General features: G+C 70.0%; 57 protein-coding genes (2 of these 57 running past the window's edge). 27 read left to right on the forward strand and 30 right to left on the reverse strand.

From position 1 onward, the window contains the following. From VEA98_RS08490 to VEA98_RS08510, 5 genes are all read left to right on the forward strand, one after another. Positions 1-1,493, forward strand: the end of a protein-coding gene (locus VEA98_RS08490; RefSeq protein ID WP_324812963.1) for an amidohydrolase family protein. Its footprint begins 1,804 nt before the window's first position; only the last 1,493 of its 3,297 coding nucleotides appear in the window; the start codon falls outside the window, past its left edge; the stop codon is at positions 1,491-1,493. Positions 1,494-1,634: 141 nt separating this feature from the next. Continuing rightward, a complete protein-coding gene (locus VEA98_RS08495; RefSeq protein ID WP_324812966.1) occupies positions 1,635-2,438 on the forward strand; it encodes a response regulator transcription factor in 804 nt (267 codons plus the stop codon). A 7-nt stretch (positions 2,439-2,445) separates the two neighbouring features. Continuing rightward, a complete protein-coding gene (locus VEA98_RS08500) occupies positions 2,446-3,879 on the forward strand; it encodes a sensor histidine kinase (protein ID WP_324812969.1) in 1,434 nt (477 codons plus the stop codon). A 27-nt stretch (positions 3,880-3,906) separates the two neighbouring features. Next, positions 3,907-5,232, forward strand: coding sequence for a trypsin-like peptidase domain-containing protein (locus tag VEA98_RS08505; protein WP_324812972.1), 1,326 nt, complete (start codon positions 3,907-3,909; stop codon positions 5,230-5,232). Positions 5,233-5,569: 337 nt separating this feature from the next. Further along, positions 5,570-5,902 (forward strand): DUF2794 domain-containing protein, encoded by a 333-nt coding sequence (locus tag VEA98_RS08510; protein ID WP_324812975.1) that lies wholly within the window; start codon positions 5,570-5,572, stop codon positions 5,900-5,902. A gap of 53 nt (positions 5,903-5,955) precedes the next feature. On the opposite strand, the gene VEA98_RS08515 is transcribed toward VEA98_RS08510, so the two are convergent. Beyond that, positions 5,956-6,720 carry a Bax inhibitor-1/YccA family protein gene (locus VEA98_RS08515; RefSeq protein ID WP_324812977.1) on the reverse strand — a complete coding sequence of 255 codons (765 nt, stop codon included), beginning with the start codon at positions 6,718-6,720 and terminating at the stop codon, positions 5,956-5,958. A gap of 124 nt (positions 6,721-6,844) precedes the next feature. On the opposite strand from VEA98_RS08515, the gene thpR reads away from it, so the two are divergent. From thpR to VEA98_RS08540, 5 genes are all read left to right on the forward strand, one after another. Then, complete coding sequence (gene thpR / locus VEA98_RS08520) at positions 6,845-7,384, forward strand: RNA 2',3'-cyclic phosphodiesterase (protein WP_324812981.1); 540 nt, start codon at positions 6,845-6,847, stop codon at positions 7,382-7,384. Continuing rightward, the gene (locus VEA98_RS08525; RefSeq protein WP_324812984.1) at positions 7,381-7,917 is read left to right on the forward strand and encodes a GNAT family N-acetyltransferase; all 537 of its coding nucleotides are present in this window, start codon (positions 7,381-7,383) and stop codon (positions 7,915-7,917) included. The genes thpR and VEA98_RS08525 overlap by 4 nt, the downstream gene beginning before the upstream one ends. 93 nt (positions 7,918-8,010) lie before the next feature. Further along, positions 8,011-9,243 carry an NAD-dependent epimerase/dehydratase family protein gene (locus VEA98_RS08530; RefSeq protein WP_324812987.1) on the forward strand — a complete coding sequence of 411 codons (1,233 nt, stop codon included), beginning with the start codon at positions 8,011-8,013 and terminating at the stop codon, positions 9,241-9,243. Between the two features lie 11 nt (positions 9,244-9,254). Then, positions 9,255-10,148, forward strand: coding sequence for an SDR family NAD(P)-dependent oxidoreductase (locus VEA98_RS08535; protein ID WP_324812990.1), 894 nt, complete (start codon positions 9,255-9,257; stop codon positions 10,146-10,148). A gap of 108 nt (positions 10,149-10,256) precedes the next feature. Next, positions 10,257-10,640 (forward strand): VOC family protein, encoded by a 384-nt coding sequence (locus VEA98_RS08540; protein WP_324812994.1) that lies wholly within the window; start codon positions 10,257-10,259, stop codon positions 10,638-10,640. 36 nt (positions 10,641-10,676) lie between these two features. Here the strand turns inward: VEA98_RS08540 and VEA98_RS08545 are convergent, their stop codons facing one another. From VEA98_RS08545 to VEA98_RS08595, 11 genes are all read right to left on the reverse strand, one after another. Next, a complete protein-coding gene (locus tag VEA98_RS08545) occupies positions 10,677-11,288 on the reverse strand; it encodes an EipA family protein (protein ID WP_324812997.1) in 612 nt (203 codons plus the stop codon). Positions 11,289-11,399: 111 nt separating this feature from the next. Beyond that, complete coding sequence (pheT, locus tag VEA98_RS08550) at positions 11,400-13,823, reverse strand: phenylalanine--tRNA ligase subunit beta (protein ID WP_324813000.1); 2,424 nt, start codon at positions 13,821-13,823, stop codon at positions 11,400-11,402. Next, on the reverse strand, positions 13,820-14,224 hold the full coding sequence (locus VEA98_RS08555; RefSeq protein WP_324813002.1) for a hypothetical protein: 405 nt from the start codon (positions 14,222-14,224) through the stop codon (positions 13,820-13,822). Before VEA98_RS08555 ends, pheT begins: the two co-directional genes overlap by 4 nt. Then, positions 14,224-14,616 (reverse strand): hypothetical protein, encoded by a 393-nt coding sequence (locus tag VEA98_RS08560; protein ID WP_324813004.1) that lies wholly within the window; start codon positions 14,614-14,616, stop codon positions 14,224-14,226. The genes VEA98_RS08555 and VEA98_RS08560 overlap by 1 nt, the downstream gene beginning before the upstream one ends. An 11-nt stretch (positions 14,617-14,627) precedes the next feature. Next, complete coding sequence (gene pheS / locus VEA98_RS08565) at positions 14,628-15,704, reverse strand: phenylalanine--tRNA ligase subunit alpha (RefSeq protein WP_324813007.1); 1,077 nt, start codon at positions 15,702-15,704, stop codon at positions 14,628-14,630. Between the two features lie 89 nt (positions 15,705-15,793). Next, on the reverse strand, positions 15,794-16,147 hold the full coding sequence (rplT, locus tag VEA98_RS08570) for a 50S ribosomal protein L20 (protein ID WP_324813009.1): 354 nt from the start codon (positions 16,145-16,147) through the stop codon (positions 15,794-15,796). A gap of 53 nt (positions 16,148-16,200) precedes the next feature. Beyond that, the gene (gene rpmI / locus VEA98_RS08575; protein WP_003166435.1) at positions 16,201-16,398 is read right to left on the reverse strand and encodes a 50S ribosomal protein L35; all 198 of its coding nucleotides are present in this window, start codon (positions 16,396-16,398) and stop codon (positions 16,201-16,203) included. A 161-nt stretch (positions 16,399-16,559) separates the two neighbouring features. Further along, a complete protein-coding gene (locus VEA98_RS08580; protein WP_324813012.1) occupies positions 16,560-18,488 on the reverse strand; it encodes an alpha/beta hydrolase family protein in 1,929 nt (642 codons plus the stop codon). A gap of 96 nt (positions 18,489-18,584) precedes the next feature. After that, positions 18,585-19,841 carry an MFS transporter gene (locus VEA98_RS08585; protein ID WP_324813015.1) on the reverse strand — a complete coding sequence of 419 codons (1,257 nt, stop codon included), beginning with the start codon at positions 19,839-19,841 and terminating at the stop codon, positions 18,585-18,587. Between the two features lie 142 nt (positions 19,842-19,983). Then, positions 19,984-20,505, reverse strand: coding sequence for a translation initiation factor IF-3 (gene infC, locus VEA98_RS08590; protein WP_324813018.1), 522 nt, complete (start codon positions 20,503-20,505; stop codon positions 19,984-19,986). 116 nt (positions 20,506-20,621) lie between these two features. Further along, complete coding sequence (locus VEA98_RS08595; protein WP_324813020.1) at positions 20,622-21,587, reverse strand: glycosyltransferase family 9 protein; 966 nt, start codon at positions 21,585-21,587, stop codon at positions 20,622-20,624. A 67-nt stretch (positions 21,588-21,654) separates the two neighbouring features. Here VEA98_RS08595 and VEA98_RS08600 point away from each other — a divergent pair, with 67 nt between their 5' ends. Further along, the gene (locus VEA98_RS08600; protein WP_324813023.1) at positions 21,655-22,416 is read left to right on the forward strand and encodes an alpha/beta hydrolase; all 762 of its coding nucleotides are present in this window, start codon (positions 21,655-21,657) and stop codon (positions 22,414-22,416) included. A gap of 19 nt (positions 22,417-22,435) precedes the next feature. Further along, positions 22,436-22,648 carry a hypothetical protein gene (locus tag VEA98_RS08605; RefSeq protein WP_324813025.1) on the forward strand — a complete coding sequence of 71 codons (213 nt, stop codon included), beginning with the start codon at positions 22,436-22,438 and terminating at the stop codon, positions 22,646-22,648. Positions 22,649-22,706: 58 nt separating this feature from the next. On the opposite strand, the gene galU is transcribed toward VEA98_RS08605, so the two are convergent. After that, positions 22,707-23,585, reverse strand: coding sequence for a UTP--glucose-1-phosphate uridylyltransferase GalU (gene galU / locus VEA98_RS08610; protein ID WP_324813027.1), 879 nt, complete (start codon positions 23,583-23,585; stop codon positions 22,707-22,709). Between the two features lie 157 nt (positions 23,586-23,742). Here galU and VEA98_RS08615 point away from each other — a divergent pair, with 157 nt between their 5' ends. Continuing rightward, complete coding sequence (locus tag VEA98_RS08615) at positions 23,743-24,204, forward strand: hypothetical protein (RefSeq protein WP_324813029.1); 462 nt, start codon at positions 23,743-23,745, stop codon at positions 24,202-24,204. A 22-nt stretch (positions 24,205-24,226) separates the two neighbouring features. Here VEA98_RS08615 and glmS read toward each other — a convergent pair whose 3' ends face one another. Further along, entirely contained in the window at positions 24,227-26,041 is a 1,815-nt protein-coding gene (gene glmS / locus VEA98_RS08620; RefSeq protein ID WP_324813032.1) for a glutamine--fructose-6-phosphate transaminase (isomerizing), read from the reverse strand. Between the two features lie 176 nt (positions 26,042-26,217). Between glmS and glmM the strand changes: the two genes are divergently transcribed. After that, entirely contained in the window at positions 26,218-27,567 is a 1,350-nt protein-coding gene (gene glmM, locus VEA98_RS08625) for a phosphoglucosamine mutase (RefSeq protein ID WP_324813035.1), read from the forward strand. Here glmM and VEA98_RS08630 read toward each other — a convergent pair. Both VEA98_RS08630 and VEA98_RS08635 read right to left on the reverse strand, forming a co-directional pair. Further along, positions 27,551-28,528, reverse strand: a complete 978-nt coding sequence (locus tag VEA98_RS08630; protein WP_324813039.1) for a sensor histidine kinase — start codon at positions 28,526-28,528, stop codon at positions 27,551-27,553. The genes glmM and VEA98_RS08630 overlap by 17 nt on opposite strands. Before the next feature lie 94 nt (positions 28,529-28,622). Continuing rightward, positions 28,623-29,363 (reverse strand): ribonuclease T2 family protein, encoded by a 741-nt coding sequence (locus VEA98_RS08635; protein WP_324813042.1) that lies wholly within the window; start codon positions 29,361-29,363, stop codon positions 28,623-28,625. A gap of 90 nt (positions 29,364-29,453) precedes the next feature. On the opposite strand from VEA98_RS08635, the gene VEA98_RS08640 reads away from it, so the two are divergent. After that, positions 29,454-30,512 carry a YeiH family protein gene (locus VEA98_RS08640; RefSeq protein ID WP_324813045.1) on the forward strand — a complete coding sequence of 353 codons (1,059 nt, stop codon included), beginning with the start codon at positions 29,454-29,456 and terminating at the stop codon, positions 30,510-30,512. On the opposite strand, the gene VEA98_RS08645 is transcribed toward VEA98_RS08640, so the two are convergent. Beyond that, the gene (locus VEA98_RS08645; protein ID WP_324813047.1) at positions 30,491-31,831 is read right to left on the reverse strand and encodes an FAD/NAD(P)-binding protein; all 1,341 of its coding nucleotides are present in this window, start codon (positions 31,829-31,831) and stop codon (positions 30,491-30,493) included. The two genes, VEA98_RS08640 and VEA98_RS08645, sit on opposite strands and share 22 nt — an antisense overlap. Before the next feature lie 347 nt (positions 31,832-32,178). After that, positions 32,179-33,678, reverse strand: a complete 1,500-nt coding sequence (locus VEA98_RS08650; protein ID WP_324813050.1) for a phosphomannomutase/phosphoglucomutase — start codon at positions 33,676-33,678, stop codon at positions 32,179-32,181. Between the two features lie 161 nt (positions 33,679-33,839). On the opposite strand from VEA98_RS08650, the gene gpmA reads away from it, so the two are divergent. The 3 genes from gpmA (at position 33,840) to VEA98_RS08665 (ending at position 36,535) form a co-directional block, all read left to right on the forward strand. Beyond that, complete coding sequence (gpmA, locus tag VEA98_RS08655) at positions 33,840-34,559, forward strand: 2,3-diphosphoglycerate-dependent phosphoglycerate mutase (RefSeq protein ID WP_324813052.1); 720 nt, start codon at positions 33,840-33,842, stop codon at positions 34,557-34,559. Positions 34,560-34,562: 3 nt separating this feature from the next. Continuing rightward, a complete protein-coding gene (ribD, locus tag VEA98_RS08660; protein ID WP_324813054.1) occupies positions 34,563-35,201 on the forward strand; it encodes a bifunctional diaminohydroxyphosphoribosylaminopyrimidine deaminase/5-amino-6-(5-phosphoribosylamino)uracil reductase RibD in 639 nt (212 codons plus the stop codon). A gap of 62 nt (positions 35,202-35,263) precedes the next feature. Beyond that, complete coding sequence (locus VEA98_RS08665) at positions 35,264-36,535, forward strand: pentapeptide repeat-containing protein (protein WP_324813057.1); 1,272 nt, start codon at positions 35,264-35,266, stop codon at positions 36,533-36,535. Between the two features lie 55 nt (positions 36,536-36,590). Here VEA98_RS08665 and VEA98_RS08670 read toward each other — a convergent pair whose 3' ends face one another. Beyond that, positions 36,591-37,058 (reverse strand): Hsp20 family protein, encoded by a 468-nt coding sequence (locus VEA98_RS08670; RefSeq protein WP_324813060.1) that lies wholly within the window; start codon positions 37,056-37,058, stop codon positions 36,591-36,593. Between the two features lie 276 nt (positions 37,059-37,334). Here VEA98_RS08670 and VEA98_RS08675 point away from each other — a divergent pair, with 276 nt between their 5' ends. The 3 genes from VEA98_RS08675 to VEA98_RS08685 all read left to right on the forward strand — a co-directional run bounded on the left by VEA98_RS08675 (position 37,335) and on the right by VEA98_RS08685 (position 40,206). Continuing rightward, positions 37,335-38,162: a methyltransferase gene (locus VEA98_RS08675; RefSeq protein ID WP_324813062.1), complete on the forward strand. Its 828-nt coding sequence runs from the start codon at positions 37,335-37,337 to the stop codon at positions 38,160-38,162. 104 nt (positions 38,163-38,266) lie between these two features. Further along, positions 38,267-39,169: a methyltransferase gene (locus tag VEA98_RS08680; RefSeq protein ID WP_324813064.1), complete on the forward strand. Its 903-nt coding sequence runs from the start codon at positions 38,267-38,269 to the stop codon at positions 39,167-39,169. Continuing rightward, positions 39,166-40,206: an alpha/beta hydrolase gene (locus VEA98_RS08685; protein ID WP_324813066.1), complete on the forward strand. Its 1,041-nt coding sequence runs from the start codon at positions 39,166-39,168 to the stop codon at positions 40,204-40,206. Before VEA98_RS08680 ends, VEA98_RS08685 begins: the two co-directional genes overlap by 4 nt. On the opposite strand, the gene hisN is transcribed toward VEA98_RS08685, so the two are convergent. Both hisN and VEA98_RS08695 read right to left on the reverse strand, forming a co-directional pair. Next, positions 40,203-40,988 (reverse strand): histidinol-phosphatase, encoded by a 786-nt coding sequence (gene hisN / locus VEA98_RS08690; RefSeq protein WP_324813069.1) that lies wholly within the window; start codon positions 40,986-40,988, stop codon positions 40,203-40,205. The two genes, VEA98_RS08685 and hisN, sit on opposite strands and share 4 nt — an antisense overlap. 64 nt (positions 40,989-41,052) lie before the next feature. Next, complete coding sequence (locus tag VEA98_RS08695) at positions 41,053-41,439, reverse strand: helix-turn-helix transcriptional regulator (RefSeq protein ID WP_324813639.1); 387 nt, start codon at positions 41,437-41,439, stop codon at positions 41,053-41,055. A gap of 184 nt (positions 41,440-41,623) precedes the next feature. On the opposite strand from VEA98_RS08695, the gene VEA98_RS08700 reads away from it, so the two are divergent. After that, positions 41,624-41,878, forward strand: a complete 255-nt coding sequence (locus VEA98_RS08700) for a GlsB/YeaQ/YmgE family stress response membrane protein (RefSeq protein WP_324813072.1) — start codon at positions 41,624-41,626, stop codon at positions 41,876-41,878. Between the two features lie 69 nt (positions 41,879-41,947). Here the strand turns inward: VEA98_RS08700 and VEA98_RS08705 are convergent, their stop codons facing one another. The 3 genes from VEA98_RS08705 to VEA98_RS08715 all read right to left on the reverse strand — a co-directional run bounded on the left by VEA98_RS08705 (position 41,948) and on the right by VEA98_RS08715 (position 46,871). After that, positions 41,948-42,664 (reverse strand): hypothetical protein, encoded by a 717-nt coding sequence (locus tag VEA98_RS08705; RefSeq protein ID WP_324813074.1) that lies wholly within the window; start codon positions 42,662-42,664, stop codon positions 41,948-41,950. Between the two features lie 140 nt (positions 42,665-42,804). Next, complete coding sequence (typA, locus tag VEA98_RS08710; protein WP_324813076.1) at positions 42,805-44,634, reverse strand: translational GTPase TypA; 1,830 nt, start codon at positions 44,632-44,634, stop codon at positions 42,805-42,807. Positions 44,635-44,813: 179 nt separating this feature from the next. Next, positions 44,814-46,871 (reverse strand): OPT family oligopeptide transporter, encoded by a 2,058-nt coding sequence (locus VEA98_RS08715; RefSeq protein ID WP_324813078.1) that lies wholly within the window; start codon positions 46,869-46,871, stop codon positions 44,814-44,816. A gap of 138 nt (positions 46,872-47,009) precedes the next feature. Between VEA98_RS08715 and VEA98_RS08720 the strand changes: the two genes are divergently transcribed. The 4 genes from VEA98_RS08720 to VEA98_RS08735 are packed head-to-tail and all read left to right on the forward strand — an operon-like array spanning position 47,010 to position 49,743. Further along, the gene (locus tag VEA98_RS08720; protein ID WP_324813080.1) at positions 47,010-47,462 is read left to right on the forward strand and encodes a cytochrome c; all 453 of its coding nucleotides are present in this window, start codon (positions 47,010-47,012) and stop codon (positions 47,460-47,462) included. A gap of 40 nt (positions 47,463-47,502) precedes the next feature. After that, a complete protein-coding gene (mutM, locus tag VEA98_RS08725) occupies positions 47,503-48,366 on the forward strand; it encodes a bifunctional DNA-formamidopyrimidine glycosylase/DNA-(apurinic or apyrimidinic site) lyase (protein WP_324813082.1) in 864 nt (287 codons plus the stop codon). Between the two features lie 4 nt (positions 48,367-48,370). Beyond that, on the forward strand, positions 48,371-48,916 hold the full coding sequence (locus VEA98_RS08730; protein WP_324813084.1) for a DUF1697 domain-containing protein: 546 nt from the start codon (positions 48,371-48,373) through the stop codon (positions 48,914-48,916). 38 nt (positions 48,917-48,954) lie between these two features. Next, positions 48,955-49,743: an enoyl-CoA hydratase-related protein gene (locus VEA98_RS08735; protein ID WP_324813087.1), complete on the forward strand. Its 789-nt coding sequence runs from the start codon at positions 48,955-48,957 to the stop codon at positions 49,741-49,743. On the opposite strand, the gene VEA98_RS08740 is transcribed toward VEA98_RS08735, so the two are convergent. Further along, entirely contained in the window at positions 49,740-51,812 is a 2,073-nt protein-coding gene (locus tag VEA98_RS08740) for a glycoside hydrolase family 65 protein (protein ID WP_324813089.1), read from the reverse strand. The two genes, VEA98_RS08735 and VEA98_RS08740, sit on opposite strands and share 4 nt — an antisense overlap. A gap of 4 nt (positions 51,813-51,816) precedes the next feature. Then, positions 51,817-52,377: a peptidase S14 gene (locus VEA98_RS08745; protein WP_324813092.1), complete on the reverse strand. Its 561-nt coding sequence runs from the start codon at positions 52,375-52,377 to the stop codon at positions 51,817-51,819. A 54-nt stretch (positions 52,378-52,431) separates the two neighbouring features. On the opposite strand from VEA98_RS08745, the gene VEA98_RS08750 reads away from it, so the two are divergent. After that, entirely contained in the window at positions 52,432-52,581 is a 150-nt protein-coding gene (locus VEA98_RS08750) for a hypothetical protein (protein WP_324813094.1), read from the forward strand. Between the two features lie 67 nt (positions 52,582-52,648). On the opposite strand, the gene VEA98_RS08755 is transcribed toward VEA98_RS08750, so the two are convergent. The 4 genes in view from VEA98_RS08755 to VEA98_RS08770 are tightly spaced (at most 38 nt apart) and all read right to left on the reverse strand, a layout consistent with a single transcriptional unit that may run on beyond the window. After that, positions 52,649-52,861 (reverse strand): hypothetical protein, encoded by a 213-nt coding sequence (locus tag VEA98_RS08755; RefSeq protein WP_324813096.1) that lies wholly within the window; start codon positions 52,859-52,861, stop codon positions 52,649-52,651. Between the two features lie 3 nt (positions 52,862-52,864). Further along, positions 52,865-53,047, reverse strand: coding sequence for a hypothetical protein (locus tag VEA98_RS08760; protein WP_324813099.1), 183 nt, complete (start codon positions 53,045-53,047; stop codon positions 52,865-52,867). Between the two features lie 38 nt (positions 53,048-53,085). Continuing rightward, positions 53,086-54,261 carry a zinc-dependent alcohol dehydrogenase gene (locus tag VEA98_RS08765; protein ID WP_324813102.1) on the reverse strand — a complete coding sequence of 392 codons (1,176 nt, stop codon included), beginning with the start codon at positions 54,259-54,261 and terminating at the stop codon, positions 53,086-53,088. A gap of 17 nt (positions 54,262-54,278) precedes the next feature. After that, positions 54,279-54,669, reverse strand: the 3' portion of a protein-coding gene (locus VEA98_RS08770; RefSeq protein ID WP_324813105.1) for an SRPBCC family protein. 179 nt of this gene lie beyond the right edge of the window; only the last 391 of its 570 coding nucleotides appear in the window; its start codon lies beyond the right edge, outside the window; it ends in the stop codon at positions 54,279-54,281.

Genomic DNA, 54,669 nt, shown 5'->3' on the forward strand with positions numbered 1-54,669 from the left:
CCCGCGTGACGCGCGACGCCGGCGAATGGCTGAGCTGGTCGGGCGACTCGCGCCGCCTGCAATGGTCGCTTGGCCCCGAACTGTTCACCCGCGACCTGAACCAGTCCTTCACCTTCGTGGAGGGCGCGCCGGAGGAACTGCCAAAGCCGGACGAGCACGGCATCGATCTCGGCTTCAGCGTCGCGGCCGACAAGCCCGAAGGCCGGATGGTCCTGACCGGCGCCCGTCTGATCACCATGAACGGCGCCGAGGTGATCGAGAACGGCACGATCGTCCTCAACGGCAACCGCATCGAGGCCATCGGTCCGACCGCCAGCATGACCCTCCCGGCCGGGCTTCCGACGCTGGACATGAGCGGCAAGACCATCATGCCCGGCCTCGTCGACACCCACTGGCACGGCTCGATGGGTTCGGACGAGATCATCCCCGAGCAGAGCTGGGTCAACTACGCGGCGCTCGGCTTCGGCGTGACCACGATCCACGACCCCTCCAACGACACCAGCGAGATCTTCGCCCACAGCGACCTGGTCCGGACCGGCCGGGTGGTCGGCCCGCGCATCTTCTCGACCGGCACCATCCTCTACGGGGCCACGACCGCCTTCACGGCGCAGATCGACGACCTCGACGACGCGCGCTCGACCCTGCGCCGGATGCAGGCGGCCGGGGCGTGGAGCGTCAAGAGCTACAACCAGCCGCGCCGCGAGCAGCGCCAGCAGATCATCGAGGCGGCCCGCGAGCTGAACATGATGGTGGTGCCCGAGGGCGGCTCGCTGTTCCACCACAACATGTCGATGGTGGTCGACGGCCACACCACGATCGAGCACTCGATCCCGCTGGCGCGCCTGTACGACGACGTCCACCAGCTCTGGCGCCAGACCAATGTCGCCTACAACCCGACCCTGGTGGTGGCCTACGGCGGCAGCTACGGCGAGAATTACTGGTACCAGGAGAGCGAGGTCTGGAACCATCCGATCCTGACCCGGTACGTGCCGAGGCGGATTCTCGATTCGCGGGCCCGCCGGCCGGTCACCGCCCCGGACAACGAGTGGAACCACATGTCGGTCGCCCGCGAGGCGGTGAGCCTGGCGGCGGAGGGCATCAACGTCCAGATCGGCGCCCACGGCCAGCGCGAGGGCCTGGGCGCGCACTGGGAGCTGTGGAGTCTCGCCCAGGGCGGCATGGCGCCGCTGGACATCCTGCGGGCCGGCACCCTGAACGGGGCCAGGGCGCTGGGCATGGACCGCGACATCGGCTCGCTCGAGGTCGGCAAGCTCGCCGACATGGTCGTGCTGGACCAGAACCCGCTGGAGAACATCCGCAACACCACCTCGATCGCCTACACCATCGCCAACGGGCGGGTTTACGATTCCGGCATGAACGAGGTCGCGCCGCGCCAGCGGCCGCGCGCGCCGTTCTGGTTCGCCGAGGCGGGCGGCGAGGCCTGGGCCGCCGGCGCGACGGAGGCGGACGCCCACGGCCACGGGGGCGACTGACGCGGATCGGGGCCGACCGTCAGGAACGGTCAGCCCCCTTCCCCCTCCGCCCGGCCTAGAGCAGGGACGGCGTCGAGCGTTGTCATTCGGTCTCGACGCCCTATCGTGCGGACTGGCGTGGAGATCAGCGTGGACGGGGACATGGCGACGCACGGAGACGACCCCTTCGCCCGGCTGGGGCCGGTGTTTGCGGGCCGCCGCGCCCTGCTGCTCGAGGACGATCCGGCCCTGTCCGACCACGTCGCGGAACGGCTGGTGGCCGCCGGCTTCGAGGCGGTGGACCGGTTCGAGGCGGGCGAGGCCGCGCTGGAGGCGGCCGGGCGCGCGCCCTACGACATCCTGATCCTCGACCGCCTGACCGCGGGTCTTGACGGACTGGAGATGCTGAAGCGGCTGCGCGCCGGGGCCGGCGCCTCGGCGGACGCGCCGGCCCTGATGTTGACCGCGCTCGGCGGCGAGCGGCAGAAGGTCGAGGGCCTGCTGGGCGGGGCGGACGACTATCTGGCCAAGCCCGTCGGCGACGAGGAACTGCTGGCGCGCATCGCAGCCCAGTTGCGCAGGGCGGCGCGACGCGCCCGCCCGGCCGGCGCGGAGCTCGTCAACGGCCCCTTCCGCCTGTCGCCGGGCGCCCGCACCCTGCGACTCGACATCGGCGACGGCGAGAGCCGGCTGATCGACCTGTCGCCGCTGGAGTTCGCCATCGTCGCGGAACTGATGGCGGCCCGGGGCCAGCCGGTGACCAAGACCATGTTGTGGGACCGCTGCTGGGTGGAGTGGAAATTCCTGCCCGACAATTTCGTCAACGTCATCGACGCCCGGATCAGCGCCCTGCGCCGCCGGCTCAAGGAACAGGCGCCGGAACTCGGCGACGACCTGCATCCGCTGATCGTCTCGGCGCGCAGCCAGAGCCTGGTCTTCCGCGACCTGTCGGCGCCGTCGGGCTGAGCCGGGGATGGCCGGCCGATCCTCGGGACTGACCGGCTGGCTGGCCCGGCGGACGTCGACCCAGCTGGCGGCGGCCATGGGCGTGTTGTCGGCCCTGGCGCTGTCCGGTTCGCTGCTGGTCACCGGCGCGGCCGTGCGCATGGACCAGCGCGAGAAGGCGGCCCTGGCGGCGCTGGACGACTACAGCACCATGGTCACCAAGCTCGGCTCGGAGACCTCCCTCTCGGCCGAGCGGCTCACCGAGGCCGACGCAACCTGGCTGTCCGCCTGGCTCAGCGCCTTTCAGAGCGGACCGGCCCGGGACGCCCGTACGCTGGAGGAGACCTGCCGCACCGGCCGCGGGGGCGCCGGCGTCCGCTTCATCCGCGCGCCGGTTGGCAAGCCCGCCGGCCTGGCCGCGCTGGACGAGGTGCGCGGCGAACGGGCCGGGCGGCTTGGCGAGGACGTCTATGTCGTGCGGCTGAACCCGGGCACGCTGTGCCCGTCGCGGGCCGTCGAGGTGGTCGTGGTGCGGCGGACGTTCGGGGCGCTGGACATCGCCGTCGGCCGGGTCGTCGACCGCTCGGGCGAGGCCTGGGGCTGGGCGGTGGCGGCGGTGATGGGGGCCGGCCTGCTGCTTCTCGTCATCGGCCTGGCCGCCGCCGCCGTGGCGCGCCGCCGCCTGACCAGCGCCGTGGCCGAGGTCAGCCGGGCCCTCGACCGGGCCGCCGTCGGCGACTTCTCCCTGCGCGCGCCGGAGACGGCCCTGGCGCCGGAACTGACCGAACTGACCGGCCATGTGAACCGCACCCTCGACCGGCTCGACGAACTGCTGAGCTGGCTCAGGGACTCGGCCGACCAGCTGGCCCATGATTTCCGCACGCCGCTGGCGCGCGCCTCGGTCCGTCTCGAGCGGCTGCGGGCAAGCGCGACCACGCCCGAGGCGCGCAAGCTGGTCAATGAGGCGCGCTCGGACCTGGCCCAGATCACCCGCTCGATGAACGAGGCCATGGCCCTGCGCGACGGCGAGGCCTGGGTGTTCGAGAGCGTGCGGCTGGACCAGCTGGCGGCGCAGGCGGCCGACCTCTACCAGCCGCTGGCCGAGGAGCGTGAGGTCTCCATCCGGGTCGAGGCCGGGCCGGTCTCGGTGCTGGGGGTGCGTTCGCTGTTGCAGCGGGCGGTGACCAACCTGGTCGACAACGCCGTCAAATTCTCGCCCGAGGGCGGGATGGTGACCCTGAGCGCCGGCATGGCGGACGGGCGGCCGATGCTGTCGGTCGCGGATCAGGGGCCCGGCTTTGCGGAGGCGACGGGGCTGGCGGCATCCGCCGCCGGAGACGGGCGCGAAAGCCATGGCATGGGGCTGGCCTTCGTGAGGGCGATCCTGAAACGGCATGGCGCGGTCATGACGGTTGATGACGGCCATCCGGGGGCTGTCGTCACGGCGCGTTTCTCGCGCTAGGGTCCGGTCAAGAACAGGGGATTGGCGATGCGGCGTTCCACCAACCGGCCACACGGCCTGTCGATACTGGCGCTGGTCGCGGCGGTCCCCCTGCTGGCGGCGACGGCGGCGGCGGCGCAATCCACGCCCCAGGGCCCCATCCCCTATGACGCCCGGCGCGGGGTGTTCACCTTCGCCAGCGGCCTGGAGCAGGCCCTGCCGGCGGTGGTGCAGGTCACCACCCTGGGCCAGTCCGAAGGCCCCAGTTCGGGCGAGAATGAACCCCGCCCGATCTCCAGCGGCTCCGGCGCCATCATCGACGCCCGCGAGGGCATCGTCGTCACCAACAATCACGTGGTCGAGGGCGGGCGGAAATTCACCGTCGACCTGACCGACGGGCGCATCTTCGACGCGGTGCTGATCGGCACCGACAAGGCCACCGACCTGGCCGTGCTCCAGTTCGACGCCACCGGCCTGTCGGAGATCGAGGTGGTCGATTCCGACCAGCTGCGCACCGGCGACCTGGCCTTCGCCGTGGGCTATCCCCTCGGCCTCGACCAGACCCTGACCATGGGGGTGATCTCGGGCCTCGGCCGCTCGGGCATGGGCGACCGGATCGAGGACTACATCCAGACCGACGCGGCGGTGAACTCGGGCAATTCGGGCGGTCCGCTGCTCGACAGCCGCGGCCGGCTGATCGGCATCAACACCTCGATCCTGTCGGGCGGCGGCGGCGGCAACGACGGCATCGCCTTCGCCGTGCCCAGCCGAATCCTGATGTATGTGGTCGGCCAGCTGCGCACGGTCGGAGAGGTCAAACGCGGCTCCACCGGGGCCATCCTCGGCTCGCTGAACGCCGAGCGTTCGCGCGACTTCGGCCTCGGCATCGTGCGCGGCGCGGTGGTCGAGAACGTCGCCCCGGGTTCGTCGGCCGAGGCCGCGGGGCTGCAGCGCGGCGACGTGGTCACCCGCATCCAGAACCGCCCGGTCTCGAACGCCGGCACCGTGGCGGCGACCATCGGCATCGCCCAGCCCGGAACCCAGGTCGAGGTCGTCTACCTGCGCGGCGGCCGCGAAGGTCGGGCCACCTTGACGGTCGAGACCCCCGGGACCCGCTCGGTCGTGATCGGGTCCGAGGTGGTGATGGCGCGCGGCCTGAGCGCGCGCATGGCGACCGATGGACTTCAGGTGTTCGCGGTCGAGGGTGGCTCCGTCTCCGCTGGCGCGGACCTGCAGGCGGGCGACCTGATCCGCCTCGTCGATGACAGCGCCGTCGCCGATCTGAACGGTCTCGCCCGGGCGCTGGAGGGGGAGGGTCAGCGCATCCTGTCGGTCATGCGGGATGGCGAGCCGGTCGACGTCATCCTGCCCTGAACCTGCCCGCGCCGGACAGCAAAACGCCCGCTCGGCCGTAAGGGGGAGGGGTGGCGGAGCGGGCGTCTCGCTTGGAGGAAGCATCGACCCGCCGGAGCCCTTGATGGAGTGATCCAGGGGGGCTGGGGGGGCTGTTCAGGATCCGGGACCGCTCCGAACTCCGACGAGCCGATGTCTCCGGTGTCGCCCCCCAAGGGGGCGGTGGATGGGCGGAACGGCGGCTATTTCGTGTTCCCGACAATTTCTTCGCCGAGTGGCGTTCGCGACACGCCGGTCGCCGGGACCGCCGGCCTTCATGGGGTCTGGCGTTTCCGCGCGGGCGGCCTACCTTCGACCCATGAGCGACGCCGCCGATTTGCACCCGGAGTCGGGCCCGGTCTTCTTTGACCGGCGCGAACTGGAGCTGATCCTGAGGGTCTACGGGCGGATGGTCGCGGCCGGGGAATGGCGCGACTACGCCATGGTCGGCCACCGCGACGTGGCCGAGTTCGCCGTCTTCCGCCGCTCGGGCGACGCCCCCGCCTACCGGATCGAGAAGCGGCCGGCCCTGCGCCTTCGGCAAGGTCAGTGGGCGGTCATCGGCGACGGCGGCGTGGTGTTGCGCCGCGGCCGGGAGCTGGCCCAGGTCCTGCGCGTCTTCGACAGCCGCCGCTTCAGCGTCGTCGAATAGAACAAGGGCCCGGATCGCTCCGGGCCCTTCGACGCGTTCAGCCTCTCGACGGATCAGTCGCGACGCACTCCCATGAAGTAGAGCAGGAAGCGGAACAGGTTCACGAAGGCGATGTACAGGTTCAGGGCGCCGAAGCTGGTGGCCACCGACATGCTCTCGCCGTCGCCGCGGACGCTGTAGTAGATCATCTTCAGGTGTTGCGTCTCGGAGGCGATCAGGCCCGCCATCAGCAGGATGCCGACGGCGTTCATGATCATGAAGATCGGCCCGACGCTGAACAGGCCGAAGGCCGATCCGATCGAGAAGGCGATGCCGGCGAAGACGAAGCCCCACATGGCGAAGAAGACGAAGCTGCGCAGGCCCGACAGGTCGCGCTTGGTGGTGTAGCCCGCCAGGCTGAGGCCGCCGAACGCCGCCGCCGTGATCAGGAAGGTCGTGACCACGCTGGCGCCGGCATACATCAGCACCACGGTGCCGAGCGAGGCGCCCACCAGGGCGACGATCACCCAGTAGAGGATGCTCGCGGAGCGGGCGCTGGCGCTCTTCATCAGGAAGTTCGAACCCAGCAGGATGACCAGCGGCGCGAAGCTGACGATCATGCCCAGCAGGGTGAAGCCGGCGAGCCCGCCCGTCGGCGTCTTGACGAACATCAGGTCGGAAACGGGCGCATAGCTGGACGTCAGCCAGGCCAGCGCCGCCGACACGACCAGACCCAGCCCCATCTTCTGATAGACGCCAAGCATGAATTTCTTCAGGCCGGGATCCAGGGCTGCGTCAGCCCGGGCGCCCGCCGTCGTATAATTTCCCATATCGCTCATGGCGATGTGATCCTCCATTGGGCCGGGCGTGCGCCGACCTTTGCTTGAATATCAGGTCGGCCCCGCCCTTCCGCAAGGAAAACCGGACTTGGGCGGGCGGGTTTCAACCGCTACGAACGGTCGCATGATCCGGCTCTTCACCGCCCTGCCGATCCCAGACGACGTGGCCGACACGCTCGAGCGGCGCCAGTCCGGCCTGCCCGGGGCCAAATGGCGCACGCGGGACCAGTTGCACCTGACCCTGGCCTTCTACGGCGAGATCGAGGAGCGCCGCGCCGACGACCTCGCCGCTGAACTCAGCCGCGCGGCCACGGGCGGACCGTTCGAGTTCACCCTGAAGGGGGTCGGCGCCTTCGGCGACAATCATCGCAGCCACACCCTGTGGGCCGGCGTCGAGGCGAACGAGCGGCTCTCGGTGCTCGCCGGCCGCTGCCGGGCGGCCGCGGAACGGGCCGGGGTGGCGATGGAGCGCCGCGAGTACCGCCCGCACGTCACCCTCGCCTATCTGAAGCCGCAGACCAATCCCGACCGGATCGGGGCCTGGATCGCCGGTCACAATCTGATGCATTCGCCGCCGATCCGCGTGGACCGCTTCGGGCTGTGGTCCAGCGTCCTGACCCACGACGGCAGCCGCTACCAGGTCGAACAGGAGTACTGGCTTTGACCGGACCGGTGATCGAGACGACGCGCCTGACCCTGCGCCCACCGGCGATGGAGGACTTCCCGCGATGGGCCGAGATGATGGCCGATCCGGAAGCCGCCAAATTCATCGGCGGACCCATGCCGGCGGAAGCGGCGTGGCGCGGCTTCATGACCATGGCCGGGGCGTGGAGCCTGACCGGCGTGGCCATGTTCTCGCTGGTCGAGCGCGACACTGGCCGGTGGCTGGGCCGCATCGGGCCCTGGACGCCGCTGGGCTGGCCGGGCACCGAGGTCGGCTGGGGCCTTCATCCGGACGCCCAGGGCAAGGGCTATGGCGGCGAGGCGGCGACGGCCGCGATCGACTACGCCTTCGACGCGCTCGGTTGGACCGAGGTCATCCACTGCATCGACCCCGAGAACACGCCGTCGCAGCGGCTCGCCGAGCGGCTGGGCTCGCGCAATCTCGGCCCGACCCGCCTGCCCCCGCCGTTCGACGCCGTCCGCGTCGATCGCTGGGGCCAGAGCCGCGAGCAGTGGCGCGCCCGCCGGCGCTGAACCCGTGCGGCGGTTTCGCGCGTTCAACGCTCAAGCTTTGACCCGCCGCCGCCATCGGCTAGGCAGGAGGCAGTCATGATGAGGGAGTCTGGCATGCGGGTTCTGGTTCTGGGCGGCGATGGATTCTGCGGCTGGCCGACGGCCCTGCACCTGTCGGCGAGGGGCTGGGACGTTCTGGTCGTCGACAACCTGAGCCGGCGCAACATCGACAATGAACTGGAAGTCCAGTCGCTGACCCCGATCCGCACCATGGGCGAGCGCATCGCCGCGTGGAAAGAGGTCTCGGGCCGGACCATCGAGTTCGTCAACATGACCGTCGGCAAGGAGTTCGACCGCCTCGTGGCCCTGATCCGCGACTGGAAGCCCGACAGCGTCGTCCACTTCGCCGAGCAGCGGGCGGCGCCGTATTCGATGAAGAGCGCGCGGCACAAGCTCTACACCGTCGATAACAACCTGAACGCCACCAACCACCTGCTGGCGGCGATCGTGGAGAGCGGGCTGGACGTGCATCTGGCCCACCTGGGGACCATGGGGGTGTACGGCTACACCACCGCCGGCCTGCGCATCCCCGAGGGTTATCTGAAGGTCACCGTCGACACCGACTTCGGCCCGGCCGAGCAGGAGATCCTGTTCCCGCCGAACCCGGGCTCGATCTACCACATGACCAAGACCCAGGACGCTCTGCTGTTCCAGTTCTACGCCAAGAACGACGGCGTCCGGATCACCGACCTGCACCAGGGCATCGTCTGGGGGGCCCAGACGGAGGAGACCCGCCAGGACGAGCGGCTGATCAACCGCTTCGACTACGATGGCGATTACGGCACGGTGCTGAACCGCTTCCTGATGCAGGCGGCGGTTGGCTATCCGCTGACGGTGCACGGCACCGGCGGCCAGACGCGGGCCTTCATCCACATCCAGGACACGGTGCGCTGCGTCGAACTGGCCCTGAAGAACCCGCCCAAGGCCGGGGAGCGGGTCAAGATCCTCAACCAGATGACCGAGAGCCGCCGCGTGCGTGACCTCGCGGCCATGATCGCCGACATGACCGGCGCCGAGGTCCACAACGTGCCGAACCCGCGCCAGGAGGCCGACGAGAACGAGCTGGTGGTGGCCAACGACCAGTTCCGCGAACTGGGCCTGAAGCCGATCACCCTCGCCGAAGGGCTGATGCAGGACGTCACCGAAATCGCCCGCCGCTACGCCCACCGCGCCGACCTGACCAAGGTGCCCTGCGTCTCCACCTGGAACAGCAAGCGGGCCGAGGCGGTGAAGGTGGAGCCGGTCACCGTGGCCCCCGCGGCCGGCCCTCACGCCCGCTCGGCCTGATCGCGACAGGCATGGCCGCGGACGGGTCGCCCCTGACATTGCTGGTCTTCGGCGGCGGCTGGCTGGGCCGGGCCGCCGCCCGCGAGGCGGTGCGCCGCGGCGGCCGCGCCATCCTGACCAGCCGGGATGGGCAGCGGCGCGCGGCCCTGGCTGCGGACGGTTTCGAGGCCCTCGACCCGGCCGACGCCGCGGCCCTCGACGGCGCCGTCTCACGAGCCTCGGCGATCCTGATCACCGCCCCGCCGGAGAGCGACGGCTGCCCCGGTTTGAAGGGCCTGCTCCCCGCCCTCACCCGCACCGGCGCCTTCCCGGACTGGATCGGCTACATTTCCTCCACCGCGGTCTACGGCGACCGCGCGGGCGGCTGGGCCTTCGAGGACGACCCGCTCAACGCCGCTTCACTGGAGGGGGCCCGCCGGGTGCGGGCCGAGCGCGACTGGCTCGACGCGGGACAGGGCATGGGGCTGACGGTGCAGATCTTCCGCCTGCCGGCCCTGTACGGCCCCGGCCGCTCGCCGGTCGACCGGCTGCGCGACGGCTCGGCCCGCATCGTCCGCAAGCCCGGACAGGTGTTCAACCGGGTGCATGTCGACGACGCCGTCGCGGGCCTGTTCGCCTCCATGGCGCAACCCCGCCCCGGCGCGGCCTACACCCTGTGCGACGACGAGCCGGCCGCCGCCGACGTGGTCATGGAGTGGACTGCGGCCCGGCTGGACCTGCCGCGCCCGCCCGAGATCGATCTCGACGACCCGTCGGTGTCAGACGCCATGCGGCGCTTCTATCTCGACTCCAAGCGGCTCTCGAACGCCCGCGCCAAGGCCGAGCTCGGCTGGCGGCCCCGCTATCCAAGTTGGCGCGAGGGGCTTGAGGCGGTGATCGCCGACGCCGGGGCCCAGACCGGCTAATTGCCGGACATCGCCCCCGGGAATGTCCGGGAATTGTCCAGCCCGGCCGGACGGGAGCGGGCGGCCCGACATGCTAGATTGCGGCGGCGTGCTGACCAGGAGAACCGCATGGCGCCGACGGACACCGACGAACCCCGCCCCTTCCTGCCCGCGCGCGATTTCGCTGTCAGCCGCGCCTTCTACCAGCGGCTCGGCTTTGAAACGCTGCTGGACGGCGAGGTGGCCATCTTCCGGGCCGGCCGCGGGTCCTTCATTCTCCAGCGCTACTATCAGAAGGAATGGGCCGAAAACTGCATGATGCAGCTGATGGTCGATGATCTGGACGCGTGGTGGGCGCATCTGGAGGCGCTGGATCTCCCGTCGACCTTCGACGTGCAACCGCCCAAGCCGCCGGCCCTTCAGCCTTGGGGCCTTCGGGTGGCCTATCTCTACGATCCCGCCGGCGTGCTGTGGCACATCGCCCAGCGCAGGCCGGGCGCGATCCAGGACTGAAAATCCGTAGCGAAGGCGAAGACGGCGGCGGCTTCGTCAGAACGGCAGCAGGTTGCGCTGACGGCTGTAGGCCATGGTGCCGACGTTGGCGCCGAGCCGCAGGCCCACGCCGGTGCGGATCGGGGCCAGGACGATGCCGTCGGCGGCCTGGTAGTTCACGCCGACGCCGCCCACCAGATAGGCCGAGCCCTCCACGCCCGGGTAGCGGCGGTAGATCATGTCCGGGTGGTACAGGCCGTAGACCAGGGTGAAGACGCGGCTGGCGTTTCCGCCGACGTCCCAGCCGATCGAGATGCCCTGCCAGAACACTTCCTGCGAGGCCGACAGGTCCTTCATGTGCAGCGCGCCGCGGCCATAGCGCAGGCCGACGCCGGCGGCCCCGGCCGCCTCCTCGCCCGCGACGTAGGCGGTCGGACGGTCGCCCTGGTCGGCGAAGATGCGCTCGATGGCGGCCCCGATGGCCTCGGCGGCGATGCCCAGTTCGCGCGAGCCGGCGGCGATCAGCTCCTCGGAGGTGTAGGCCGGCGCCGTCTGGTCCGAGCGGATCGGGTAGTTGGGATCCGACGCGGGCGCGGTGGCGCAGGCCGACAGGCCCGAGACCCCGGCGGTGGCGGCGAGACCGGAAAGGATCAGCTGGCGGCGGTGCATGGCGATGGCTCCGAAGGCGGGACGGTTCGCCCGACTCGACCGGGCGCTTGACCACACCGTCACCGCTCTTTGAGTCAGCCTTGCGGCGGCAAGGTTAACGAGGGGTTGCCGTCAGCCTCTGAGCGTCCCGCCCGCCTTGCCCGCCGCCGCCACCACCTTGGCCGACAGGGCCTCGATCTCGGCTTCGGTCAGGGTCGCCTCGCGCGGCTGGATGACGACTTCCAGCGCCACCGACTTCATCCCCTCGGCCACGCCGGCGCCGCGGTAGACGTCGAACACCCTCACATCGGCGATCAGCGCCTTGTCGGCGCCGGCCACGGCGCGGACGAGGTCGCCAGTGGCCCGGCCCTCCTCCAGCAGGAAGGCGAAATCCCGGGTCAGCGGCATCAGCGGAGCCAGGGACGCGGCGCCGCGCGCCTTGGTCCCCTTGCCACGCGGCTCGGGCACGGCGTCGAGCACGATCTCGAAGGCCAGCATGGGTCCGTCGGCGTCCAGCGCCTTGAGCACGCGCGGGTGCAGGGCGCCGAATTCGGCCATGACGTTCTTGGGACCGAGCTGCAGCCGGGCCGAGCGGCCGGGATGCCACCAGTCGCGGTTCTGGCCCTGCGCCAGCTGCAGCGAGGCGACGGGCGCGCCCAGCTCCTCCAGCAGCGCCATCAGGTCGCCCTTGAGCGCGAACAGGGCGTCCTCGGCCGCGCCGCCCCAGTGGCGGGCGGAGCGGGGCGCCACCAGGCCGGCGATGACGGTGCGCTGGCCGGTCGGGCTGTCGTCCAGATAGATCGGGCCGATCTCGAACAGGGCCGCGTCGGGATGGCCGCGGTCGGCGTTGCGCGCGGCCGCCTCGATCAGGTTGGGCAGGGCCGAGGGCCGCATGCAGTCGAGGTCGGCGGCGATGGGGTTCTCGACCATCAACCGCTGGTCGCCGCCGCCGAACAGGGCTGCGGTCGACTGTTTGGTGAAGGACCAGGTGACCGCCTCGGCGTAGCCCATGGCCGCCAGCGCGCGACGGGCCGTGCGCACCCGCGCCTGCCGCGGGTTGAGCACCCCCTTCGACGGCGCGCCGAGGTCGGGCAGCGGGGTGGAGGGCAGTTCGCCGTAGCCCTCGATGCGGGCGACTTCCTCGACCAGATCGGCAGGGCCCTCGACGTCGAGGCGCCAGGAGGGCGGCGTCACGCTCCACGGGGTTCCGCGCGCAACCTCGAAGCCCAGCCGGGTGAGGATTTCGGCGATGCGGTCGTCGTCGAGCGACAGCCCGGTCAGGGCGCCGACGCGGGCCGGGTCGAACCCGAACGCGGCCGGAACCGCCGGAGCCTGTCCCGCCACCACGATCTCCGACGGCTCGCCGCCGCAAAGGTCGAGGATCAGCTGCGTCGCCAGCTCGAGGCCGGGGACCACGAAGGCGGGATCGACGCCGCGGGCGAAGCGGTACTGGGCGTCGGAATTGATCGTCAGGGTTCGGCCGGTCTGGGCCGTGACCAGCGGATCGAACCAGGCGCTCTCGACGAAGACGTCCGTGGTCCCGTCCGAACAGCCGGTCGACTCGCCGCCCATGACGCCGCCGAGGCCGATGGGCCGTTCGCCGGCGGCGTCGGCGATGACGCACATAGTCGGGTCGACGGGATAGGTCTTGCCGTCCAGGGCGATCAGATGCTCCCGAGTGCCCGCCGCGATATGCTCTGCGCCTTCGGACTGCTGGCCGCCGCGCACGACGATCTGCGACCCCACCAGCTTGGCCGCGTCATAGACGTGCAGCGGCCGGCAGCGGTCGTAAGCGATCAGGTTGGTGACATCGACCAGCCGGTTGATGGGCCTCAGGCCGATGGCGAGAAGACGGCGCTGCAGCCACTTGGGCGACGGGCCGTTGCTGACGCCGCGGATCAGGCGGCCCGCGAACACCGGGCACATCCCGGGCGCTTCGATCCGCACCGAGATCGGCGACGGGAAGGCTCCGGACACGGGGGTGACCGACGGCGTCTTCAGCTGCCCCAGGCTGGCGGCGGCGAGGTCGCGCGCGATGCCCGCTACGCCCAGCCAGTCGGGCCGGTTGGGGGTGACCTCGAAATCGATCACCGGCTCGGCCCCGAACACCCCCGCGGCAGGCGTCCCGACCGTCAGGTCGTCAGCCAGTTCGAGGATGCCGTCGCTCTCGTCGGCCAGTTCCAGTTCGGAGGCCGAGCATAGCATGCCGTTGGAGACCACGCCGCGCACGGGCTTCTCGACCAGCGTCACGCCGAGGCCCGGCACATAGGCGCCGATGGGGGCGTAGATGGTGGTCAGGCCCGCCCGCGCATTGGGCGCCCCGCAGACGATCTCCTTCGGGCCGTCGACGGTGTCCACCTGGCAGACCTGCAGGCGGTCGGCGTTGGGGTGGCGCTCGGCTGAGACGATCCTCGCCACGGTGAAGGGGGCCAGGGCCGCGACGGGGTCGTGGACCTCCTCGACCTCGAGACCGGCCATGGTCATGGCGTCGGCCACCGCGGCGACGTCGGCCTCTGTGTCGAGATGCTCCTTCAGCCAGGAGAGGGTGAATTTCACAGCGCCGCTCCCGGCCCCGTCGGCACGCCGGCCATCATGTCGAGCACCGGCTGCGGGCCGGTGAAGCCGACGTTGTAGAACTCGCAGTTCTCGAAGGCGCAGCTGCGCATCGGGATCGTGCCCAGCGCGCGCGTTCCCATCGGCTGGAGCAGCAGGTTGCGGATGTCGCCGCCGCTGTCGCCGAAATTGGTGTCGTCGAAGGTGACGCCGGCCGAGACCAGCATGATCGCCGGCCCCTGCAGGCGGCAGCGGCGGAACGTCCGTCCCTCGATCAGGCCGGGCTGCGACCCGCCGACGACGGCCGCGTAGAGTTCGAACAGATTGATGTCCAGGTCCTCGAAGACCATGGCCTTCAGGTCGGTGGCGACGCGGACGGGGCGGTTGATCGGGATGTAGGCCATCAGCTGGGACGTCCCACCCGGGCCAGGCTCTTGCCCATGTCTTCGAGGAACTGGGGCGAGCCCGTGTAGCCGATCTGCACGAAGCGGCAGCGCACGAAGCGGCAATCCTGCAGGCCGATCGCTCCGACCAGATGCGGCCCCCGCGGCGTGAACAGCATGGAGTCGGGATCCGACGCGGCGCCCATGTTGCAGCCGTCGAAGGTCGTGCCGTCCAGCACCGCCACGAGGGCCGGCCCCTGGATGACGCAGTCGGTGAAGGTCTTGCCCTTTATGACCGCCTCGCCGGCGTTCAGCACATGGGCGGCGAGTAGCGGCAACCACACGCCCTCCTTCTCAAACGTGTCGCGCGCGACGATCTCGCGGCCGAAGGCTTCGGACATAATATCGGTCATGACGATCTCGTTCAGCTCAGGCCGCTGGCCGGGTTTGGCGCGGCGAAGGCGGAGAAGCCGTAGTGCGACAGCCAGCGGGTGTCGGCTTCAAACATGGGGCGAAGGTCGGGGATGCCGTATTTCAGCATGGCGAGGCGGTCGACGCCCATGCCGAAGGCGAAGCCCTGGTACTCATCGGGGTCGATGCCGCAGTTGCGCAGCACGTTCGGGTGCACCATCCCGCAGCCGAGGATCTCCATCCAGCTGTCGCCCTGGTTGAGCTTCAGCTCGCCGCCCGAGCGGTCGCAGCGGATGTCCATCTCGGCCGACGGCTCGGTGAAGGGGAAGTGGTGCGGGCGGAACCGGGCGTCGACGTCGTCGACCTCGAAGAACCGCGCCACAAAGGTCTCCAGCGTCCACTTCAGGTGGCCCATGTGGATGGCCTTGTCGATCACCAGACCCTCGACCTGATGGAACATCGGCGTGTGGGTCGCGTCGCTGTCCTTCCGGAAGGTCCGGCCCGGGGCGATGATCCGGATCGGCGGCTTCTGGGTCATCATGGTGCGCACCTGCACCGGGCTGGTGTGGGTCCGCAGCACCTTGCGCTCGCCGGTCTCGGGATCAGGAGTCAGGAAGAAGGTGTCGTGCATTTCCCGCGCCGGATGTTTGGGCGGGAAGTTCAGGGCGGTGAAATTGTGGAAGTCGTCCTCGATGTCGGGGCCTTCCGCCACCGCGAAGCCCATGTCGGCGAACAGGGCGATCATCTCGTCCATCACCTGCATGGTCGGATGGACGCTGCCCTTGCGGCGCGGGCGCGGCGGCAGGGTCAGGTCGACATGCTCGGCCTGCAGCCGGGCGTCCAGTTCGGCGGCCTCCAGCTCGGCCTTGCGGGCCGCCAGCGCGGCCGAGACGCGGTCGCGCAGGCCGTTGATCATCGGCCCCTTCTCGCGGCGTTCCTCCGGGCTCATCGCCCCCATGCCCTTGAGCAGGCCCGAGATCGAGCCGGACTTGCCCAGAGCCGCGACGCGCAGTTCCTCGACCGCCGCGGCGGTTTCCGCGCCGCCGATGGCGTTGATCAGGTCGAGTTCGAGCTGGTTCAGGTCGGTCATGGTCGCTGTCGTCTAGCCGCTAAGGCGCAAGGCAAAAAGCCCCCCGGCGCGGGCCGGAGGGCTTTTGCGTCTTCCGTCGCCGGAAAAGCTTAGGCCAGCGCGCCGCGGACCTTGTCGGCGATCGCCTTGAAGGCGGTCTCGTCGGCGGCCATGTCGGCCAGGACCTTGCGGTCCAATTCGATGCCGGCCAGGCCGAGGCCGTGGATGAACTGGCTGTAGGTGAAGCCTTCCAGACGGGCGGCGGCGTTGATGCGCTGGATCCACAGGGCGCGGAAATTGCGCTTCTTGGTGCGGCGGTCGCGGTAGGCGTACTGCCCGGCGCGGTCGACGGCGGCCTTGGCGGTGCGGATCGTGTTCTTGCGGCGGCCGTAGAAGCCCTTGGCCTGCTTCAGAACCTTCTTGTGCTTGGCGTGGGACGTTACGCCCCGTTTGACGCGAGCCATGTCGCTATCCTTTCAAATTCGGTGTGGAGATCAGTCGAAACAGCGCGCGCCGATCAGGCGTACGGCATGTAGGACTTGATCTTCTTGGCGTCGGCGTCGGCCATGACCGAGGTGCCGCGGTTCTGGCGGATGTATTTGCTGTTGTGGCTGATCAAGCGGTGCCGCTTGCCCGCCACGCCGGCCTTCACCTTGCCAGTCGCCGTGAATTTGAAGCGCTTCTTGGCGCCCGACTTCGTCTTCAGTTTCGGCATTTTCACTCTCTGTTTTGAGTGGGTTACCGCCCTTCAGGCCCAGTGAGCCCTTGGAAACAGAAACCCTGATGAGAACCGCCCAGGCATGCCTGTTAGCCCGGCGGTTCGGTACGCGAAGGCGCGGCTTCTAGTCGAAGCGCGGCCCGATGGCAAGGTTTCTCCTACCGCGGCGGGTTGTGCGCCTCGAGGAAGGCGACGGTCTCGCGCAGCAGCCGGGTGCGTTCCGCCTGGTTCTGCAGCACCGAGTGGTCCTGGCCCGGAAGGGCGATCAGCCGGGCCCGTTCGCTCTCGCCTCCCAGCGCCTCCAGCATCATCTGGCTTTGGCGGAACGGCACGGTCAGGTCGTCGCGGCCGTGGATCAGCAGGATCGGGCCCCTGGCCCGGGCCGCCAGTCGCGCCGGCGACCGTTCGTCCAGGCTGCTGTCGCTGGTGCTGCTCGCGCCCATGAACCGCTTCCAATAGCGGACGGCCGGATTGCGATCCTCGTTGTCGCCCTGCCGCTCTTCCTCGCGCAGCATTTCGCGCAGGTCCGAGACCCCCGCGATCGACACGCCGCAGCGGTAGGCGCCCGCCTCCAGCGTCATGCCGGCGAGGGCCGCGTAACCGCCGTAGCTCCAGCCGACGATGCAGGCCCGGTCGGCGTCGACGACGTCCTGCTCGACCAGGTAGCGCAGCCCGTCCGACACGTCCGACTGCATCTTGCGGCCCCACTCGCCGTAACCGGCCTCCAGCAGGTCGAGGCCGAAGCCGTCGGAGCCGCGGAACTGGGGCTGGAACACCGCATAGCCGCGCGAGGCGAAGGCCTGGGCCATCCAGTCGTAGCCGGCGTAGTCGCGCGCGGCCGGGCCGCCGTGCGGCATCACCACGACGGGCAGGTCGCGCGACTCGCGGCCGGGCGGCAGGGTCAGGTAGCCCATCAGCTGGCGCCCGTCAGCGGCGGCGTAGCGAACCGCCCGCACCTCGGCCATGGCCTCGCCCGGCACGCCCGGATACGAGCGCCCGACCACCGACACCCGCTGCCGGGCGGCGTCGTACACATAATAGCCGCCGGATTCGCCGGACCCTTCGACATAGAAGGCGACCACGGAATAGTCGTCGCTGAAGGAAACCAGCTGCAGCTGCCGCCCCGGCAGCACCTCGCTGAGGGTGTCGAAGGCGGTCTGCAGCGCCGGTTCGAAGAAGCGGTACTGGCGGTAGGTGTCCGTCCAGCCGACGGCGACCAGCTTGCCCGAGGAATCGTGGAAGAACCCGTCGGGCTGGGCGGCGAAATCGAAGGTCTCGCGGACCGAACCATCGGCCAGGGCGATCTCGGAATAGATGTAGCCGCGGTCGCCCTCCTTGCGGGCCAGCACCAGGGTGTCCGGCGTCCGGCCGAGGCCGCCCAGTCCCGGGCCGTCCAGCAGCGCCGTCTCGGTGTAGATTTCCCGCCACCCCGCGCCGGTCCGCGAGGACAGCCGCCAGAAACCGGAATCGGCCTGGTAGGCCGTGCGCGCCACCGCCTCGCCCGTCTGAGCCAGCACGTAGCCGCGCGTGTCGCTGTCGCCGCGGTGCATCCGGAACCCGCGGCCGGTGTCGAGGTCCACGCGATAGACGTCGAACGTCAGATCGCCCTCCTCGTACGTCGGCGCCGTGACGAAGAGGGCGGGCCTGTCGCGATAGGTCCCCGCCCGCCAGTCGAAGATGCTGGTGTAGGCGTTGTGGTCCGCCCGCTTCAGCACCCGCTCATAGGACTGCGTGCGGACGTTCAGCACGTCGAGGATCATGAAGCGGCCCTTGTAGCCGCCGAGGGGGAAATGCTCGCTGGTCAGCCAGCCGACCACCACATGGTCCGGCGAGGCCCAGGCCAGTTCCGAGACGCGCAGGGCCCCGGTCTCGACCGCCGCCAGCAATTCGCCGGTTCGCGTCTGGACCACCACCTTGGTCGAGGCTCCGTCGCGGCGCAGATAGGCCAGGGTGGAGCCGTCGGGCGACACCTCGACCATCGAGATGGCCGGCAGGGCCGCATAGGCTTCGATCGGCGGCGTCTGGGCGCGCGCGCTCGACGCCAGCAGGACGAACGAGGCCATCACGGCCAGAAGAATGCGCAACATGGTCCAACGCCCCGGCGATCCCCGCGTCCGGCCGCGAAGCAGCGCGCCACGCTCCTGGACCCCCGATCCCGCAGAGACCTTAGGCTGCCCGTCGCCTCACGGGCAAGCGGGGCGAGAAACCGGCGCAGCCGCGTCGCGGCGGCGGAAGGCCCGGCCGGCGTTGATGGCCATCACCGCGGCCGGAACCGTCAGGGCGGCGCCGATCAGGAAGGGCCAGTCGTGTCCGACGCCCGAGAAGATCGCCCCCGCCGCCATCGGGCCGAAGATCCGCGCGCTCGAACTGGCCGCCATGTTCAGGCCCAGCATCGCCCCCTGCCGGTCGGGGTCGACCGAACGGGAGATCAGGGCCGAGATGTTCGGCATGGTCACCGCCATGCCGAAGGCGCCGAAGGCCATGATCACCGGCACCAGCACGTCGGCGTCCGGCAGCAGCCGGCTGGCCGCGACCTGGCCGACCAGCCCCGATCCGAAGATCAGGCAGCCGACCGCCAGCACCCGCGCCTCGCCGAAGCGGCGGGCCAGCCGCCCCGCCAGGAACCCCTGGCAGACGACCGAGACCACCCCCACCGCCATGAAGCTGAGGCCGACCTCGCGGGCGCCCCAGCCGTAGCGGGCCTCGGTCCAGAAGCCGAAGGTCGACTCCATGCCGGAGAAGCCGGCCATGTAGATCAGGGTGACCAGCAGCACCCGCGACACCACCGGATTGCGCACCGCATCATGCACCCCGCCGAGGAACGGCGGCCGCGCCGCCGCGGGGTCGGCCGGGGCCCGGCTCTCCTTCAGCAGCAGCACCACGCCCAGCGCCGCCAGCAGGCACAGGCCCGCGGCCACGAAGATCGGCAGCTGATAGCCCAGCGTTCCGAGGTCCGGCCGGGTCAGCACCCCGCCCAGGCCGGGCCCGAAGATGAAGCCGAGGCCGAAGGCGGCGCCGATCATCCCCATCCGCCCGGCTCTCTGCTCCGGCGGCGTCACGTCGGCGACATAGCCCTGCACGGTCGAGATGTTGCCCGCGCCCAGGCCGGTGAACAGCCGCACGGCTATGGCCAGCCAGATGTTGGGCACGAAGGCCAGGGCCAGATAGCCGGCGGCGTTGGCGAGGATGGTGATCAGCAGGACCGGCTTGCGCCCGATCCGGTCCGACAGCCGGCCCCAGAACGGCTCGGCGACGAACTGGCCCAGCGAATAGGCCGAGAACATCAGCGCCACCTGCCACGGCGGCGCGTCCAGCGTCTGGCCGTAGAAGGGCAGCAGCGGAATGACGATGCCGAAGCCGACCAGGTTGATGAACACGACCCCGAACAGCACGGCGAGGGCGGATTTCGAGGTTGCGGGAGCGGCGGGCGTCGGGGTCACGGCGAGATCCGGGAGAAGCGGGAAGCGATGTGTCCGTCAGTCGACACAGCCGCGCAAGGGGCGATGACGGCCGCGCGGCGGCCAACGAAAAACGCCCCGGCCGCTGCGGCCGGGGCGTTGAACTCGGGATCGGTCGACCCGGCTATTTCGGAGCCAGGATCATGATCATCTGGCGGCCTTCCATCCGGGGCGCGTATTCGACCTTGGCGATCTCGTCGAAGTCGGCCTGGACCTTGTTGAGCAGCTTCATGCCCAGTTCGGGGTGGGCCATCTCGCGGCCGCGGAAGCGCAGCGTCACCTTGACCTTGTCGCCCTCGTCGAAGAAGCGGTGCATGGCCTTGGCCTTCACCTCATAGTCGTGGACGTCGATGTTCGGGCGCAGCTTGATTTCCTTGAGCTCGACGACCTTCTGGCGCTTGCGGGCCTCGGCCTTCTTCTTCTGCTCCTGGAAACGGAACTTGCCGTAGTCGAGGATCTTCGCCACCGGCGGTTCGGAGGTGGAGACGATCTGAACCAGGTCCATGCCGGCCTCTTCGGCGGCTTCCAGCGCGGCGGAGGTGGGCATGACGCCCTGCTTTTCGCCGTTCTGATCAATCAGCAGAACGCGCGGCGCGCGGATGTCTTGGTTCATGGGCGGCCCGTCCTTGACGGGCGGCTGGTTCATAGGACGGCGAATGGGCGTCGTTTCCTTATTGTGGACGAAGGTCTGACGAGGCGAAGCGCGCGACGGATCGCGGTCTTCCCCTCAAGCGGCCTATATGACCGCGAATGCCAGTCTCTTCAAGGTTCGACCGGCGTGGGAGCGCCGATGAAGGCGTCGTGCAGACCCAGCACGGCCTCGAAGACGTGGTCGACGGTGAGGGCCTCGATCGGGGCGAACTCGCCGCGGGTCTCGTTGGAGGCGACGGTGCGGGTCTTCGGGCCCCAGGGACCGTACAGCCACCACTCCGTCGGGCCGAACAGGCCCAGCGTGGGGCGGCCGGCCGCGGCGGACACGTGCATCAGACCGGAATCGTTGCCGACGAACAGCGCCGCCCGGTCGATCGCCGCGGCTGAGGCGAGGATGTCACCCTTGCCGACGAAGTCGAGACCGCGCGCACCCGCCGCCCGTAGCGCCGGCGTCGCCGGCGGCCGGTCGCCAGGGCCGCCCACCGCCATGAAGCGCCAGCCGTCGAAGCGCGGCTCCGCCTTCAGCCTCTCGACCAGGGCGCCCCAGCGGTCGGCGGGCCAGCTCTTGCCCGGCTGATGCGCGATCGGGGCCAGGGCGAGGATCGGACCCGGCCCGGCGCCGCCGGCCAGTTGCGGCTCGATCACCGCCGCCGCCTCGTCCCGCGCCCGCTGGTCGAAGAAGATTTCCGGGTCCAGCGGGTGATCGGCGACCATCAGCCGCGACACCATCTCGACCTTGCGCACTCCGGTCTCCCACGACCGGTTGTAGATGACGCGCCGTTTCGCCGGGATCAGGTAGCTCAGCGCCGAGCCGCGGATGTCCACGACCAGGTCCCAGCGCGTCCCGACCACCTGCTTCCACAGCTCGACCCAGTGTCCGGCCAGCTTCTTCTTGTCGAGAATGATGGTCCGCTCCACCCCCGGCGCCGCGCGGAAGAAGGGCGCCGGCGGACGGCCGCAGGCGACCGTGATCCTCGCGCCCGGCACCTGGCGGCCGATCTCGCGGATCACGCCGGAGGAGATGACGCAGTCGCCGATGCGGTTCGAGGTGACGAACAGGACCCTGGGTTCGGACACGCGGATTGGCCTTCGCTTCGTTTTCGGGGGTTCGCTATCAGTCCGCGAGGAATTGCGCGAGAGGACGATGATGGACGACCTGGAACAGCTGACCCGGCCCGACGGTGAAACCCTCGCCCTGAAGCGCGTGCGGGGCTCAGGGCCGACCGTGGTCTGGATCGGCGGCTTCCGCTCGGACATGGACGGGACCAAGGCGCTGGCGCTGGACGCGGCGGCCCGCGAGCGCGGCTGGAACTACGTCCGCTACGATCATTTCGCCCACGGCCGCTCGTCGGGAGACTGGCGCCAGGCGACCATCGGGCGCTGGCGCGAGGACGCCATCGCCGTCGTCGACAGCCTTGAGGGGCCGGTCGTGCCGGTCGGCTCATCGATGGGCGGCTGGGTCGCCCTGCTGCTGGCGCTGGCGAGGCCGGAACGACTGTCCGGCCTGGTGCTGGTCAATCCCGCGCCGGACTTCACCGAGGATCTGATGTGGCCGGGCCTCGCCGACCATGAGCGCCAGGCCATCCTGCGCGACGGCGAGACGGTCGTGGTCGAGGCGGGGCTGGGAGCCTACGTCCTGACCCGCGAAATGTTTGAGGAGGCGCGTGACTGGCTGGTCCTGCGCGGGCCGCTGCCGGTTACCGCCCCCGTCCACATCCTGCAGGGGCGCGATGACGACGTGGTGCCGTGGCGGCGCCAGTCGACCTTGCTCGAGCGGCTGCAGGGGGCCGATGTGCGGCTGGACCTGATCGATGGCGGCGACCACCGCCTGTCGGGGCCCGCCGATCTCGATCGGCTGATCGAGGCCGTTGAACGGAACCGCGGTTCAAGCTCTACATTGTCCTGAGATCAACCCGGAGATCGCCATGCGTATCGTCCTTCTGGCCGCTCCCGCGGCCCTTGCCCTGACCCTTTCGGCCTGCGCTTCCGGCGCCGGCGCGGACCAGTACGGCAGCGAGCTTCAGCGGCTCGCGGCGGACTGCGAGGCCCGCGGCGGCATCCTCTCGCCGACCGGCCAGCAGAGCGGCCGTCCGCAGCTCGACAACGTCTGCAAGATCACCGCCCAGCCGAGCCACTGACGGCTCAGAACAGGGCCGTGATCGCGGCGCCCCCGCCGCGCCTGCGCTCCGGCCCTGTCTAGAGGAGCGCGGCTATGGCCGCGCGGGCCTGTTCGCCCAGGTCCGGCCGCTTCAGCGCCAGCGCCACATTGGCTCGCAGCAGGCCGATCTTGTCGCCGCAGTCATGGGTGACCCCCTCGTACTCGACCGCCGTGAAGGTCTGGTCCTTCATCAGCCGCGCCATGCCGTCGGTCAGCTGGATTTCACCGCCGGCTCCGCGGGGCTGGTTCTCGAGAATGCCGAATATTTCCGGCTGCAGGATGTAACGACCCGAGATGGACAGGTTCGAGGGCGCCTCGCCCCGCGGCGGCTTTTCGACCATCCCCTTCATGCGGATATGCCGCCCGTCCCGGTTTTCCGGATCGACGATGCCGTATTTGTGGGTCTCGCTCTCGGGTACCGCCTCGACGCCGATGACGTTGCCGCCCACCTCGGCGTAAACATCCGCCAGCTGCTTCAGCGCCCCGGGCGCGGCGTCGACGATCACATCCGGCAGCAGCACGGCGAAGGGCTCGTCGCCGATGATGTCGCGCGCGCACCAGACCGCGTGGCCGAGCCCCAGCGGCTGCATCTGGCGGGTGAAGCTCATCTCGCCGGCGCTGGCCAGTTCGGCGTTCATCATGTCGAGGATGTCGGTCTTGCCCTTGGCCAGCAGCTGGGCCTCGAGCTCGATCTGGTGGTCGAAATAGTCCTCGATCGCGCCCTTCGAACGGCCGGTGACGAAGACGATATGCTCGATGCCGGCCTCGCGCGCCTCCTCGACGATATAGCTCAGGATCGGCCGGTCGACGACGTTAAGGAGCTCCTTCGGCGTGGTCTTGGTGCCGGGCAGCACACGGGTGCCGAGGCCGGCGACGGGAAGGACGGCCTTGCGGAGGCGGCGGGCGGTAAGGGTCATGGCGCTCTCAAACGACGACGGTCGCCGATGGTTCATAGCGGGCGTCGCACGGCGGGCCAAACCCCCTCGGCCAGGCCCGGCCACGCGAACGCCGGTCGGCGGAACCGAAGTCGCGAAGACGCGCTCTCACGGAAGGTTGAACAAGGGATACCCAGGCATGAAACGCTCCATCCTGATCACCGCCGTGGCCGGTTCGGCCCTGCTGGCGCTCGCCGCCTGCAACCGCACCGAGGACGCCGCCGACTCCGCCGCCGACATGGGGGCCGAGACCAGCGCCACGACCGACGCCGCCGGCGGCGCCATGTCGGCCGACGGTGCGATGACCGGCGCCGAAGGCGGAGGCGGCTCGGCGGCCGCTGCGGGCGGAAGTTCGGGCGGCTCGCGCGCCACGGCGGGCGGCTCCGGCTCTGGCGGCGGCTCGATGAGCGGCGGGGCTTCGGCTGGCGGCGCGTCGGGCGGCGGCTCGACCGGCGGCGCCCAGCCGACGTCGTCGGCGACCACGGGCCCGGTCAATGACAGCGCCCAGCCGCGCCCCGGACCGGTGCCTCCCGGCACGGCCGTGCCGGTCTCGGGCGGCTACGCCACCCAGGGCCCGCGCGACCCGCGCGACCCGCATTGACCCGGCCTCCAGGCCAGGTTCGTCACTCGACGGTGACGGACTTGGCCAGGTTGCGCGGCTGGTCGACGTCCGTGCCCTTCTGCACCGCCACATAGTAGGCCAGCAGCTGCACCGGCACGGCGTAGACCAGCGGCGCGATCAGCGAGTGGCACTCCGGCGCATCGACGCGGCGGATGCCGGCGCCGTGCGGGTCGGGGGCGGTCTTCGGCGCGATCATGATCACCGGCCCGCCGCGAGCCGCGACCTCCTGCAGGTTGGAGGCGGTCTTTTCGAAGACCTCGTCCAGCGGGGCGAGGGCCACGATCGGCGTCAGTTCGTCGACGAGGGCGATCGGCCCGTGCTTCAGCTCGCCGGCGGCGTAGCCCTCGGCGTGGATGTAGCTGATCTCCTTCAGCTTCAACGCGCCTTCCATGGCCAGAGGGAACATCGCCCCGCGGCCGAGGAACAGCACATCCGTGGCCTTGGCGACGTCGTGCGCCACCGCCTTCAGCGCGTCCTCCATCAGCATGGCCTCGGCGATCAGGCGCGGGGCCTCGAACAGGGCCTTGACCAGCTCGGCCTCGCGCACCGCATCGATCCGGCCGCGCTGCACCCCCGCCGACACCGCCAGCGCCAGCAGGGCGGCGACCTGGGCGGTGAAGGCCTTGGTCGAAGCGACGCCGATCTCCGGTCCGGCGTGGGTCGGCCACAGCACCCCGGCCTCGCGCGCCATCGACGACGAATGGACATTGACCAGCGCCGCCGTCTTGAGTCCGTTGGCCTTGCACCATGACAGGCTGGCCAGGGTGTCGGCCGTCTCGCCCGACTGGCTGACCGCCACCGCCAGCGTCCCCGGCGTCAGCGCCGGCTGGCGATAGCGGAACTCGGAGGCGATCTCGACGTCGCACGGCAGACCGGCCAGCTTCTCGAACGCATAGCGGCCGATCTGGCCGGCGTAGAAGGCGGTGCCGCAGGCGACGATCTGAATGCGGTCTATGGCGGTGAAATCGGTCCCGCCCGGCTTGGCCCGCCCGTTCACGAAGTCGAGGTATTCCGACAGGGTGTGCTGCACGCTGTCCGGCTGCTCGTGGATTTCCTTCTCCATGAAGTGCCGGTACTCGCCCTTCTCGACCAAGGCCGAGGAGGCCGAGACCTGCACCACCGGCCGGTCGACGGCCTGTCCGTCGACGTCGAACATCCGCGCACCGGCGCGGTTGATCCCGACGTAGTCGCCCTCCTCCAGATACGAGATCTGCTGGGTGAAAGGGCCGACCGCCAGAGCGTCGGAGCCGAGGTACATCTCGCCTTCGCCCCAACCGACCACCAGCGGGCTGCCGCGCCGGGCTCCCATGATCAGCCCCTCCTCGCCCTCGACCAGCACCGCCAGGGCATAGGCCCCGGTCAGCCGGTCCAGCACGCTCTTGAAGGCCACGAGCGGGTCGTTGGCCTTGCCCAGTTCGCGGTCCAGCAGGTGGGCCACCACCTCGGTGTCCGTCTGGCTCTCGAAGACATGGCCCTCGGCGCTAAGCTCGGCCTTCAGCTCGGCGAAATTCTCGATGATGCCGTTGTGGACCAGCGTCACCCGTCCCGCCTTGTGCGGATGGGCGTTGGTCGTGGTCGGGGCGCCGTGGGTGGCCCAGCGGGTGTGGCCGATGCCGACCGTGGCGTTCAGCGGTTCGGCCGCCAGCACCGCCTCCAGTTCGCGAATCTTGCCCTTGGCGCGGCGCCGCTCGATCCGCCCGTCGACCAGAGCCGCCACCCCGGCGGAGTCATAGCCGCGGTATTCCAGACGCTTCAGGCTGTCGATCAGACGGGGAACCGCCGGGCCCGTACCGGTCACGCCGATGATGCCGCACATGAACAATGCCCCCCGGAGAAGTTGTCGGCCCCGCTTTGCGCGCGACCCCGGGACGGTCTAAGCCGACCCCTGCTGTGGCCGCCGGTTTAGGCGACATGGCGCGGGAATTGCACCTGAAAACCGGTTTCGCAACATTTCTGCGCAACCTCTCAGCGTGGACACAAGGAAGACTGGACTTGGGCGAGAGACGCTATTTCGGCACCGACGGCATCCGCGGCCGCGCCAACACCCACCCGATGACGCCCGAGGTCGCCCTGCGCGTCGGCCTGGCGGCGGGACGGATGTTCATGTCGTCGGACGACCGCCGCCACCTCGTCGTCATCGGCAAGGACACCCGCCTGTCTGGCTACATGATCGAACCGGCCCTGGTGGCCGGCTTCTCGGCCGCGGGCATGGACGTGCGCACCTTCGGCCCCCTGCCCACGCCGGGCGTGGCCATGATGACCCGCTCGATGCGCGCCGACATCGGGGTGATGATCTCGGCCTCTCACAACGCCTATCTCGACAACGGCATCAAGCTGTTCGGTCCGGACGGCTACAAGCTTTCCGACGAGGTCGAGCTGAAGATCGAGTCGATGATGGACGAGGCGCTCGGCTCGGGTCTCGCCGCCGCCGACCAGCTCGGCCGGGTCAAGCGCATCGACGACTCCCAGGCCCGCTACGTCGAGATCGCCAAGGCCAGCTTCCCCAAGGGCCTCTCCCTGCAGGGCCTGCGCATCGCCGTCGATTGCGCCAACGGGGCCGGCTACAAGGTGGCCCCGACCACCCTCTACGAACTGGGGGCCGAGGTCTGCGCCGTCGGCGTCGAGCCGAACGGGCTGAACATCAACGCCGACTGCGGCTCGACCCATCCGCAGACCATCGCCGAGGCCGTGCGCACCTACCGCGCCGACATCGGCATCGCCCTCGACGGCGACGCGGATCGGGTCATCATCTGCGACGAGAACGGCCGCGTCGTCGACGGCGACCAGATCATGGCCATGGTGGCGCTGGACTGGGCCCGCCGCGGACTGCTCAAGGGCGGCGGCCTGGTCGCCACTGTCATGTCCAACCTCGGCCTCGAGCGCCGGCTGCAGGCCGAGGGCCTGACCCTGGAGCGCACCAGGGTCGGGGACCGCTACGTCATGGAGCGGATGCGCGAGGGCGGCTTCAACCTGGGCGGCGAACAGTCCGGGCACATCATTCTGCACGACCACGCCACCACCGGCGATGGCCTGATGTCCGCCCTGCAGGTGCTCGCCATCCTCGCCGAGAGCGGCCGGCCGATGAGCGAGCTGGCGCGCCAGTTCGAACCGGTGCCGCAGAAGCTGGAGAACGTCCGCTTCTCCGCCGGCAAGCCGCTGGAGGCGGCCTCGGTCAAGGCCGCCATCGCCGAGGCCGAGGCCCGCCTCGCCGGCCAGGGCCGCCTTCTGGTCCGCCCCTCGGGCACCGAGAAGCTGATCCGCGTCATGGCCGAAGGCGACGACGCGAAACTGGTCAAGGCCGTGGTCGCCGACGTCGCCGCCGCCGTCAGATCGGCGGGCTAGCCGCGGCCGCTGCGCCAGCCGGGGCCATGGCCACGGCCGGCCCCCTGTCCACCAGCCGGCATGACAGCACCGCGCTGACGCCCTCGGGGTCGTAGCGAACCCGGGCGCCGCCGTGCTGGTGGTTCAGGGCGCTGGCCAGCAGGCGCGAGCCGAAACCGAACCGCGTCGGCGGGGTGACGGGAGGACCGCCCTGCTCGCGCCACAGCAGGGTCAGGAACCGCATCCCCTCGGCGTCCAGCGACAGGTTCCAGCGCACCTCGACCCGGCCCTCCGCGACCGACAGCGCGCCGTATTTGGCCGCGTTGGTCACCAGTTCGTGCAGCACCAGCGACAGCGTCACCGCCTGCGACGGATGAAGTTGCACCGGCGCCCCGTCGAGGTCGAAGCGCGAGTGGGGTCCCTCGAACGCCCGCGTGACGTCGCGGATGATCGCCTCCAGATCGGCGCCGGCCCAGTTCTGGTCGACCAGCACATTGTGGGCGCTCGACAGGGCCATGATCCGCGCCGTCAGATCCGTCCGCACCCGCGCGTCGACGCCCGCCGAGCGCAGAGTCTGGTCGACTACCGACTGCACCGTGGCCAGCGAGTTCTTCACGCGGTGATTCAGTTCGTTCAGCAGCAGGACGCGCTGGTCGTCGGCCCGCTTCAGCGGGGTCTCGTCCCGGAACACCTTCATGACCACGGCGTCGCCGTACGGCAGGGGCAGCGTCAGCCCATTGGCCCAGAAGCGGTTGCCGTTCTTGCACAGGTGCCAGCGGGAATCTTCGCAGCGTCCCTCGTCCAGCGCCTTGCGGATCTCCTCCAGATGCGCCCCCGCGGCCAGGTCCGCCTCGGTGAACAACCGGCCGATGTTCGTGCCGACCGCCTCCTCGCGGCTGAGTCCGGTGATGCGTTCCGCATCGGCCAGCCATTCCGTCACCGTCCCATCTTCCCTCAGGGCGACGATGGCGTAACCCTTCATGTTTTCGATGATTTTGGCTGCAAAAGCGGCGGGAACGGCGGGCATGAAAGGGGAACGCGGAACAGCGGTTTCCGTGCCGTTCAGCCAGGCTGCATCAGTCGATCGGCTCGACCGTCAGCCGCACCTCGTCCGGGGCCCCGAGACCGCCCGCGGGACAGGGGGCCGGCCTGAACGCCAGATCATGGCAGATGCGCACCTCGCGCAGCCGGTCGTCGGGCCCCGTGGCGACGTGGATCGCCTCGCGCGGCAGCCCCGGATTGGCGGCCGCGAAGGCGCCGCGCAATTCGCCTGCGGTCAGACCTTGCCCGCCCGACATCAGGCCCGGCGCGGTCGGATCGGGCTTGTTGAGCGCGTCGTAGAGGGCCGCCGAACGGGCGAAATAGGCCTCCGGCGCATCCCAGCCGCAGGTGCCGTGTGCGGCCCACTCGTGCTGGACCAGATCGACCGAGGGCGTGCGGCACAGATTGGCCCGGATCGTCGCCTCGCCGACCCGCGTGGCCGGACGGCAGTAGCGCGGATAGGGCTTGCCGTCGGCGTTCGGCCACAGGCCGTGCAGGGTCCAGCCGAAGCGGTTCGCGCTGTCGCAGGCCAGGTCCCCCTGCCCGTCCCCGCCCGACCGGCAGGTCTCGGGCATCCAGGTCACCGCCAGCATGTGGAACAGGATAGTGCGGTCCGCCACCACCTCTTCCGGCGCGACCCGCTCCATCTCCGCCGGCGGCAGACGCTCCGGCAGGACGCAGGTCTCCGTCGCGGCCGCGACGACCGGGGCGCGGTCGGCGTGGCCGTCGCAGGCGGCCAGAAGCAGGAGCGGGAGGAGCAGGAGGGATCGGCTCATTGTTCGGTTCCTCCCACGCGCCCCGACGGCTTGTCGAGCCCGGGACGGGGCGGGATGGAAAGCCGTCCGCGCCTGGCGCAGTCTGCCGCGATGATTCCCGCCCGCGGCGCGACCGCCCTGATTCTCCGCCTGATCCCAGGCCTCGCCGCCTGCGGGGCGGTGACCGCGGCGGCGCTCGCCGTGCAGGTGCTGGAGCTGCGGCTGTTCGGCCGGGCCTGGATCGACGCCATCGTGCTCGCCATCCTGATCGGCGCCGTGGTCCGATCGCTGTGGACGCCGCCGGCCGCCCTGCGTCCGGGCGTCGACTTCAGCGCCCGCACCCTGCTGGAGATCGCCGTGGTCCTGCTCGGCGCCTCGGTCAGCGCCGCGACGGTCATCGCCATCGGGCCCGGTCTGCTGGCGGGCACGGCGGTGATCGTAGTCGCCGCCATCGGCGTCAGCTACGGCCTCGGACGCATGCTGCGCCTGCCGCGCCGGATGGCGGTGCTGATCGCCTGCGGCAACGCCATCTGCGGCAACTCGGCCATCGCCGCCGTGGCCCCGGTGATCGAGGCCGACCCCGAGGACGTGTCGGCCGCCATCGCCTTCACCGCCGTGCTCGGCATCGTTGTCGTCCTGACCCTGCCCCTGCTCGGCGCCGCGCTCGAGATGAGCGGCGTCCAGTACGGCGTGCTGGCGGGCCTGACCGTTTACGCCGTGCCGCAGGTGCTCGCCGCCACCCTGCCGGTCGGTCCAGTCGCCGCCCAGGCCGGCGCCCTGATCAAGCTGGTCCGCGTGTTGATGCTCGGCCCGGTCTGTCTTGGCCTGGCCGTCGCCGTGGCCCTCCGCCGCCGCTCGGACTCCGACCCGACGAAAACGGACGCGCCGTCCCGCCGCGTGCCGCTGGGCCACCTGCTGCCGTGGTTCATCGTCGGCTTTCTGTTGATGATGGGCGCGCGCTCGCTGGAGCTGATCCCCGCCGCGGCCCTGCCGGTGCTGCACGGACTGACCGCCGCCCTGACCGTGATCGCCATGGCCGCCCTGGGCCTCAGCACCGACGCCAGGGCGGTGGCCCGCTCCGGCATGCGCATCGCCGCCGTGGTCGTCCTGTCGCTGCTGGCCATTGTCGGCCTCGCGCTCGGCCTGATCTACCTGCTGGCCATGGTCTGAACGCCGGGCGGCTGGATCGCCAGCCTCTCCACCAGCGCCTCGATACGCTTGCGGATGTCCGGTACGGCCACCGTCTCCCAGAACGCGGCGCGCGCCGGCGGCCCCAGAACCGACAGGCGCTCGTCGGTCCCGCCCCCGGCGCCGATGACGCGCCCCTCGGCATCCAGATCCAGCCCCAACCCCGCGGCGTCCAGCCTCGCCCGGCCGGACCTGATGAGGGGCCCGAACAGAGGATCCGCCGCCGGATCATGCCCGGGGCCGCTGCAGTCGATCAGCCAGGCGCTCGCAAGCGGGGGCGCCCGGCGACCGCCCCGCGGCGTCCAGTTCAGGGCCAGCCCGACGGCTGACGTATCGACCGGTCCGACGCGCCCCGCGACGATCTCCAGCCGCCCGTCTCCCTCCAGCGCATCGAGCCTTGAAGCGACGCGGGGAGAGATGCGATGGCGATGGACGTCCCACCAGGGTCTCAGGTGACGCAGGAAGCGGGCCCTTACGGCGTCGTCAGCCTCGCACCACAGATCGGCGGTGATCGGCCGCAACCCCTCCATGACGCTGCGCCAGCCGCGCGTCGTCGCCAGCCGGCGAGCCTCGGCCAGCCGCGCGGACAGCCTCCCTCCCGTCAGCTCCGGCGTCGGTTTGACCGGCGCGTCGTGGGCGTCGCCGTGTGCGCGTGGCCTCAGACCCCGCCGGCTCACCGCCACGGCCCTGCCGCGCCAGCCGCGCGCCTCAAGGCCCAGCACCATGTCGACCATGGTCAGGCCGCTGCCGACGATGATCACGTCGTCGTCGTCTCCGATCCGGTCCAGCGCGCCGGCCGCCCACGGATCGCTGAGGACGCGGCCGGCGTGGTCGGCGCCCGTCGTGCGCGGCGCGGGATTGCCGGTTGCGAGCACCACCGCGTCCGCCTCGGCGATGCGGCCGTCCGACAGCCGGACCATGGTGTCCTCGATGACCGCGGCCTCGCCCGTCACCCGCTCGATCCGGCCCGGATAGGCGGCTTCCACCTGCGCCAGCCGTTCCATCAGGTAGCGGCCGTACAACCGCCGCGGCGCAAAGCCTTCGGGGTCAGCGCGGTCCGGGTGATGCGCCTCAAGCCAGCGCACGAAATCGTCCGGTCGCCCCTCGACGGCGCTCATCCTGTTGGCGCGCACGTTCAGTATGTGTTCGTCGGTCGGTGTCGAATAGGCCAGTCCCGGCCCGAACGCGCCGCTGCGATCGATCAGGACGGACGCCACATCCCGCTCGGCCAGCCTTGCGGCCAGCATGGCGCCGGAGAAACCGCCGCCGACGATCGCCACCTTCCAGATTCGTTCGCCCAAGTCCGCTCCGTCATCTTCACCCGACGGGCGGGGCCGCCAATCCTAACCGTTCCCTTCGGGCGCCGGAACCCCGACCCTCCGATACCCTGCCATCCCGGCCAATTCGCGCCAAACCCTGTCATCCCGGACGTGGCGCCCCGCAGCCGCCATTCGCCTGCGTCCGCCTTTGACGTGGCGGCATGCTTGAATCTCCGCATCCCGAAAGGGACGGTCTTTGACAACCTTATCGCTCCCGCCTCCGCCGAGGAAACGGCTCCATTTCAGCCTCGGCCCGAGCCGGCGTCCCGGCAAGTTCCCCGCACCGAAGTGTCGGGATGACCGGGTTTCGCGATTTTTCGCCGACCCTGTCAGATTTCCTGATTGTAGGCGCCAATCTCGCCGTACTTCGCCAGCCGCGGCTTCACCTCGTCGCGGAACAGGGCGCGCATGTCGTCTTCCGAGCGCATGCTCTCGACCACCACCACCAGCTCCGGCTTGTTGGATGAGGCCCGCACCAGCACCCAGCTGCCGTCCTCCAGATGCACCCGCACCCCGTTGACGGTGATCGCCTCGACGATCTTCCGCCCCAGGATCGAGCCGCCCGCCGCCGCCAGGGCCTCGTATTCGGCGACGATGCGCGACAGCACCTCGTACTTCAGCTCGTCGTCGCAATGCGGCGACATGGTCAGGCTGGTCCAGGCGTCCGGCAGGGCCGCCTTCAGCTGGCTCAGTTTCTTGCCGGGATTGCGGTCCAGCATGGCCAGCACCGCCCCCGCCGCGACGATGCCGTCGTCATAGCCGTGGCCCAGCGGGGCGTTGAAGAAGAAGTGGCCCGACTTCTCGAACCCGGCCAAGGCGCCCAGCTCCGCCGTCTTGCGCTTGATGTAGCTGTGTCCGGTCTTCCAGTAGACCGTCTCCGCCCCGTTGGCCTTCAGCACCTCATCGGTCTTGTACAGGCCCGTCGACTTCACATCGACGACGAAGGTCGCGTTCGGATGCAGGGCCGACAGGTCGCGGCCCAGCATCAGGCCGATCTTGTCGGCGAAGATCTCCTCGCCCGCGTCGTCGACCACCCCGCAGCGGTCGCCGTCGCCGTCGAAGCCAAGCGCCAGATCGGCCCCGGTCTCGCGGATCTTCGCCGCCATCTGCATCAGCATGGCGTGGTCCTCGGGGTTCGGATTGTATTTCGGGAAGGCGTAGTCGAGCTCGGTGTCCATCTCGATCACCTCGGCCCCCATCCGGCGCAGGGCTTCCGGCGCGAACGCGCCCGCCGTGCCGTTGCCGCAGGCCGCCACCACCTTGATCGGCCGCGTCAGCTTCGTCTTGGCCACAATGTCGGCGATGTAGCGTTCGCGGAAGTCCTCGACCCGGGTCAGCAGGCCGCCGCCGCGCGCCACGCCCTCGCCCTTCAGCACGATGTCCTTCAGCCGGCCGATCTCGTCGGGGCCGAAGGTCAGCGGCGGCTGGGCCCCCATCTTGACCCCTGTCCAGCCGTTCTCGTTGTGGCTGGCGGTGACCATGGCCACGCACGGGCAGTCCAGCTCGAACTGGGCGAAATAGGCCATCGGCGACAGGGCCAGGCCGACGTCGACCACCTCCATCCCGCCCTCCAGCAGGCCCAGCGTCAGAGCCTGTTTCACGCTCAGCGAATAAGAGCGGTAGTCGTGCCCCACCACGATCCGCGGGCGCTGCCCGATCTCGTGCACATAGGTCGCCAGGCCGAGGCCCAGCGCCTGAATTCCAAGGAGGTTGATCTCCTTCTCGAGGATCCAGCGGGCGTCGTATTCGCGGAAGCCCGTCGGCTTCACCAGCGGCACGGTCTCGTAGTCGGCCGTGTTCGGGCGAAGGTCCTGGCGAGGCTTGATCATGATCGGGTCCCTGGCTGAGCGGCGCCCGGTATAGACAGGCGGCCGGAGGGTCACAACAACGCGGGAACAGCGGTATGGGTGCGGCGTTGCCGTCAGAGCCGCCAAGCTTGACCGGTCGGAAGCCCCGGCCTACCCCCCGCACGACGCCTTTGGAGACCTGAATGCCCCGCCTGATCCTGCTGCGCCATGGCCAGAGCCAGTGGAACCTCGAGAACCGCTTCACCGGCTGGGTCGACGTCGATCTGACCGCCGAGGGCGAGGCCCAGGCGCGGCGCGGCGGCGAGCTGATCGCGGACGCGGGCTTCACTCCGGACGTGATGTTCACCTCGGTGCTCAAGCGGGCGAAGCGCACCGGCGCCCTGGCGCTGGACTCCGCCAGCCTGAAGGACGTCCCGGTCGTCGAGGACTGGCGGCTGAACGAGCGCCACTACGGCGGCCTCACCGGTCTGGACAAGGCCGAGACCGCGGCGAAACACGGCGAGGACCAGGTGAAGATCTGGCGGCGCAGCTACGACGTGCCGCCCCCGCCGCTGGCGCCCGGCGGCGAATATGACTTCGCTTCCGACCCCCGCTACGCCGGCCAGACCATCCCCGACACCGAGAGCCTCAAGACCACCCTGGACCGCGTCCTGCCCTACTGGAACGAGGCCATCGCGCCGCGGCTGCGGGCCGGCGAGGACGTGCTGATCGCCGCCCACGGCAACTCGCTGCGCGCCATCGTCAAACACCTGTTCGCCGTGCCCGACGACCGCATCGTGGGGGTCGAGATTCCCACCGGCAATCCGCTGGACATCACCCTCGACGCGGACCTCAAGCCGACCGCCGCCCGTTATCTCGACGAGGCCCGGGCGACCGAACTGCCGCCCCTGCCGGGAGCCTGAACCATGACCGATGCGCAGCAGGCCTCCGACGATATCCGCTTCATGGGCCGGGCCATCGCCCTGGCCAAGGCGCGGATGGGCCAGACCTGGCCCAATCCCGCGGTCGGCTGTGTCATCGTCAAGGACGGCGAGGTCTTGTCTGAGGCAGCCACCGCCCCCGGTGGACGGCCGCACGCCGAGGAACAGGCCGTCCCCGCCGCCGGCGACAGGGCGAAGGGCTCCACCGCCTATGTGACCATGGAGCCCTGCGGCGCGCGCTCCTCGGGCCGCACCTCCTGCTCGAACTTCCTGATGGACGCGGGCGTCAGCCGGGTCGTGGTCGCCGCCGTCGACCCCTCGCCGTTCGCCTCCGGCCGCGGCGTGGAACGGCTCAGGAAGGCGGGCCTGCAGGTGGAGACCGGCCTGCTCGCCCAGGACGCGGCCGTGCTCTACGAGGGTTACCTCCACCGCGTCGAGACCGGCCGGCCGATGGTCCGCATCAGCGCCGCCGGCGACGGCTTCGACGCCCGTTTCGCCGCCTCGCCCAAGGCCGACCTGGCCACCGAACTGAAGCGCCTCGGCGAGGCCGGCTACACCCGCGTCTGGGTCAGCCCCGGCGAACTCGCCGACGCGCTCGCGGCCCAAGGGCTGCTGACCGCCTGACCCCGCTGACACCGCCCTGATTCCTCACGCTTTCTTAAGCGAGGACGTGCCATTCTGGGGCAATGTCGGGAACCACCTCCCCCTCCGCCGCCAGACGGCGCATCGACCAGCAGGAGCTGGACGCCATCTGCGCCCGCCACGACCGCCTGTGGCAGGCCAAGCCCGGCGGCGCCCGCGCGGTGTTCGCGTGGCTGGACCTGTCGGGGCTGTCGCTGGCCGGCCGCAACCTGGCCGATGCGGATTTCGCCGCCGCCTGCCTGATCGGGACCGATCTGACCGGGACCAAGCTCGACAACGCCACCTTCTTCGGCGCGGACATGCAGGACGTGATCCTCGTCGACGCGAGCATGCGCCGGGCCGACCTGCGCGGCGCCTGCCTGCGCGGCGCGGACCTGACCGGGGCCGACCTGTTCGAGGCCGATCTGCGCGAGGGCACCATCGCGGCGGCGGACTCCAAGCTGGGCTTCCGCGTCGTCGAGGCCAAGCAGCGCAACGACACCCAGGCCTCGGGCGCCTGCCTCGTCGGCGCCAACCTTGAACGCTCCAAGCTGACCGGCGTGGTCGCCGTCGCCGCCGACTTCTCGGACGCCATCATGAAGGACTGCAAGCTGGTCCGGGCCAACCTGAAGCAGGCCAGCTTCCGCGGCGCGGACATGGCCGGCGCCGACCTGTCCGGCGCCGACCTGTCGGGCGCGGACCTGCGCGACGCCGTGCTGGTCGGGGCCAAGATGGCCATGTGGCGCACCGACGGCGCCGACATGACCGGCGCCCTGACCGACCATCGCTCGGTCGGCAGCCCGGTCGACAAGATGCCTGCCGCCGAAATGCTGGCCGAGCACGCCCGCTGGTGCGAGACCGGCGGCGGCGAGGGCCAGCCCTCGGTGTTCGACGGGGTCGACCTGAGGGCGCTGCGATCCATTACCGGCTACAATCTGACGGCCCTCTCGGCCAAGGGCGCGGTCTTCTACGGCCTCGACATGGAGGGCGTGCAGCTTCAGGGGGCCCATCTTGAGGACGCCGACCTGCGCTCCGTCAATCTGAAGGGCGCCGATCTGCGCGGGGCGCGGCTGGCGCGGGCGCGGCTCAACGGCGCCGACCTGCGTCAGGCCCAGCTGGGTCCGCTGATGATCGCCGAGGACCGGCTGCTGCCCGCCGATCTGACCCGGGCCTGCCTGAAGGGCGCCGACCTTTCCGGAGCGGACCTGAAGCGCGCCAACCTGACCGGGGCCGATCTGACCCGCGCGACCCTGCGCGGCGCCTGCCTGCGCCAGGCCGAGCTGGCCGGGGCGATCACGACAGGCGCCCGCGGCATGGACGTCGACGCCGCCGCCTGACACGAAAAAGGGACGGCGCGAGCGCCGCCCCTTCAGGGACAGGCCAGGGCCGTCGTTACGCGGCGGCCTTGCCCTTCTTGCCTTCGATCAGCGCCTGACCCGAGCCGATCTCGATTCGGCGGGGCTTCAGGGCTTCCGGCAGTTCACGCACCAGATCAATCGAGAGCAGGCCGTTGACGAGGTCGGCGGTCTTCACGACGACGTAGTCGGCCAGCTGGAAGCGGCGCTCGAAATCGCGCTCGGCGAGGCCGCGGTGCAGGAAAGTCCGCTCACTGCCGTCGTCGTTCGCCGTCTTGCGGCCGGTGACGGTGAGCAGGTTCTCCTTCACCTCGATGTTCAGCTCGTCGGGCTTGAAGCCGGCGACGGCGATCTCGATGCGGTAGGCGTTCTCGCCAGTGGTCTCGATGTTGTAGGGCGGCCAGCCGTTCTCCTGGCTGGTGCGCGCGGCGCTTTCCAGCAGGCCGGCCAGACGGTCGAAGCCGACGGCCGAACGGTAGAGCGGGGTGAAATCATAAGTACGCATGTCATCCTCCTGAGGATCAGCAAGGTTGAGCCGCCCCTGCGTTTTGAGCCCGGGACGGCGATGGGAGATCAGCCCCGGCGGTCCGGCTTGCGGCCCCGTCAGGTCTGGAGGACCCGATGTCGGCGTCCTCGCCCGCAGATGTGGGATGCCTGCGAAGACCGTCAAGGGGCGGATCGGGCGCTTCAGCGGCGCTTCAATGTGTCGCCGCTCGCCTTCATGGCTTGCCCGGCGCGTCCGAACCCAGCAGGGTTGGAGTTCCCCTTTTGGAGACGACCGATGCGCCTGCTCGCCCTCGCCGTGACCACGGCGCTCGCCCTTCCGGCGATGGCCGCCGCCCAGACCCTTCCCGACCTTCCCGTTCTGGCCGAAACACCCGCCCAGCGCACCGCCCGCCGCGCCGCCATGGCGCCGCCGGTTCCGCAGGAGGACACGGCCCTTCAGGCAGTTATCGGATCCTCCGCCCGCCCGGCCGCCGACGTGGCCCGCGACGTTTATCGCCACCCGTTCGAAACCCTGACCTTCTGGGGCCTGACGCCCGGGGCGACGATCGTCGAGATCGAGCCCGGCCGCGCCGGATGGTGGAGGAACATCCTCGAGCCCTACGCCAACGCCACCGGAGGGAGCTATCACGCCGTAAACCGGCCGCTGGAAGGAATGGGCGTCGCCGACGGAACCGCCGACCTCGTAGTGGTCGCCCGGGCGTTTCATAACTGGCATCGAGCCGGTCGGACGGAGCCCTACCTCGCCGCCTTCTTCAAGGCCCTGAAGCCGGGCGGCGTGCTGGCGATCGAGCAGCACCGCAGCGTCGACGGCCTCAACCCCGACCAGACCGCGCCGAGCGGCTATGTGCCTGAGAGCTATGTCATCCAGGCAGCCCTGGCCGCCGGGTTCGAGCTCGACGCCCGCAGCGAACTGAACGCCAATCCGAAGGACGACCACGACCATCCCTACGGCGTCTGGACCCTGCCCCCGACCCGGGTCAGCGCCCCGCGCGACGGTGTGGCCGCCGACCGTCCGACGCCGCTCACAGAGGCCGAACGTGCGGCGTTCGACGCCGTCGGCGAGAGCGACCGGATGACCCTCCGTTTCCGCAAGCCGGCCTGATGCCGAGGCCCGCCGCAACGCCTTTGACCGACCACGGGAACAGGGTTAAGCCCTTGGCGAACGGGGACGAACCGTACGGCGCGAAGGCGTCGCGGGGGACGTGAATGGCTGAATCAACCGAGGTCTGGCGACCGCTTGCGTCGCGTCGGAGCGTCCTTTCCGGCGCCCTTGGCCTGCTGGCCTTGGCCGGCTGCACCCGGGAGAAGACCGCCGAGCCGCCGCCTCAGCCGGACGGCCCGCCCAAGGGATCTCTGGAATGGGCCGTCAGCGGCCCCTGGCGAGCCCAGGACCGCGCCCGCGACGCCTGGCGCCATCCGATGGAGACGCTCCGCTTCTTCGGGTTGCAGCCCCGCATGACGGTGGTCGAGTTCTGGCCCGGCAGCGGCTGGTGGACGGAGATACTGGCGCCGTATCTGGCGGAGGGCGGCGGCCACTACGTCGCCGCCGGCTTCCAGACCGGCCCCGGCGCCGACCCGGCCCAGACCGCCCTGGCGGCGGCCTTCCAGAAACGGTTCACCAACGACCGGCGGCTGTACGGCGAGATCGAACTGTCAGAGTTCGGACCGACCTCCGGCCCGGTGGCTCCCGCCGCCACCGTCGATCTGGTGCTGTTCATGCGCAACATCCACGCCTGGATGGCGGCCGGGGTGGCCGAGAAGGCCTTCGCCGACGCCTATGCCGCGCTTCGGCCGGGCGGCGTGCTCGGCATCGAGCAGCACCGGCTTGGCCCCGACAAGGATCAGGATCCCACCGCGGCGAACGGATACGTCCAGGAAGCGTTCGTCAAACAGCTGGCCGCCGAGGCCGGCTTCGCCTTTGTCGCCTCCTCCGAAATCAACGCGAATGAAAGGGATACCAAGGATCATCCGTTCGGCGTCGAGACCCTGCCTCCCATGGGGCTGACGGCGCCGCGCGGATCGCCGCCGGACCCGACCTTCGAGCGGTCGAAATACGACGAGATCGGCGAGAGCGACCGCATGACCTTGAGATTCAGGAAACCCGAGTGAGCCGAGCCGCCGCCTACGCCGCCAATGCCCCGTTGATGGGGGTTCCGGGCGCTTCAGCGCCTCCGGGCGGAACCGGTGAATGGTTCCGCGGCGCCGGCGGTCTGCGCCTGCGCGCCGCCTTCTGGACGCCATCAACCCTGGCGGCGCGGAAGCCGCGCGGAACCGTCATCGTCAGCCCCGGCCGCACCGAGCCGATCGAGAAATATTTCGAGGTGATCGGCAATTTCCTGGCCCGCGGCTGGTGCGTGCTCGCCCACGACTGGCGCGGCCAAGGGCTGTCGGCCCGGTTGCTGCCGGATCGCCTCAAGGGCCATGCGCGGGCGGTCGAGGAATTCCTCGACGACTACGCCCGCCTCCTCGACGCCTATGAGGCCCGCGCGCCCAAGCCGTGGATCATGGTCGGCCATTCGATGGGGGCGGTGCTGAACCTGATGACGCTGGAGGGGGGCGAGGAGCGGTTTTCGGGCGCCTTGCTGACCAGCCCGATGCTGCGCATCAAGACCGGCAAGCGGTCGATGTGGTCGGTCAAGCTGGCGGTGCGCTGGAACCTGCGCCACGGCAAGGCGGGCGACTATGTGCTGGATAATCCGGACGACCCGTTCGACCACACCTTCGACAAGGACGCCCTGACCACCGACGAGAGCCGCTACGAGCAGTGGCGTCAGCAGCTCTACGCCTGCCCGCACCTGGCGGTCGGCGGCCCGACCTGGGGCTGGCTGGCCTTTGCGCTCGACGCGGGCGAACGCGCGCTCAAGCCCAAGGCGCTGAAGTCCGTTCGCATTCCCGTCGCCATCGTGCAGGCCGCCGAGGACGACCGGGTCTGGAAACAGACCAACAAATGGGCCGCGCGCCGCCTCGGCCGCGGGCGCTATGTCGAAATTCCCGGCGCGAAGCACGAGGTCGTCATGGAGACCGACGAACTGCGCGCCGTCTTCCTCGACGAGTTCGACGCCATGGGCGCCTATGTCTCGCCGATCGAGGACCTGTCGCCGATCCCCGGACCCGTCGTGGACCGCGAACCGACGGAGGCGGCCTAGGCGGCCGCTCGCCGCAACGCCACCAGCGCCTGATCGCGCAGCCGGGCGTCGCCCACGGCGAGAATCTGGCCCGACCCGTCCGGAACTTCGCCCCGCCAGTTGGTGACCTCGCCTCCGGCCGCCTCGATGACCGGCACGAGGGCCGACCAGTCCCAGACCTTCAGCGCGCTCTCGGCCACGAGATCGATCCGTCCCGCCGCGAGCATGGCGTAGGCGTAGGCGTCGCAGCCCAGCCGGGCCAGCCGGGCGGCGGCGCGCACCTGCGTCCAGGCGCCCAGCTCGGCGCCGGTGAACAGATCGGGGTCGGTGGTGGCGATCAGGGCTTCGTTGAGATGGGCGCAGGCGCGCACGCGCAGCGGCGTGTGGCGAGCACCCTTCAGCAGCCGCGCGCCCGAGGGCCCGCCGATGAAAATCTCGTCCAGATAAGGCTGGCCGATGACGCCGACGGCCGGACGACCGGCGGTTCTCAGGGCGATCAGGTTGGTCCACAGCGGCAGGCCGGCGATGAAGGCGCGCGTCCCGTCGATGGGGTCGAGAATCCAGACGTGTTCGGCGTCCGGCCGATCTTCGCCATACTCCTCGCCGATGACGCCGTGCCTGGGATAGCGACCGGCGATCAGCCGCCGGATCGCCGCCTCGGCCTCGCGGTCCGCCTGGGTGACCGGATCGAAACCGGCGGCCCCGCCCTTGTCCTCTTCCTCGCAGGCCCCGCGGAAATACGGGAGCGACACGCGGGCGGCCTCGCGGGCCAGTTCGACGGCGAACAGTTCATACTCGGTCATGACAGGGGCGAGTGACGAGGGGCGGGCGGCGAGTCAAGCGGCGCGGGCCCCTCTTCCCCTCCTGTCAGGCCGCTTCGCCCTCGGTGTGCAGCGACTTGGCGAGGTCGAGCAGGCGCCGGCGGGGGCGCTCTCCGAGCTGGTAGTAGGCCTGGATCAGGTCGAGCGTTTCCTTGCGGGAAAACATCTCGCCGCCCTGGTTGGCCGCCTCCCGGCGCTCGATGGCCTCTTCGAGACCGTCGTAGAAATAGCTGACCGGCGATTCCAGCGCCTCGGACAGCTGCCACAGGCGGGCGGCCGAGATGCGGTTGGCGCCGCATTCGTATTTCTGGATCTGCTGGAAGCGGATGCCGACCTGGGTGGCCAACTGCTGTTGGGTCAGGCCCAGCAGGCGGCGGCGGCGACGCAGGCGGCGTCCGAGGTGAAGGTCGATGTCGGTGGCCATGGCCCCAATTCCCCTTGTTCCCAACCTGTCCCGATGCGGGACGGCTCGCCCTTCGGGGGGCAAGGCCCGTGCCGCCTTCCCGCGAGGGGGGAGAATGGATGAACCCGGTTCACCGGGCCCGGAAGCGTCCGGGGCAACCGTTGCGCTTCCAGCGCATTAAACCGCCATCGATCATGCTTGGAAGGAGCGGACTATGAGCGGTTTTGGATGGGTAGCGTGGATTGTCATCGGCATCATCGCCGGCTGGCTGGCTGAGCAGATCATGGGGCGCAATCACGGCCTCCTGACCAATCTGGTCGTCGGCGTCGTCGGCGCGCTGATCGGCGGTTTCCTGTTCAACACCCTCGGTGGGGACGCCGGGGGCAACTGGATCATCGGGCTGATCGTCGCCACGCTGGGCGCCATCATCCTGCTGTTCCTGCTGGGACTCGTGAAACGACGGGCCTGAGGGTTCCGCGTTCGAGACGGAAAAGGGCGGCTCCGCGAGGAGCCGCCCTTCTTCTTGGTCCCGTGCCGGTCAGGCGTCGGGCTTGGCCGGATCGGGCTTGTCGTCGCCGTCGCCGGGAGCGGGATTGGCCGGATTTTCCGGCGGCAGGGTCGGCGGAGTGACCGCCGGGGGAACCGTCTCGGTCGCCGGGGGCGCCGCCTGTTGAGCTGGCGTAGCCGGCGTCGCCGGGCTCACGCCCGGTTGGGCCGGAGTCGCCGGGACGGCGGGCGTCGCCGGAGCGGGGGCGCTATCGTCATCGGCGTCCTCTTCGTCCTCCGCGTCGTCGGTGGTCCGGTTGCCCGGAACCGCGGGCGTGGCCGGAGTCGCCGGCGCGACGCCGGGCTGGGCCGGAGTGGCGGGGGTCGCCGGCGCCGTTACGGCCTCGGCGGAGCCGAACTGTTCGAGAGTGAAGTCGACGATCACCACCTCGCCTTCCTGACGGATGCCGTCGATCGGCACCGCGCGGACGGTGCCGTCGGCGCCTCGCACCGTCAGCTGCTGGCGTCCGCCGTTCAGGCGGGCCCCGACGAGGACGCCGAGATCGCCGTCGCCGCCGCGCACGGTCATGCCGGGCTGCAGCGTCAGGGTCGGCGCCTGGGTCGACTGTGCGGGCGGCGTCGTGGCCGGCGGAGTCGCGGCCGGCGGGGTGGTCGCGGGCGGGGTCTGCGGAGCCGTGTCCTGGCCGATCGCCGGAGCGGTCACGAGGAACAGGCCGGCGACCCCTGTCAAGAGCGCGGTCTTTCGCATGATGGTCAGCCTTGCGTTAAGCGAGCGAAACGGCTCGCACCGCAAGGTCAACACGGAGGCGGAACGGTTTGTTGCGTCAGCCCCGAAATGGCCCCGGGATGGCCCGGATTGGCCAAATTCCATGAGCCGAAGGGCGCGTCCTATTCTTCGCGGACGCGCTTCTTGCGGAACGACGGGTTCAGCACCTGTTTGCGCAGGCGGATCGACTTCGGCGTCACCTCGACCAGCTCGTCTTCCTCGATGTAGGCGATGGCCTGTTCCAGCGAGGGACGGCGCGGCGGGGTCAGGCGCACGGCCTCATCCTTGCCGGCGGCCCGGATGTTGTTCAGCTGCTTGGCCTTCATCGGATTGACGTCGAGGTCATCCCAGCGGCTGTTCTCGCCGATGATCATGCCCTGGTAGGTCTTCTCGCCGGCGCCGACGAACATCACGCCGCGTTCTTCCAGGTTCCACAGGGCGAAGGCGGCGGTCTCGCCGTCGCCGTTCGAGACCAGAACCCCTTTCAGGCGGCCCTCGATCGCGCCCTTGTGCGGCTCGTAGTGGCTGAACACCCGGTTCAGCACGCCCGAACCGCGCGTGTCGGTCAGGAACTCGCCCTGGTAGCCGATCAGCGAGCGCGACGGCGACTTCAGCACCAGACGGGTCTTGCCGGCGCCCGACGGGCCCATGTCCTTCAGCTCGGCCTTGCGGGCCGACAGCTTCTCGATGACCACGCCGGTGTATTCGTCGTCGACGTCGATGACGACGTCCTCGATCGGCTCCAGCCGCTCGCCGTTCTCGCCGGTCTGATAGACCACGCGCGGACGGCTGATCGACAGCTCGAAGCCTTCGCGGCGCATGTTCTCGATCAGGACGCCCAGCTGCAGTTCGCCACGGCCGGCGACCTCGAAGGCGTCCTTGCCGCCCGTCTCGGTGACGCGGATGGCGACGTTGGCCTCGGCTTCCTTGAGCAGGCGGTCGCGGATGACGCGCGACTGGACCTTGTCGCCCTCGCGGCCGGCCAGCGGGCTGTCGTTGACCGAAACGGTCATCGAGATGGTCGGCGGATCGATCGGCTGGGCCGGCAGGGCCTCGGTGACTTCGAGGGCGCACAGGGTGTCGGCCACGGTGGCCTTGGACATGCCGGCGATGGCGACGATGTCGCCGGCCTCGGCGTCATCCACCGGTTGGCGCTTCAGGCCGCGGAAGGCCAGCACCTTGGTGATGCGGCCCTGTTCGATGGTCTTGCCGTCGCGCGACAGGGCCTTGATGGCCATGCCGGGAACGGCCTTGCCGCTCTCGATCCGGCCGGTCAGCAGACGGCCCAGGAACGGATCGCTCTCGATCAGAACGTTCAGGATCTGGAACGGCTTGTCCTTGTTCTCGACCTGCTTCGGCGCCGGCACGTGGTCGACGATCAGGTCGAACAGCGGGGCCAGATTGTCGCTCGGCTGGTTCAGGTCCAGCGTCGCCCAGCCGGCCCGGCCCGAGGCGTAGATGTGCGGGAAGTCCAGTTGCTCGTCGGTCGCGCCGATGGCGGCGAACAGATCGAAGGCGGCGTTGTGGACCTTGTCCGGATCGGCGTGGGCGCGGTCCACCTTGTTGATGCAAAGGATCGGGCGCAGGCCCATCTTCAGCGCCTTGGTCAGCACGAATTTGGTCTGCGGCATGACGCCTTCCTCGGCGTCGACCAGCAGCACGCAGCCGTCCACCATGCCGAGGATGCGCTCCACCTCGCCGCCGAAGTCGGCGTGGCCGGGGGTGTCGATGATGTTGATGCGCGTCTCGCCTGCCTTGCCGTTCCACAGCACGCTGGTGCACTTCGCCAGAATGGTGATGCCGCGCTCGCGCTCCTGGTCGTTGGAGTCCATGGCGCGCTCGGTGGTCGCCTCATTGGCTCGGAACACGCCGGACTGGGCGAGCAGCTGATCCACCAGGGTGGTCTTGCCGTGGTCGACGTGGGCGATGATGGCGACGTTGCGCAGGTTCATTTCGGACTCGGGCGGACTGTGTTCGGCCCCGGAAGGTCCGGGCCGCTGCAAAGGGGCGTGATGGCGGGAAGGCGCGCGCCTCTTACAGGGGCGAACGCGGAAACGCCAGTGCGCGGGAAACACGCACTGGCGTAACGACGCCCGTTATGGCCGATGAAAACGGCGGGCTGAGGGCGGGATCAGACCTTCGCCGACCGGCTCCGCACCCAGCCGTACAGGACGAGGGTGAGCACGGCGAAGGCCACCACCCCCGCCAGCATGGCCGGCCATGTCGATCCCTCGGGGAGCATGGCGAAGGGCGCGTCGTTCCGCGTCCCGACGATCACGCCCGCGGTCATGACCAGGAAGAGGCTCTCGCCGACGATCAGGCCCGACGCCAGCAGCACGCCCATGCGGCGGCCGACGTCGGCGAACCGGGTCTCCTTGATAACCTTGTCGTAGACCCAGCCGATGATCGCGCCGATGACCAGCATCGTGGTCACGGCGGCGGGCAGGTAGAAGCCGATGCCGACGGCCAGCGGCGGCAGCTTCATCTTGCCCCTGGTGGCGCCGCTCAGCACCGCGTCCAGCACGATGATGACCACGCCGATGGCGGCGCCGAGGCCGATCAGGTCCCAGCGCAGATCGCCGCCGATCACGCCGCGGGCCAGAGCCGAGATCAGGGTGGCCTGCGGCGCGGCGAGAGGCTCGTCGGCGATCCCGGCCGGCCCCCCCTCGAAGCCGAAGGCGCTGTTGAGCAGGTTGAGGATCAGCGGGATGACGAGGGCGCCGGCGACGACGCCGACGATCAGGGCCGTCTGCTGGCGCCACGGCGTGGCGGCGACGAGCTGGCCGGTCTTGAGGTCCTGCAGGTTGTCGTTGGCGATCACCGCCACCGCGAAGACCACCGCCGTAACGATCAGGGCGAAGGCCACCACCGACGGATCGGCGGGCAGGCCGGCCAGGGCCAGAACGCCCAGCATCAACACCGAGGCGATGACGATGGCGAGGATGCCGACGCCCGAAACCGGGCTGTTCGACGAGCCGATCAGCCCCGCCATGTAGCCGCAGATCGCCGCCACCGCGAAGCCGATGAAGACCACATAGATCAGGCCTCCGGCGACCAGCAGGCCGGTGGAGCTGGCCAGGGTCGGATTGGCCTGGGCGAACCAGGCCAGGATCAGGCCGATGCCGATCAGGCAGGCGACCGACAGGCCGGCGACGAGGTTGATCGGGATGTCCTGCTCGGTCCGGTCCAGCACTTCGCCGCTCTGGCGGCGGCGGTTGGCGGCCAGGGCCGAGGTCAGGCCGCCGACCAGCGGGCCGGACAGCTTGATCAGGGTCCAGATGGCGGCGACGCCGATGACGCCGGCGCCCATGAAGCGGACTTCCCGGCTCCACACCGTCCCGGCCAGTTCCTCGGCCCCCACGCCCGCGGGCAGGGTCGTCGCGATCGACGGAATGCCATGCGCGGTCAGCCAGGCGATCGTGTCGGGCGAGGTCAGGATCGGCACGGCGATGCACCAGGCCAGGATCAGGCCGAACAGCTGCGCGAGACCGACGCTGAGGCCGATCAGGTGACCCGCGCCCAGCAGGGCGAACTGCATGCCGAAGCCGATGCCGGTCGCGCCGCCGCCCAGGGACGCTGGCAGCTTGATGAACCGCGCCGCCTCGCCGGCGAACACCCGCCCCGCGACCAGCAAGGCATAGCCGGCCGAGACCACGGCCCCGGTGATCACCACCCACAGGCCGGCGGCGTTCTCGCGCACCGCGCTCTCGGTCTGTTCAGCGCCGCGCGAGCCGACGGTCAGCACTTCGGCGGCCGCGACGCCCTCGGGATACGGCAGGTTGGCCTCGACCACGAGGGCGCGGCGCAGCGGAATGGAGAAGGTCACGCCCAGGACGCCGCCGAAGATGCAGATCAGCACCGACTCCCAGAAGGGGAAGACCGTCCACCAGCCGACCATCACCAGGCCCGGCAGGACGAAGATGATCGAGCTCATCGCTCCGCCGACCGAAGCCACGGTCTGGACGGTCATGTTCTCCCAGATGGTCGAGTTCCGGAACATCCGCAGGATGGCCATGGAGATGACCGCCGCCGGGATGGCCGAGGCGAAGGTCAGGCCGACCTTGAGGCCCAGATAGGTGTTCGCTGCGGTGAAGATCACCGCCAGAATGCAGCCCAGAACGAGTGCGCGGAGCGTCAGCTCGATGCGCTTGCCGCCGCTGATCGGCGCGCTCGCGGGTGTGTCGGTCATTGAAGGCCCTCTCCCTTGTTGGGCGGAGGTAAGCCGGAAACGCGGCATACGTCGAGAGGGAGCGTGCAAGCCTTGTCTCCACCCGATTGACTCGGACGTCGTCGGGGCGGAGCTTGACCGCGGCGGGGAGAGACGACGATGCGCAAGATCCTGATCGCGACGGTGGTGGGCCTGCTGTGCGTGGGCGGAGCCGCCAACGCCCGGGGCGAGGGACCCGAGGACGTGGTCAACGGCCGCAAGGCGGGGATGATGCTGTCCGGCGTGGCCATGGGCGCGATGAAGGCGGCGATCGACGCCGGCCAGGCCCCCTCCACCCAGCGGTTCAACAGCTGCGCCCTGGCCCGCTGGGCCCACGCGGTGCCGGGCATGTTCCCGGCGGGCAGCGGCCCCGACTCGGGAGTCGAGACCCACGCCAGGCCCGAGGTGTGGAGCGACCGCGCCGGCTTCGAGACCAGGGCCGCCGCCTACGCCGCCGCCGCCGACCGGCTCGCGGAACTGGCCGCGGGCGACGACGCGGCCGCCTTCAGCGCCCAGTGGACCGTCGTGCGTTCGAGCTGCCAATCCTGCCACGACGCCTACAAGGCCAACTAGGCCGCTCGCCAGCCGGTCTCGGCTCCTCTAGACCTCTCCCATGCCCGAACTTCCCGAGGTCGAGACGGTCCGGCGCGGCCTTGAGCCTGTCCTGACCGGCGCCCGCCTGACCCGCGTGCGCCAGAACCGGCCGGACCTGCGCTTCCCGTTCCCGGAGCGCTTCACCGAACGGCTCGAGGGCGCCACCGTCGAACGGATCGACCGCCGCGCCAAATACCTGCTGATGCCCCTGTCGACGGGCGAGACCTGGGTGACCCATCTGGGCATGACCGGCCGCTTCACCCTGGACGGCGAACAAGTCGGCGAGTTCGAGGAGAATGCTCCCGCGACCGGCAAGCACGAGCACGTCAGCTTCTGCGCGGCGAGCAGCGGGACCACGACGCGGGTGGGTTTCACAGACGCCCGCCGCTTCGGCTTCATGGGCCTGATTCCGACGGACGCGGTCGAGGCGCATCCATGGTTCGCCGGTCTCGGGCCGGAACCGCTTGGCAACGGCTTCTCCGGGGCGCATCTGGCCGCGGCCTTCGCCGGCAAGACGCAGAACATCAAGGTCAGCCTGCTGGACCAGCGCATCGTCGCCGGCCTCGGCAACATCTATGTCTGCGAGGCCCTCTACCGCGCCCGTATCTCGCCGCTCGTCGCCGCCGGCAAGGTCTCGAAGCCGCGCCTCGAAACCCTCGCCGCAGTGGTCCGCGACGTGCTCAACGACGCCATCGAGGCGGGCGGCTCGACCCTGCGCGACTTCGCCAATGCGGAAGGCGGCCAAGGTTATTTCCAGCACCGCTTCGACGTCTACGGCCGCGAGGGCAACCCCTGCTTCGGCGAGGGCTGCACCGGCGTGGTCAAGCGCACGGTCCAGGCCGGCCGCTCGACGTTCTGGTGTCCGGCCTGCCAGAAGCGGTGACGCCATGACCGACCACCGCATCATCCTGTTTCGCGGCATGAACACCGGCGGCGTCCGCGCGCCCGTCGCCGGGCAGCGCGCCATGGCCGAAGCGATGGGGCTGAAGAACCCGCGGACGCTCGCGGCCAGCGGCAACCTTGTGGTCGAGAGCGGCAAGGCGACCGACGCACTTGAGCGGGACATTGAGGCGGAGATGGAGAGGCGCTTCGGCCTGAAGATCGCCGCCATGGTCCGAACCCCGGAGCAGTGGTCGAAGCTGATCGCGGACAATCCGTTCGCAAAGGAGGCGGCCGCCCACCCCGCCAAGCTGCTGGCCATGGTCATGAAGGACGGCATCCGGGATGGGGGCGTGGACGCGGTCCGCGCCTTCGCCGCCGGCGACGAACGGGTCGAGGCGGTCGGCGGCGTGCTCTATTTCTGGCATCCCGACGGGATCGGCCAATCGAAGATGGCCGGGAAGGCCCAGCCGCGCCTGATCGGCGTCGGCACCGGCCGCAACTGGAACACGGTGCTGAAGCTCGCGGAGATGGTCGGCCTTCCGTCGCGCTGACCGGCTCGCTATGCAGGCTGAAGACTGAGGAGACCCCCATGGCCGACAGCTATTCCACCCTTCTGATCGAACGCCACGCCGACGGCTATGCGGTGGTGACCCTGAATCGGCCCGAGGCGCTGAACGCCCTCAACTCCGCCCTGTTCAAGGATCTCGCTGACTTCCTCGACGCCGTCGAGCACGACGACAGCGTCCGCTGCCTGATCCTGACCGGCTCGGGCGACAAGGCTTTCGCCGCCGGCGCCGACATCAAGGAGATGTCCGACCAGTCCTACGCCGACATGTACAAGGCCAATTTCTTCTCGCTGGGCCACGACCGGATCACCCGCTTCCGCAAGCCGATCATCGCCGCGGTCAACGGCTTCGCCCTCGGCGGCGGCTGCGAACTGGCCATGCTGTGCGACTTCATCGTCGCGTCCGAGAAGGCGAAATTCGGCCAGCCCGAGATCAACCTCGGCGTCGCCCCCGGCATCGGCGGCTCGCAGCGCCTGACCCGTCTGGTCGGCAAGGCCAAGGCGATGGACATGGTTCTGACCGCCCGGATGATGGACGCCGCCGAGGCCGAACGCGCCGGCCTCGCCAGCCGCGTCGTTCCGCACGAGACCCTGCTCGACGAAGTCCGCAAGATCGCGGCGAAGATCGCCTCGCAAAGCCCGCTGGCGGTCATGGCCAACAAGGAGATGGTCAACGCCGCGCTGGAGACCACCCTGACCCAGGGCGTCCAGTTCGAACGCCGCCTGTTCCACAGCCTCTTCGCCTTCGAGGACCAGAAGGAGGGGATGGCGGCGTTCGTGGAAAAGCGGAAACCGGAGTTCACCGGCCGCTAGACGAAGGTCAGCTCCGCCCGCTCCGCTCCCTGCCGCGCCGCGAGACGGCAGGGGCGGCCGCGCACCCACAGGCGGTCGCATTCGATCGCCCGCCAGCCTTCCGGCAGGACCACCGGCCGCTGCGGCCAGTCCTCCGGAGGGGCGGAGGACACCTTCAGGCCGGGCAGGCCGAACAGCAGGCCGGTGATCAGTCCGCCCATGTTGGCGAAGAAGGGCCCGGAGGCGATCGGGTCGGGCGCCGTGTCCAGCCGGTACTCGAGGGTCTGCTGAAAGCGGCCGTACTGGAACTTGCCGTAGCCCTCCTTGAACAGTTTCAGGGACAGCTTGCGGTCGCCGGCCCAGGCGGCCCAGACGCCGTACAGGGCCGACAGCATGGGCGCGCCGACGTAGCCGTCCCAAAGGCCCAGGTAGAAGGCCAGGGTGCGCCGCATCGTCTCCTCGTCCGTGTCGGCCCAATAGGGAAAGAAGCCCATCAGCGGCGAGGGCGTGGCCCCCTTCTCCTCGTCCTTTCGGTACCCGGCGTGCTGGGCGATGACCCCGTCGTCGCGCATCGGCGGATGCAGCCCCCGCGCCACTCCGGCCCAGGCCGGGTCGGGCGGCAGGCCGACCCGCCCGGCCAGTTCAATCGCCTGCTCCAGCACGACCCGCCCGGCCATCAGGGTCAGGGCGTCGTCGTCCTCGGGCTCCGGGCGTTCGGCCGGGCCGCCGCCCTCGCGCACCGAATAGCCGTCCCAGGTCGGTTCGACGCGATCGCACAGCCATTCGGCGATATCCGAAACCACCGGCCAGGCCGCCTCATGCATGAAGCGCACGTCGCCGGTGGCGTCGACGTGGTGCAGGAAGGCCCGCGCCACGTGCAGGTTGATGTGATCCTCCCGCCCCGCCGCCGAGGCCCCGCCGGGCGTCGCCTCCTCGCCCCTCGAAGGCCCGGCCTCCCACGGGAACTGCGCGCCACGCCGGCCCAGCATCCGCGCATTGTCCCGCGCCGCCCTCAGGCCCCGCTTGCGGAACTCCAGCATCGAATGCGCCGCATCCGGCTGCAGCACACTGATCGGCGGGATCGCAAACGCGTCCACGTCCCACATCACATGACCGAAATAGTAGTGATAATTCCGCCATGTAGCGAGGCCGTAGATCGAGGTCGACGACGGCGAGGCGTGGTGGACCGAGCTGTTCAGATAGAAGAAGGCGGCGTCGGCCATGGCCTGCCAGCGGTGCTCGGCCCCGACCAGACGGATGCGGCCCTTCCACAGATCGCGCCAGGCGTCGCGATTGCGCCGCCGAAGTTCATCGAAGCCGAGCTGACCGGCCATGGCGATCAGCCGGACCGCCTGCCGGTGCGGCTGGCTGTGGGTCACCGAAGGGACGAGGCTGGTGAGGGTCTGGAAGCGCAGCCGCCGGCCCTTGGCGGCCCGTTGCGCATAGGTGGTCGACAGCGGTCCGAGCGAATCCCACGGCTCCTGGGTGCGCTGCGCCTCGTGAGCCACGGCGGTCAGGGTGGCGACGCCCAGTCGGCCGAGCGCCCCCTCCGACTCCCACAGGATCGACCCGTCGCAGACCGGCTCGGGCTCACCCGCCGTATCGACCCGCCGTTCCAGCATGGAGCCGCGCAGGTCGTTGGTGTCGACACGCGAGCGGACCATCAGATCGCAGGCGGCGTCGACCTCCACCGTCACCTGCTGGCAGACCACCGTCGGATGGGTGCGGCTGGCGAAGGTGACGATCTCCACGTCCGCGCGGCGTTCGCCAATGCGCACCATCAGGCGGCTGGTCAGTTCGCCCGTCGAGAAGTCGTAGGCCTGTTCCACCGGCTGAACGGACTGCGGCTGGTCGGCGGCCCACAGGCCGTCGATGGCGATGTCGCCGCCCAGCGGATACGGACCGGCGACGGCCGCCTCGACCCGCTTTTCGTGGTGCTCGCCGACGAACCCTGAAACGATGCAAACGCCGGCCGAGAGCGGGTTCTCGCGGACCCGCAGTCCGACTAGGCCATTGGACACATAGGCCGGCAGCGACTCGCCGCGCGGGCCGGCCTCGACGGGCGGACTGATCGGAAGGTGGGGGTCCATGGGCTCAGACCACCCCGGCGATCAGGCCCCTCTGGAGCGCCTGTTCGGCGGTCAGATACCAGTTCTCCGCCGCCTTCTCCTCCAGTTCGTCCAGGCTGATGTCGCTCCCCGCGATCAGCTCCTCGAAGCCCCAGGTCTGCACCTTGATGCCGATATCGATCTCGGAGAGCAGGGCTTCGACGCGCGGGCGCTCGGCTTTCAGGAAGTTGGACAGTTCCAGCGTCTTGTTCAGCTTCCGGCAATGGACCATCAGCACCCCGTGCCGATCCAGCCAGCGATCCTCACGCCGGAAGCCGGCCATGATGGTCGCCCCGGCCGAGAACACCGTGGTCTTGCCGAAGAAGAGGGGGTTGCGCCCGGTGCGCTCGCGGAACAGGCGGATGTCCGCGGCCATGCGTCGGCCGACGTCGGCGTCGCCGCCGAGCGTGGTCAATTCCACGACAATCGGATCAGGGCCGTCCGCCGCGGCCAGAAACTGGTCCTGAAAGGCGGCGAACATGCCGTCGTTGACCTCGCCGTTCAGGCGAACGCGCGGGGTGAAGAGGGCTTCGGGCGGTGCTGTCATTCCTCGGGGGACGCGGGGCGGAGCCGGAACTCCGCCCCCAAGTCCTTACTGCCGTTGCTTCTGGCGCTGCTGGTCCTGGCGCTGGCGCTGATCGTCCTGGCGCTGCCGTTGTTCGTCCTGGCGCTGCTGGCCGCCCGCCTGACGCTGTTTTTGATTCTGGTCCTGGTTCTGACCCTGGTTCGGCATGTCCTTACTCCGTTGTGATGGGCGCCGAGGCGCATCCCGACAACCGGGCGAAGCGCGGCCGGTTCCTACGTCGGACGCCCGACATTCAGGTGATCTGGTCGGGGTGGGTCTGGGTTCCGGCCGGCGCCGCGTCCACCTCCTGATAGGGGTCGTCGGTCTCCTGAATGGAGAGGATCGACTCCCCCTGCGACATCAGCGGCGCGGCCGCGTCGCCGGCCTGGACGTCGGTCTTCGACGGGACCTTCAGGACGCGCGTCTCGCCGCCCGCGACGCCCACGGTCACGTGATAGATGCGCATCGATCAGGTCCCGAAGCCGCCGGAGCCGCCCGCCCCGGCCGCGCCTTCACCGCCCGTGGCGGGATCCGCCTCCTGCTTGCCCGCAGGGGCGCCGCCCTGATCGGGACGGCGTTGGCCGGCGGAGCCGCCGCCATCGGCGCCTTTTTCGGGGGTTTCATCGTCTCTCGGGTCTGGGCTGTTGGCCATTTCGGTTCTCCTGTGCCTGACTGGACAACGGCTCCGGGTCAGTGGGGTTTCAGGACGACCTTGGTCCATTCGTCCGGATTGTCGTGGAAGTTCCGGTAGCCCTCGGCGGCCTGTTCCAGCGGCAGCCGGTGGCTGATCAGGTCGGTCGTGTCGATCTTGCCGTCCATGATCAGCTCAAGCAGTTGCGGCAGATATTTCTGCACATGGGTCTGGCCAGTCTTGATGGTCAGCCCCTTCTGCATGAAGGCGCCGATCGGCAGCTTGTCGCCGATGCCTCCATAGACGCCCGGCACCGAGACCCGCCCGCCCTTGCGGCAGGCCATGATCGTCTCGCGCAGCACGTGCTGCCGGTCGGTGCCCAGCTTTGTCTCCTGTTTCACGGCGTCGAGGATGTTGTCGGGCGCGAAGCCGTGCGCCTCCATGCCGACGGCGTCGATGCAGGCGTCGGGGCCGATGCCGGCGGTCATCTCCATCAGGGCCTCGCGCACCTTGACCTCGTGATAGTTCAGCACCTCGGCGCCGTTGGCCCTGGCCAGCTCCAGCCGGCGCGGCAGATGGTCGATGGCGATGATCCGGCCGGCGCCCATCAGTTTGGCGCTCTTGATGGCGAACAGGCCGACCGGCCCGCAGCCCCAGATGGCCACCGTGTCGCCGGGCTCGATCTCGGCGTTCTCGGCCGCCATCCAGCCCGTCGGGAAGATGTCCGACAGGAACAGCACCCGTTCGTCCTCGACGCCGTCGGGCACCACGATCGGGCCGACGTCCGAATAGGGCACGCGGGCGTATTCGGCCTGGCCGCCCGCGTAGCCGCCGGTCATGTGCGAATAACCGAACAGGCCGGACATCGGATAGCCGTAGGCGATCTCGGACGCATCGGACTTGTCGGCCGGGTTGGAGTTGTCGCAGGCCGAGTACTGCTGCTTGCCGCAGAAGAAGCAGCTGCCGCAGGCGATGACGAACGGCACGACCACCTTCTGCCCGACCTTCAGGCTGGTGTTGCCGCGGCCGACCTCGATCACCTCGCCCATGAACTCGTGACCGAGAATGTCGCCGTTCGACATGCCCGGGATCATGCTGTCGTACAGATGCAGGTCCGAGCCGCAGATGGCGGTGGCGGTGATCTTGATGATGGCGTCGCGGGGATTGACGATCTGCGGGTCGGGGACGGTGTCCACCTGAACGTTGTGCTTTCCGTGCCAGGTCAGGGCGCGCATGAATCTCTCCGGTCTGATCAGAAGTGGCGGTCGGCGCGGGGGGCGGCGTCGGGCGCCCTGGAGGTCGGGATCTCGCCCGTCTCCATCAGTTGCTTGAAGCGGCGCAACTCGCGGCGGGCCTGGATGCGCGGCTCGCGCTGCATCACCTTGGCGACGACCTTGCCCAGGGTTCCGGCCGGCGGGTCGTAGCTGATGAAGACCCGCACCTCGGTGCCGCGCCCGAAGGGATTGTCGCGGAACTCGATCCAGCCCTCGTGATCGATGTCGCTCTCTTCCAGCGAGCGCCAGGCGATGTATTCGCCGGGCCGCTCCTCGGTGATCTCGCTGACCAGTTCGAAATCGGCGCCGGCCGGGCCGGCGACGATCCAGCTGGAGCGGCCGGACTCCATGATCTCGACCGACTTCACA

The sequence above is a fragment of the Brevundimonas sp. genome (genome assembly GCF_035627055.1).
Classification (GTDB): Bacteria; Pseudomonadota; Alphaproteobacteria; order Caulobacterales; family Caulobacteraceae; genus Brevundimonas.

Excerpts from the sequence above, each read along its gene's own strand:
- VEA98_RS08495 (WP_324812966.1), top strand. The coding sequence starts at position 1,635 with ATGGCGACGCACGGAGACGACCCCTTCGCCCGGCTGGGGCCGGTGTTT.
- VEA98_RS08500 (WP_324812969.1), top strand. The coding sequence starts at position 2,446 with ATGGCCGGCCGATCCTCGGGACTGACCGGCTGGCTGGCCCGGCGGACG.
- VEA98_RS08505 (WP_324812972.1), top strand. The coding sequence starts at position 3,907 with ATGCGGCGTTCCACCAACCGGCCACACGGCCTGTCGATACTGGCGCTG.
- VEA98_RS08510 (WP_324812975.1), top strand. The coding sequence starts at position 5,570 with ATGAGCGACGCCGCCGATTTGCACCCGGAGTCGGGCCCGGTCTTCTTT.
- VEA98_RS08515 (WP_324812977.1), bottom strand. The coding sequence starts at position 6,720 with ATGAGCGATATGGGAAATTATACGACGGCGGGCGCCCGGGCTGACGCA.
- thpR (WP_324812981.1), top strand. The coding sequence starts at position 6,845 with ATGATCCGGCTCTTCACCGCCCTGCCGATCCCAGACGACGTGGCCGAC.
- VEA98_RS08530 (WP_324812987.1), top strand. The coding sequence starts at position 8,011 with ATGCGGGTTCTGGTTCTGGGCGGCGATGGATTCTGCGGCTGGCCGACG.
- VEA98_RS08535 (WP_324812990.1), top strand. The coding sequence starts at position 9,255 with ATGGCCGCGGACGGGTCGCCCCTGACATTGCTGGTCTTCGGCGGCGGC.
- VEA98_RS08540 (WP_324812994.1), top strand. The coding sequence starts at position 10,257 with ATGGCGCCGACGGACACCGACGAACCCCGCCCCTTCCTGCCCGCGCGC.
- VEA98_RS08545 (WP_324812997.1), bottom strand. The coding sequence starts at position 11,288 with ATGCACCGCCGCCAGCTGATCCTTTCCGGTCTCGCCGCCACCGCCGGG.
- VEA98_RS08555 (WP_324813002.1), bottom strand. The coding sequence starts at position 14,224 with ATGGCCTACATCCCGATCAACCGCCCCGTCCGCGTCGCCACCGACCTG.
- VEA98_RS08560 (WP_324813004.1), bottom strand. The coding sequence starts at position 14,616 with ATGACCGATATTATGTCCGAAGCCTTCGGCCGCGAGATCGTCGCGCGC.
- pheS (WP_324813007.1), bottom strand. The coding sequence starts at position 15,704 with ATGACCGACCTGAACCAGCTCGAACTCGACCTGATCAACGCCATCGGC.
- rplT (WP_324813009.1), bottom strand. The coding sequence starts at position 16,147 with ATGGCTCGCGTCAAACGGGGCGTAACGTCCCACGCCAAGCACAAGAAG.
- rpmI (WP_003166435.1), bottom strand. The coding sequence starts at position 16,398 with ATGCCGAAACTGAAGACGAAGTCGGGCGCCAAGAAGCGCTTCAAATTC.
- VEA98_RS08580 (WP_324813012.1), bottom strand. The coding sequence starts at position 18,488 with ATGTTGCGCATTCTTCTGGCCGTGATGGCCTCGTTCGTCCTGCTGGCG.
- infC (WP_324813018.1), bottom strand. The coding sequence starts at position 20,505 with ATGAACCAGCCGCCCGTCAAGGACGGGCCGCCCATGAACCAAGACATC.
- VEA98_RS08600 (WP_324813023.1), top strand. The coding sequence starts at position 21,655 with ATGATGGACGACCTGGAACAGCTGACCCGGCCCGACGGTGAAACCCTC.
- VEA98_RS08605 (WP_324813025.1), top strand. The coding sequence starts at position 22,436 with ATGCGTATCGTCCTTCTGGCCGCTCCCGCGGCCCTTGCCCTGACCCTT.
- galU (WP_324813027.1), bottom strand. The coding sequence starts at position 23,585 with ATGACCCTTACCGCCCGCCGCCTCCGCAAGGCCGTCCTTCCCGTCGCC.
- VEA98_RS08615 (WP_324813029.1), top strand. The coding sequence starts at position 23,743 with ATGAAACGCTCCATCCTGATCACCGCCGTGGCCGGTTCGGCCCTGCTG.
- glmS (WP_324813032.1), bottom strand. The coding sequence starts at position 26,041 with ATGTGCGGCATCATCGGCGTGACCGGTACGGGCCCGGCGGTTCCCCGT.
- VEA98_RS08630 (WP_324813039.1), bottom strand. The coding sequence starts at position 28,528 with ATGAAGGGTTACGCCATCGTCGCCCTGAGGGAAGATGGGACGGTGACG.
- VEA98_RS08635 (WP_324813042.1), bottom strand. The coding sequence starts at position 29,363 with ATGAGCCGATCCCTCCTGCTCCTCCCGCTCCTGCTTCTGGCCGCCTGC.
- VEA98_RS08640 (WP_324813045.1), top strand. The coding sequence starts at position 29,454 with ATGATTCCCGCCCGCGGCGCGACCGCCCTGATTCTCCGCCTGATCCCA.
- VEA98_RS08650 (WP_324813050.1), bottom strand. The coding sequence starts at position 33,678 with ATGATCAAGCCTCGCCAGGACCTTCGCCCGAACACGGCCGACTACGAG.
- gpmA (WP_324813052.1), top strand. The coding sequence starts at position 33,840 with ATGCCCCGCCTGATCCTGCTGCGCCATGGCCAGAGCCAGTGGAACCTC.
- ribD (WP_324813054.1), top strand. The coding sequence starts at position 34,563 with ATGACCGATGCGCAGCAGGCCTCCGACGATATCCGCTTCATGGGCCGG.
- VEA98_RS08665 (WP_324813057.1), top strand. The coding sequence starts at position 35,264 with ATGTCGGGAACCACCTCCCCCTCCGCCGCCAGACGGCGCATCGACCAG.
- VEA98_RS08670 (WP_324813060.1), bottom strand. The coding sequence starts at position 37,058 with ATGCGTACTTATGATTTCACCCCGCTCTACCGTTCGGCCGTCGGCTTC.
- VEA98_RS08675 (WP_324813062.1), top strand. The coding sequence starts at position 37,335 with ATGCGCCTGCTCGCCCTCGCCGTGACCACGGCGCTCGCCCTTCCGGCG.
- VEA98_RS08680 (WP_324813064.1), top strand. The coding sequence starts at position 38,267 with ATGGCTGAATCAACCGAGGTCTGGCGACCGCTTGCGTCGCGTCGGAGC.
- hisN (WP_324813069.1), bottom strand. The coding sequence starts at position 40,988 with ATGACCGAGTATGAACTGTTCGCCGTCGAACTGGCCCGCGAGGCCGCC.
- VEA98_RS08700 (WP_324813072.1), top strand. The coding sequence starts at position 41,624 with ATGAGCGGTTTTGGATGGGTAGCGTGGATTGTCATCGGCATCATCGCC.
- VEA98_RS08705 (WP_324813074.1), bottom strand. The coding sequence starts at position 42,664 with ATGCGAAAGACCGCGCTCTTGACAGGGGTCGCCGGCCTGTTCCTCGTG.
- typA (WP_324813076.1), bottom strand. The coding sequence starts at position 44,634 with ATGAACCTGCGCAACGTCGCCATCATCGCCCACGTCGACCACGGCAAG.
- VEA98_RS08715 (WP_324813078.1), bottom strand. The coding sequence starts at position 46,871 with ATGACCGACACACCCGCGAGCGCGCCGATCAGCGGCGGCAAGCGCATC.
- VEA98_RS08720 (WP_324813080.1), top strand. The coding sequence starts at position 47,010 with ATGCGCAAGATCCTGATCGCGACGGTGGTGGGCCTGCTGTGCGTGGGC.
- mutM (WP_324813082.1), top strand. The coding sequence starts at position 47,503 with ATGCCCGAACTTCCCGAGGTCGAGACGGTCCGGCGCGGCCTTGAGCCT.
- VEA98_RS08730 (WP_324813084.1), top strand. The coding sequence starts at position 48,371 with ATGACCGACCACCGCATCATCCTGTTTCGCGGCATGAACACCGGCGGC.
- VEA98_RS08735 (WP_324813087.1), top strand. The coding sequence starts at position 48,955 with ATGGCCGACAGCTATTCCACCCTTCTGATCGAACGCCACGCCGACGGC.
- VEA98_RS08740 (WP_324813089.1), bottom strand. The coding sequence starts at position 51,812 with ATGGACCCCCACCTTCCGATCAGTCCGCCCGTCGAGGCCGGCCCGCGC.
- VEA98_RS08745 (WP_324813092.1), bottom strand. The coding sequence starts at position 52,377 with ATGACAGCACCGCCCGAAGCCCTCTTCACCCCGCGCGTTCGCCTGAAC.
- VEA98_RS08755 (WP_324813096.1), bottom strand. The coding sequence starts at position 52,861 with ATGCGCATCTATCACGTGACCGTGGGCGTCGCGGGCGGCGAGACGCGC.
- VEA98_RS08760 (WP_324813099.1), bottom strand. The coding sequence starts at position 53,047 with ATGGCCAACAGCCCAGACCCGAGAGACGATGAAACCCCCGAAAAAGGC.
- VEA98_RS08765 (WP_324813102.1), bottom strand. The coding sequence starts at position 54,261 with ATGCGCGCCCTGACCTGGCACGGAAAGCACAACGTTCAGGTGGACACC.